50 protein-coding genes and 1 tRNA gene (2 of these 51 only partly in view) are annotated in these 57,671 nt (G+C 50.5%); 16 read left to right on the top strand and 35 right to left on the bottom strand.

Going from position 1 to position 57,671, the window contains the following annotated elements:
* From ABEB26_RS03310 to rnhA, 3 genes are all read left to right on the top strand, one after another.
* A protein-coding gene (locus ABEB26_RS03310; protein WP_345720520.1) for a hypothetical protein crosses the window boundary here: on the top strand, window positions 1-131 show its end. It extends 499 nt beyond the left edge of the window; only the last 131 of its 630 coding nucleotides appear in the window; its start codon lies off the left edge, out of view; its stop codon occupies window positions 129-131.
* A gap of 144 nt (window positions 132-275) precedes the next feature.
* Window positions 276-740: a thioredoxin-dependent thiol peroxidase gene (gene bcp / locus ABEB26_RS03305; protein WP_345720519.1), complete on the top strand. Its 465-nt coding sequence runs from the start codon at window positions 276-278 to the stop codon at window positions 738-740.
* Window positions 741-802: 62 nt separating this feature from the next.
* Window positions 803-1,513, top strand: a complete 711-nt coding sequence (gene rnhA, locus ABEB26_RS03300; protein ID WP_345720518.1) for a ribonuclease HI — start codon at window positions 803-805, stop codon at window positions 1,511-1,513.
* A 1-nt stretch (window position 1,514) separates the two neighbouring features.
* Here rnhA and ABEB26_RS03295 read toward each other — a convergent pair whose 3' ends face one another.
* The 4 genes from ABEB26_RS03295 to ABEB26_RS03280 form a co-directional block, all read right to left on the bottom strand.
* Window positions 1,515-3,086, bottom strand: coding sequence for an ATP-binding cassette domain-containing protein (locus ABEB26_RS03295; protein WP_345720517.1), 1,572 nt, complete (start codon window positions 3,084-3,086; stop codon window positions 1,515-1,517).
* A gap of 72 nt (window positions 3,087-3,158) precedes the next feature.
* Entirely contained in the window at window positions 3,159-4,358 is a 1,200-nt protein-coding gene (gene mqnC / locus ABEB26_RS03290; RefSeq protein ID WP_345720516.1) for a cyclic dehypoxanthinyl futalosine synthase, read from the bottom strand.
* 206 nt (window positions 4,359-4,564) lie between these two features.
* Window positions 4,565-5,170, bottom strand: coding sequence for a hypothetical protein (locus ABEB26_RS03285; RefSeq protein WP_345720515.1), 606 nt, complete (start codon window positions 5,168-5,170; stop codon window positions 4,565-4,567).
* An 81-nt stretch (window positions 5,171-5,251) separates the two neighbouring features.
* Window positions 5,252-5,434 (bottom strand): hypothetical protein, encoded by a 183-nt coding sequence (locus ABEB26_RS03280; protein ID WP_345720514.1) that lies wholly within the window; start codon window positions 5,432-5,434, stop codon window positions 5,252-5,254.
* A 212-nt stretch (window positions 5,435-5,646) separates the two neighbouring features.
* On the opposite strand from ABEB26_RS03280, the gene ABEB26_RS03275 reads away from it, so the two are divergent.
* The gene (locus tag ABEB26_RS03275) at window positions 5,647-8,484 is read left to right on the top strand and encodes a helix-turn-helix domain-containing protein (RefSeq protein ID WP_345720513.1); all 2,838 of its coding nucleotides are present in this window, start codon (window positions 5,647-5,649) and stop codon (window positions 8,482-8,484) included.
* Between the two features lie 146 nt (window positions 8,485-8,630).
* Here ABEB26_RS03275 and ABEB26_RS03270 read toward each other — a convergent pair whose 3' ends face one another.
* Window positions 8,631-9,431 carry an MBL fold metallo-hydrolase gene (locus ABEB26_RS03270; RefSeq protein WP_345720512.1) on the bottom strand — a complete coding sequence of 267 codons (801 nt, stop codon included), beginning with the start codon at window positions 9,429-9,431 and terminating at the stop codon, window positions 8,631-8,633.
* Window positions 9,432-9,482: 51 nt separating this feature from the next.
* Window positions 9,483-10,076 carry a TetR/AcrR family transcriptional regulator gene (locus ABEB26_RS03265; protein WP_345720510.1) on the bottom strand — a complete coding sequence of 198 codons (594 nt, stop codon included), beginning with the start codon at window positions 10,074-10,076 and terminating at the stop codon, window positions 9,483-9,485.
* Window positions 10,077-10,411: 335 nt separating this feature from the next.
* Between ABEB26_RS03265 and ABEB26_RS03260 the strand changes: the two genes are divergently transcribed.
* Window positions 10,412-10,843: a PspC domain-containing protein gene (locus ABEB26_RS03260; protein WP_345720509.1), complete on the top strand. Its 432-nt coding sequence runs from the start codon at window positions 10,412-10,414 to the stop codon at window positions 10,841-10,843.
* Between the two features lies 1 nt (window position 10,844).
* On the opposite strand, the gene ABEB26_RS03255 is transcribed toward ABEB26_RS03260, so the two are convergent.
* A complete protein-coding gene (locus ABEB26_RS03255) occupies window positions 10,845-11,204 on the bottom strand; it encodes an ArsR/SmtB family transcription factor (RefSeq protein ID WP_345720507.1) in 360 nt (119 codons plus the stop codon).
* Window positions 11,205-11,309: 105 nt separating this feature from the next.
* Window positions 11,310-12,437, bottom strand: coding sequence for an RNA polymerase sigma factor RpoD (rpoD, locus tag ABEB26_RS03250; protein ID WP_012192194.1), 1,128 nt, complete (start codon window positions 12,435-12,437; stop codon window positions 11,310-11,312).
* A 229-nt stretch (window positions 12,438-12,666) separates the two neighbouring features.
* On the opposite strand from rpoD, the gene ABEB26_RS03245 reads away from it, so the two are divergent.
* Both ABEB26_RS03245 and ABEB26_RS03240 read left to right on the top strand, forming a co-directional pair.
* Entirely contained in the window at window positions 12,667-14,739 is a 2,073-nt protein-coding gene (locus ABEB26_RS03245) for a molybdopterin-containing oxidoreductase family protein (protein ID WP_345720505.1), read from the top strand.
* A 104-nt stretch (window positions 14,740-14,843) separates the two neighbouring features.
* Entirely contained in the window at window positions 14,844-17,018 is a 2,175-nt protein-coding gene (locus ABEB26_RS03240; protein WP_345720504.1) for a spermidine synthase, read from the top strand.
* 294 nt (window positions 17,019-17,312) lie between these two features.
* Here ABEB26_RS03240 and ABEB26_RS03235 read toward each other — a convergent pair whose 3' ends face one another.
* From ABEB26_RS03235 to ABEB26_RS03200, 8 genes are all read right to left on the bottom strand, one after another.
* Complete coding sequence (locus ABEB26_RS03235) at window positions 17,313-18,170, bottom strand: SDR family oxidoreductase (RefSeq protein WP_345720503.1); 858 nt, start codon at window positions 18,168-18,170, stop codon at window positions 17,313-17,315.
* A 143-nt stretch (window positions 18,171-18,313) separates the two neighbouring features.
* Window positions 18,314-19,612, bottom strand: a complete 1,299-nt coding sequence (clpX, locus tag ABEB26_RS03230) for an ATP-dependent Clp protease ATP-binding subunit ClpX (protein WP_345720502.1) — start codon at window positions 19,610-19,612, stop codon at window positions 18,314-18,316.
* 64 nt (window positions 19,613-19,676) lie between these two features.
* Complete coding sequence (locus tag ABEB26_RS03225) at window positions 19,677-20,333, bottom strand: ATP-dependent Clp protease proteolytic subunit (RefSeq protein ID WP_012191358.1); 657 nt, start codon at window positions 20,331-20,333, stop codon at window positions 19,677-19,679.
* A gap of 408 nt (window positions 20,334-20,741) precedes the next feature.
* The gene (locus ABEB26_RS03220) at window positions 20,742-21,521 is read right to left on the bottom strand and encodes a carbon-nitrogen family hydrolase (RefSeq protein ID WP_345720501.1); all 780 of its coding nucleotides are present in this window, start codon (window positions 21,519-21,521) and stop codon (window positions 20,742-20,744) included.
* A gap of 12 nt (window positions 21,522-21,533) precedes the next feature.
* Window positions 21,534-23,786, bottom strand: coding sequence for a penicillin-binding transpeptidase domain-containing protein (locus tag ABEB26_RS03215; RefSeq protein ID WP_345720500.1), 2,253 nt, complete (start codon window positions 23,784-23,786; stop codon window positions 21,534-21,536).
* Between the two features lie 23 nt (window positions 23,787-23,809).
* Window positions 23,810-24,319 carry a rod shape-determining protein MreD gene (gene mreD, locus ABEB26_RS03210; RefSeq protein ID WP_345720499.1) on the bottom strand — a complete coding sequence of 170 codons (510 nt, stop codon included), beginning with the start codon at window positions 24,317-24,319 and terminating at the stop codon, window positions 23,810-23,812.
* Complete coding sequence (gene mreC, locus ABEB26_RS03205; RefSeq protein ID WP_345720498.1) at window positions 24,295-25,185, bottom strand: rod shape-determining protein MreC; 891 nt, start codon at window positions 25,183-25,185, stop codon at window positions 24,295-24,297. The genes mreD and mreC overlap by 25 nt, the downstream gene beginning before the upstream one ends.
* Before the next feature lie 2 nt (window positions 25,186-25,187).
* Complete coding sequence (locus ABEB26_RS03200) at window positions 25,188-26,249, bottom strand: rod shape-determining protein (protein WP_012192298.1); 1,062 nt, start codon at window positions 26,247-26,249, stop codon at window positions 25,188-25,190.
* Between the two features lie 228 nt (window positions 26,250-26,477).
* Here ABEB26_RS03200 and ABEB26_RS03195 point away from each other — a divergent pair, with 228 nt between their 5' ends.
* Window positions 26,478-27,104, top strand: coding sequence for a response regulator transcription factor (locus tag ABEB26_RS03195; protein WP_345720497.1), 627 nt, complete (start codon window positions 26,478-26,480; stop codon window positions 27,102-27,104).
* Window positions 27,105-27,279: 175 nt separating this feature from the next.
* Here ABEB26_RS03195 and ABEB26_RS03190 read toward each other — a convergent pair whose 3' ends face one another.
* Both ABEB26_RS03190 and ABEB26_RS03185 read right to left on the bottom strand, forming a co-directional pair.
* The gene (locus ABEB26_RS03190) at window positions 27,280-27,747 is read right to left on the bottom strand and encodes a peroxiredoxin (RefSeq protein ID WP_345720496.1); all 468 of its coding nucleotides are present in this window, start codon (window positions 27,745-27,747) and stop codon (window positions 27,280-27,282) included.
* Between the two features lie 22 nt (window positions 27,748-27,769).
* Complete coding sequence (locus ABEB26_RS03185) at window positions 27,770-28,237, bottom strand: peroxiredoxin (RefSeq protein WP_345720495.1); 468 nt, start codon at window positions 28,235-28,237, stop codon at window positions 27,770-27,772.
* Window positions 28,238-28,379: 142 nt separating this feature from the next.
* Here ABEB26_RS03185 and ABEB26_RS03180 point away from each other — a divergent pair, with 142 nt between their 5' ends.
* Entirely contained in the window at window positions 28,380-30,521 is a 2,142-nt protein-coding gene (locus tag ABEB26_RS03180) for an ATP-binding protein (protein WP_345720494.1), read from the top strand.
* Between the two features lie 4 nt (window positions 30,522-30,525).
* Here ABEB26_RS03180 and ABEB26_RS03175 read toward each other — a convergent pair whose 3' ends face one another.
* A complete protein-coding gene (locus tag ABEB26_RS03175; protein ID WP_345720493.1) occupies window positions 30,526-31,425 on the bottom strand; it encodes an alpha/beta hydrolase in 900 nt (299 codons plus the stop codon).
* 123 nt (window positions 31,426-31,548) lie between these two features.
* Between ABEB26_RS03175 and ABEB26_RS03170 the strand changes: the two genes are divergently transcribed.
* Window positions 31,549-31,624 (top strand) — tRNA-Arg (locus tag ABEB26_RS03170).
* A gap of 49 nt (window positions 31,625-31,673) precedes the next feature.
* Here ABEB26_RS03170 and ABEB26_RS03165 read toward each other — a convergent pair.
* The 7 genes from ABEB26_RS03165 to ABEB26_RS03135 form a co-directional block, all read right to left on the bottom strand.
* Window positions 31,674-32,324: a CDP-alcohol phosphatidyltransferase family protein gene (locus ABEB26_RS03165; protein ID WP_345720492.1), complete on the bottom strand. Its 651-nt coding sequence runs from the start codon at window positions 32,322-32,324 to the stop codon at window positions 31,674-31,676.
* 18 nt (window positions 32,325-32,342) lie between these two features.
* Window positions 32,343-33,461 (bottom strand): glycosyltransferase family 4 protein, encoded by a 1,119-nt coding sequence (locus ABEB26_RS03160; RefSeq protein WP_345720491.1) that lies wholly within the window; start codon window positions 33,459-33,461, stop codon window positions 32,343-32,345.
* Between the two features lie 7 nt (window positions 33,462-33,468).
* Entirely contained in the window at window positions 33,469-34,437 is a 969-nt protein-coding gene (locus ABEB26_RS03155; RefSeq protein WP_345720490.1) for a ParB/RepB/Spo0J family partition protein, read from the bottom strand.
* Complete coding sequence (locus tag ABEB26_RS03150) at window positions 34,434-35,207, bottom strand: ParA family protein (protein ID WP_345720489.1); 774 nt, start codon at window positions 35,205-35,207, stop codon at window positions 34,434-34,436. The genes ABEB26_RS03155 and ABEB26_RS03150 overlap by 4 nt, the downstream gene beginning before the upstream one ends.
* A gap of 159 nt (window positions 35,208-35,366) precedes the next feature.
* Window positions 35,367-36,317, bottom strand: coding sequence for a PfkB family carbohydrate kinase (locus tag ABEB26_RS03145; protein WP_345720488.1), 951 nt, complete (start codon window positions 36,315-36,317; stop codon window positions 35,367-35,369).
* An 11-nt stretch (window positions 36,318-36,328) separates the two neighbouring features.
* Complete coding sequence (locus ABEB26_RS03140; RefSeq protein ID WP_345720487.1) at window positions 36,329-37,342, bottom strand: LacI family DNA-binding transcriptional regulator; 1,014 nt, start codon at window positions 37,340-37,342, stop codon at window positions 36,329-36,331.
* A 118-nt stretch (window positions 37,343-37,460) separates the two neighbouring features.
* Entirely contained in the window at window positions 37,461-39,116 is a 1,656-nt protein-coding gene (locus tag ABEB26_RS03135; RefSeq protein ID WP_345720486.1) for a protein kinase domain-containing protein, read from the bottom strand.
* A 188-nt stretch (window positions 39,117-39,304) separates the two neighbouring features.
* Between ABEB26_RS03135 and ABEB26_RS03130 the strand changes: the two genes are divergently transcribed.
* A complete protein-coding gene (locus ABEB26_RS03130; protein ID WP_041304961.1) occupies window positions 39,305-39,601 on the top strand; it encodes a hypothetical protein in 297 nt (98 codons plus the stop codon).
* 93 nt (window positions 39,602-39,694) lie between these two features.
* On the opposite strand, the gene ABEB26_RS03125 is transcribed toward ABEB26_RS03130, so the two are convergent.
* The 7 genes from ABEB26_RS03125 to ABEB26_RS03095 all read right to left on the bottom strand — a co-directional run bounded on the left by ABEB26_RS03125 (window position 39,695) and on the right by ABEB26_RS03095 (window position 46,718).
* A complete protein-coding gene (locus tag ABEB26_RS03125) occupies window positions 39,695-40,045 on the bottom strand; it encodes a stage V sporulation protein S (RefSeq protein WP_012192314.1) in 351 nt (116 codons plus the stop codon).
* 166 nt (window positions 40,046-40,211) lie between these two features.
* Window positions 40,212-41,762: a ribonuclease Y gene (rny, locus tag ABEB26_RS03120; protein ID WP_345720660.1), complete on the bottom strand. Its 1,551-nt coding sequence runs from the start codon at window positions 41,760-41,762 to the stop codon at window positions 40,212-40,214.
* Between the two features lie 833 nt (window positions 41,763-42,595).
* Window positions 42,596-43,714 carry a hypothetical protein gene (locus ABEB26_RS03115; protein ID WP_345720485.1) on the bottom strand — a complete coding sequence of 373 codons (1,119 nt, stop codon included), beginning with the start codon at window positions 43,712-43,714 and terminating at the stop codon, window positions 42,596-42,598.
* A gap of 1 nt (window position 43,715) precedes the next feature.
* Entirely contained in the window at window positions 43,716-43,988 is a 273-nt protein-coding gene (locus ABEB26_RS03110; RefSeq protein WP_345720484.1) for a hypothetical protein, read from the bottom strand.
* 49 nt (window positions 43,989-44,037) lie between these two features.
* On the bottom strand, window positions 44,038-44,781 hold the full coding sequence (locus tag ABEB26_RS03105; RefSeq protein ID WP_345720483.1) for a hypothetical protein: 744 nt from the start codon (window positions 44,779-44,781) through the stop codon (window positions 44,038-44,040).
* Between the two features lie 338 nt (window positions 44,782-45,119).
* Window positions 45,120-45,770 (bottom strand): metallophosphoesterase family protein, encoded by a 651-nt coding sequence (locus ABEB26_RS03100; protein ID WP_345720482.1) that lies wholly within the window; start codon window positions 45,768-45,770, stop codon window positions 45,120-45,122.
* Entirely contained in the window at window positions 45,771-46,718 is a 948-nt protein-coding gene (locus ABEB26_RS03095) for an alpha/beta hydrolase (protein ID WP_345720481.1), read from the bottom strand.
* Window positions 46,719-46,892: 174 nt separating this feature from the next.
* Here ABEB26_RS03095 and ABEB26_RS03090 point away from each other — a divergent pair, with 174 nt between their 5' ends.
* Window positions 46,893-47,477, top strand: a complete 585-nt coding sequence (locus ABEB26_RS03090; RefSeq protein WP_345720480.1) for a hypothetical protein — start codon at window positions 46,893-46,895, stop codon at window positions 47,475-47,477.
* A 15-nt stretch (window positions 47,478-47,492) separates the two neighbouring features.
* Window positions 47,493-48,065 carry a hypothetical protein gene (locus ABEB26_RS03085; RefSeq protein WP_345720479.1) on the top strand — a complete coding sequence of 191 codons (573 nt, stop codon included), beginning with the start codon at window positions 47,493-47,495 and terminating at the stop codon, window positions 48,063-48,065.
* Between the two features lie 222 nt (window positions 48,066-48,287).
* Here ABEB26_RS03085 and ABEB26_RS03080 read toward each other — a convergent pair whose 3' ends face one another.
* Window positions 48,288-50,906: a clostripain-related cysteine peptidase gene (locus ABEB26_RS03080; RefSeq protein ID WP_345720478.1), complete on the bottom strand. Its 2,619-nt coding sequence runs from the start codon at window positions 50,904-50,906 to the stop codon at window positions 48,288-48,290.
* Between the two features lie 95 nt (window positions 50,907-51,001).
* Window positions 51,002-54,388, bottom strand: coding sequence for a carboxypeptidase-like regulatory domain-containing protein (locus tag ABEB26_RS03075; protein ID WP_345720477.1), 3,387 nt, complete (start codon window positions 54,386-54,388; stop codon window positions 51,002-51,004).
* A gap of 217 nt (window positions 54,389-54,605) precedes the next feature.
* Between ABEB26_RS03075 and ABEB26_RS03070 the strand changes: the two genes are divergently transcribed.
* The 3 genes from ABEB26_RS03070 to ABEB26_RS03060 form a co-directional block, all read left to right on the top strand.
* On the top strand, window positions 54,606-56,582 hold the full coding sequence (locus tag ABEB26_RS03070; RefSeq protein ID WP_345720476.1) for a tetratricopeptide repeat protein: 1,977 nt from the start codon (window positions 54,606-54,608) through the stop codon (window positions 56,580-56,582).
* A gap of 107 nt (window positions 56,583-56,689) precedes the next feature.
* Entirely contained in the window at window positions 56,690-56,929 is a 240-nt protein-coding gene (locus ABEB26_RS03065; protein WP_345720475.1) for a hypothetical protein, read from the top strand.
* A gap of 158 nt (window positions 56,930-57,087) precedes the next feature.
* Window positions 57,088-57,671: the start of a phosphate ABC transporter substrate-binding protein PstS family protein gene (locus ABEB26_RS03060; protein ID WP_345720474.1), read on the top strand. It continues 1,378 nt past the right edge of the window; only the first 584 of its 1,962 coding nucleotides appear in the window; the start codon lies at window positions 57,088-57,090; its stop codon lies beyond the right edge, outside the window.

Below are 57,671 nucleotides of genomic sequence, written 5' to 3'. Positions count from 1 at the left end.
ACTCAGATATTTCGTTATTTTTCGTATTTATATTATGGGTTATGATGTTAGAAGTGATTATTAAACAACAATCTTTACCTAAGCTCGAGCTTAGAGCCAATCAGAGAACCCAAATCAATCAGTCCATATGAATTTTGAGGTTAGCTTCATCCCGCATGTTTGCCCCAGACCGCTGCGTTAAGAATCTGCATTCATCCCTCATAATTCATCCTTCATCCTTGCTTAAAACAGGCTACAATACATCCAATCAACTCTTTTGTGTGAGGCTTTTGCTGATGACAAACTTAAACGTTGGCGATCTTGCGCCAGAATTTGAATTGCCCGCCGATAATGGTGCAACGATTCGCCTGAGCGATTTTCGCGGCAAGCGCGTGGTGCTTTATTTTTATCCCAAAGATGATACACCTGGCTGCACCACCCAAGCCTGTGGTTTTCGCGATGCCTATCCGCAAATCGAGGAGCAAAACGCTGTCGTGATCGGGGTCAGCCCAGATTCGGTGGCTTCGCACCAAAAATTCAAAACCAAGTTTGATTTGCCATTTTTGCTGGTAGCCGACGAACAACATAGCCTCGCTGAGGCCTACGGGGTTTGGGGCGAGAAGTCAATGTATGGCAAAAAATATATGGGCGTAACTCGTTCGCACTTTATCATCGACGAAAACGGCTATTTAATCGATGTTCAAGGCAAAATCAGCCCCGCCGATAGTGTCAGTGGTGCGTTGAAGTTGCTGATTAAATAAGCTTTTATACCCCAACTCAGGCTTGTTTGAGTTGGGGTGTTTTAGGTTAAATAGAAAGTTGTATGGCAAAACGAAAATTTTATGCAGTAGTCAAGGGTCGCCAACCTGGCATTTACAACGAGTGGTTTGGCAACGATGGTGCTGAAGCCCAAGTTAAGGGCATCGATCAGGCGGTTTTCAAGGGGTTTGCTAGCTTTGCAGATGCCGAAGCATGGTATCGCGAGCGGGCTGGCCGTGCGCCCCAACGCATTCCTCAAAACGTTGATCTCACTCCAGTCAGTTTAGCAATTGATCCGCAAAAAGCCTTGGATGAAGGCAAAGTGGTCTTGTTCAGCGATGGCGGCAGCGATGGCAACCCTGGGCCTGGCGGGTATGGCGTGGTATTGCGTTCTGGCTCAGATATGCGCGAATTAACGGGCGGCTTTGCCCGCACCACCAACAACCGCATGGAATTGATGGGCGTGATTACCGGCCTGCAAGCCTTGAGCCAGCCAAGCAATGTCGTGGTTTATAGCGATTCTGCTTATGTGATCAATGGCATGCACAAAGGCTGGGCCGAGCGTTGGAGCAAGAATGGCTGGCGCACAACGACTGGCTTGGTCAAAAATCCCGATCTTTGGCAGCAATTGTTGGAGCTAGCCCAAGGTCACACGATTGAATGGGTGCAAGTGCCTGGTCATGCTGGGGTCAAGGATAACGAGCGTTGCGATCGTTTGGCGGTACAGGCAGCTCATCAGCCCAATTTACCAATCGACCAAGGCTACAGCGAATAGGTTAAAGCGGTTGGTAGGGGATTTCAATTTCGAGGATGAGGCCGCCGCCAGCGCGATTGTGCACGCGGAAACGCCCGCCAACCAGCGCCACCCGTTCGCTCATACCCAACAAACCATAGTGGCCTGCATTCGCCAGTGCTGCTAAATTGATTTCGGATTGCAAGCCGCGCCCATTGTCGGCAATCGTCAAGAGCAGGGTGCGGCGGGCGGTGGTGCGCAGGCTGATGCCAACTTTTGTGGCTTGGGCATGTTTGCGCACATTGCTCAAGCCCTCTTGAATCATGCGAAAGGCCGAAATTTCGAGCATTTCGGGCAACCGCTCTAAATCGTCGTCGAGATCAAGCTGCACTTCGATGCCGCTACGACTGCTCCAATCGCGCACAAACGATTGAATCGCGGCATTCACCCCAAGGCTATCGATGGTTGGTGGGCGCAAATTACCACAAATTGCGCGTACCGTGCTTACCAGTTGGCGAATGTTGTCACGTAAATCGTCAAGCCCAAGGCTGGCTTGCTCAGGATCGTCAATTTGGCTGCGCAAATTATCAATATCATAATTAAGGCTCACCAAATCTTGAATTACTTGGTCGTGCAGCTCACGCGCTAGCACTTTGCGCTCGCCTTCACGCTCGGAAAGCAAACGGCGTTGAGCTTCTTGTAAGGCTGCATTGGCGCGATCAAGATTACTAACTTGTTGATCAAGTTGGCCAATCAATTGGCGATTAAGCTGATTCTGGCTGGCTAAATCGTGCTCTAGGCTGGATTGGCTTTGGCGTAAGGCCTCAGCTTGTTGGCTGGCGCGATGGTAATTTTCCAAGGCCCAAATAATCGGCGTGAGATGTTGCTGATCTCGCGCCCCAATTTGCGCCCGCACCACTTCCTCGCGAGTGGTTTTTTCGGTGGCCGCCTCGAACACAAAGCGTCCGCGCCGCAACACCAAAATCCGATTGCTAACCGCAAATAGATGATCAAGATTTTGACTGCTAAACAGCACCGCCACACCTTGCGCTTGCCATTCGCGAATCAATTCGAGCAACGTTTGTTGATATTCGTAGCGCAGCAGCGGCGTTGGCTCATCAATAATCACCACCTGCGGCTTGCGAATCAGCACCTGAGCAATTGCCAGCATCTGGCGTTGCTCGCTGGATAAATTGCGCACCAAGGTACGCAGCGAAGGCAACTCTAAGCCAAGTTGGGCTAAAATTTGCCGTGCCATGGTATCGTGATGGCGCTGATTGGGCAACGATAACCAACCGAGCCAGCCTCGCCCAACCTCGTGGCCCAAAAAAATCGCACTCGCCACATCCAAATGTTCAACCAGCACCGGCTGTTGATGAATAACCGCCAACCCAGCCCGAAAAGCGCTTTGGGTCGAGTTGATTAGTTGACCACGGGTCGAAATCACCCCAGTATCGGGTTTTTCCAAGCCCGCCAACAAGCGCACCAGCACCGATTTACCAGCGCCACTTTGGCCAGTCAAGCCCACCACCTCGCCAGGCGCAAGATCAAAACTGACCTCATCGATCACGGGCAGCGTCCCAAATTGCTTGGAAATATGGCGGCAGGTAAACATCAAATTCAGCCATTCGTTGCTTAAATACAAACGCTATGGACGATCAAGCATCCATAGCGTTCGCAGAAAAACCTATTTAACCATTAATGGAATTTCGACCTGCTTGGCTTGACGAGGCTGTTTGATGCCCATCGATGGCACGCTTTCGCTATCTTTGGGGTCTTCAAAAGCTTGAATCAAGTTGTAATGGGTATCGCGTTTAGCCGGAATAAAGCCAGCATCGCGAATAAAGCCGTGGATTTCACGTTCGCCCATACATTGGTAGGTGTCGTGGGCAGCGTTGGAAACCACATTTTCTTCAAGCATGGTCGAGCCAAAATCATCAATGCCAAACTTCAGCGAGACTTGACCAATCTTTGGCCCTTGGGTCACCCATGAAGCCTGAATATGATCAAAGTTATCGAGCATAATTCGCGCAATCGCGGTGTGGCGCAAATATTCGGCAGCGGTTGCCCCGTAGTCATCGGAGAACTTCGAGCGACCCAACGAGGTCAGCTCCGATTTCTGGACAGTCCACGAAATAAAGGCAATAAAGCCATTGTTATACTCGCGCAACGAAACATCCTGCAAATCACGCAGTTTGATCAAGTGATTCATGCGTTGTTCCAGTGTCTCGCCGAAGCCAATCACCATGGTTGCGGTGGTGGCCATGCCCAGCGATTGCGCTGTGCCTTGAACTTCGAGCCAACCAGCAGCATCTTGCTTGAGTGGGCTGACCCGTTGGCGCACTTCATCATCGAGAATTTCGGCACCGCCGCCAGGCACGCCAGCCAAGCCAGCTTCCTTCAGCGCAACCAGCACCTCACGAATGCTCATGTTCTCGACCTTGGCCAGATTATCGATTTCTGAAGGCGAGAAACAATCAAGCTCGATACTTGGATAATGTTCGCGCAAATAGCGCAGCAGGCCGGTATACCACGACAGCCGCAATTCAGGATGATGGCCACCCTGCATCAGCACGCGGGTTCCGCCATATTCGACAAGCTCGGCTAAACGAGCACCAATTTCTTCGTAGGTTTGCACATACGCTTCTGGGTGGCCCAATGGGCGATAAAAACCACAGAATTGGCAATTGGTAGTGCAAACATTACTATAATTGACGTTGCGATCAACAAGATACGTCACTAAGTTTCCGGGCACAAGCCGTTGGCGAATCGCATCAGCAGCCATGCCTAAATCCAGCAGGTCAGCTTCACGATACAAAAACAGCCCTTCCTCAGCCGAAAGACGCTCACCATTGACTGCTTTTTCAAGAAGCGATTGTACATTCATAATTAAAAAAGCCCCCCGTTGGTTTTGGTGGCGGGCTGACTCAATGCAGTCCGTCGCTTCAATTGTATCATATTTCACACGGCGATTTCAGGGCGCTTTGGCAAGCCAGATTAAAGCCGATTCCCAACCATCCTGCCATTATTAAGCACGTTGGTTGGGAAGCAAATTCAGCTCAAATTAGGATGATTAATGGTCAAAGAGCTAGGCTATTCGCCACTTTGCTGCATTAACCAGCCGCCAGCGGTCGCCGCCCCCAAAGCAAGAATTGAGAGATAGAACCCAAAGCCAAAGCTAATATCAATTTCAGCAAAGCCCATATCACTTGGTTTGCTAATCAAGCCCCCAATTAACCCTAAACCTAACGCAGCGGCAGTGGCATAAAAAACGGCTTTACCCAATGGTAAATTAATCGTTCGTTGGATCAATGGATAAACATGTTTGCCAAAAAGTGGGGCGATTAAATTAACAAGAACTGTGGTAAGCGCTAAAAAGCCCAGCCATGGCCAGAAATATGATAACCCTACCGATGAGCTTTCACGAAACCCCAAGATGGCTGAAGAGAAACTATACCACGGCAAGAAATAGCCCAGCCATGCGACAAGGCCGCCACCAATAGCCAAACGGCGGCCCAGCGACAAACCTTTGAAGCCCCGCACTAATTGATCGCCGCTTGGGACGACAAATTGGCCTTGGTCTTGCGGTTGCAAGGGTTGGCTGTAGGGTTGATACAATTGGGGTTGGTTGGACGGCGGTTGATTGGTCTGATAATTAGGATCAACAGGCGGTTGATTGGAATATTGATCGTTGCTCATGATATATCCTCCAGCACTAAACCATTGGTTTTAGCAGATCCAACAGCATATGTTCAATCTAAGCACTCGCTTATGCTGAGTTCAATTGACAATTTGCCCAAAGGAGTCACTTTGTTTACTATCAGGCTCAGCAGTTGACTCAGCATCATGCGGCGGTTCACCAACCTCAGCTAAATCACGTGGCTCATCAGCAGTTTCTTGCCACGTGATCGTGGTGGTGATCGTCGTAACGGTGGTTACCGTGCGTCGAACGATTCGTCGCATAGCTCAACTCCTTCGGTATAACTGCTGCTGAACCTCGTCTGCGAACTAGCATAGCAAAGCCAAGCCTGAAAAATATGACAAATCTTGTCAAAATCGCGCTCTTTATCCACGATGTAACCTGTTTTAGTCGCAATACGTACCCCCAACGATGCTACCCGCTTGCATAACGATACAAGGCGACCAACAATTTCTACTCAGTTAGGAGGCTTGCGATGCCAGCAGTTACCCTCGAATCTTTCAGCACGTTTGGAGCGCTGCTGCATTTTCTGCGGCGCAGAGCACGCCTAACCCAACGCGATTTAGCGATTGCCACGGGCTATAGCGAGGCCCATATCTCGCGCTTGGAAAATGATCAGCGTTTGCCCGACCTCACAACCTTGGTAGCATTAATGGTTCCGGCACTCGATCTCAGTGACGATCCCGAAAGCGTTGCGCGGTTGTTGGAGCTAGCGGCGGCGGCTCGCGGCGAATCGTTGGTTGGCACCAGCGTCACGGTCACCAAAAAAATTGAGCAGCAGCAACAGACTGAACTTGGCCTGCTGGATTTACCTCCACCCTTGCCTCCATTTTTAATCGAACGCCACGCCACCAAACAGGTACAACAACGCTTAGCCAATGAACGCTGTTTGTGCGTCAATGGGCTAGCGGGAGTTGGCAAAACCGTGATCGCCAGCCAAATTGCTCAAAGTTGGGGTGAACGCTGCTTTTGGCTAAGTTTTACGCCTACAATTAGCCTTTCGAGCGAAATTCTAATTCGTCAATTAGCACTATTTTTGCTGAGCCATGGCGATGAGCAGGTTGAGCCGTTATTGCACTTGCCGCGTGATGGCGAAGCTAGCCTAAGTTTTGAACGCCAACTGGGATTACTAATCAACGGGTTACAGCAGATTCCGGCTTTGCTCTGTTTTGATAATGCTCAATTGCTGATCGAGCAACCGCAACTACGTTTGATTATTGAACAGCTGGCCCAAAAAACCACCAGCCAAGTATTAGTGTTGAGCCGCGAACAATTCAATTTACAAGGCTTTAGTTATTGGTCGTTGCATGGATTAGAATTAGTTGAAGCTCAACGTTTGCTCACACATTATGGAACGCAACTTAGCCCAAACCACAGCCAACAATTGATCGAACGCACTCAAGCCAATCCGGCGTTGTTGCGCCTATCAATTGGCTTATTGAGTGATCGCGGGGCAGATGAAGCCTTGATGCAGCATTTGATCGACGAGCCACATATTGCCAGTTTTGTGCTTGACCAAATGCTTGGTCAATTGCCAAGCAGCAGCGAACGCCTGTTAGCGCTGTTGACGGTTGCTGCTCAGCCCCTTAATTTACATGCTGAATGGCCGATGGAATGTAGTTTTGCTGTCGATGGGCCATATCAATGGCAACAGGCAATGAGCGATCTAACTCGCCGTCAGTTGATTGATGCCCCCAGCCATGCCAATGTCTTGCCGCTGGTGCAAGAATATATTTATGCCCAATTACGCAGCCAGCCAAGCCGCCGCAAAGCACTGCACCAGCAACTTGCGAGAGTTTTCGAAGATCAACGAATCGACCCAATTCGCGCGGCCCAGCATTATCTTGCGGCGGGCGATGTGCCTGCTGCGCTCAACAGCCTGCAACAACAACTTGATCCCTTGATGAACCAGGGGTTATCTAGCGCGGCGGCGGCGATTTTACAAAGCATTCGCCCAACGATCGAGCAACAGCATCCTGAGTTGTTGTTTCCATGGTTGCAAAGTTATGGTGAATTTTTGATGGCTACCAGTCAAGCGAGCGAAGCCGAAGCCATGTATCGCGAAGCCTTAGCCTTGGCTTGGCAACCAAATCAACGGGCGCATTTGGTTTGGCGCTTAACTGGGGCCATGTTGCATCGCAATCAAGCTGCTGCTGCCCAAACCTTGCTCGAACAAACCATCGCTACGCTGGATTCGCGCGAGGTACGCTTGCATGGCTTATTACAAATGGCGCTGAGCAAAGCGATTTTGATGCAATCACAATTTGCGTTGGCTCGCCAAGCCGCCGAACAAGCGATTGCCCTAACCAATCAACTTGAACCTGAGGCTATTATGACGATTGCTGAAATTCGGGCGCGGGCTGGCGGAACCTTGGCGATTGTGCAGCAATATACTGGCGAAGTCGATGCCAGCATTCAAACATGGCTCGATGTGATTGCTCAAACCCGCATTGCCCGCTTGGAGCGGGTGCGCCCACGAGCCTTTGTCAATTTAGCTAATCTTTATTACACCAAAGGCGATTTAAACCGTGCCGAAGCCACGATTGACGAAGCGGTTACGGGCTTGCGGCGGATTGGCGATGTCTATGCTCAAGCCCGCATGCAGCACACCCAAGCGATTATTCAAATGATGCGCGGCCAGCCCCAAGCCGCGTTACAAACCCTCGAACAAGCCTGCGCGATCAAACAACAGATCGATGATCAACAAGGTTGGTACAATTCACGCAACCAAATTGCCATGACCTTATTAGCATTGGGGCAAACTGAACAAGCCGAAGCCATTGCCCAAAATTTATTGCATATGCTTGGCGAGGGTGGTGAGCCATTTTTCCGAGGCGTAATTTTAGATACCCTGGCGCTAGGGCAGTTATTGCGCGGCGATTTGCGCTCAGTTCGCCAAAGCCTTGATCGAATTGCGGCCATGCCAATTGCCCAAAGCAACAATTTACTGCGCATGGCTTGGGAGCGACGTTCAGTTTTGTTGATGTTGCTCACTGAGGGAGCCGAGCATGCTCGAACGGTGTTTAGCCATAGTTTACCGCTAGCCGGCAACGGCGAAATTGCCCTTGATCATGCCTGCCTTGATGCCTTAATCACGCAGGCCTCAGGCGATGTACCAGCCGCTCAACGCCAATGGCAACAACTGGCCCAACGGGCGGCCAGCAATGGCTACGAATATTATCGGATTGTGGCCGAAGCGCAGTTGCAAGCACCCAGCCATGCCAGCTTGCACCAGCGCGTGCTACAAATGCACCAACCATTTGCTCCAGATTGTTGGCATCAGCCAGCCTTAGCTCAAGCGGTGAATAAGTAGAAATCGGCGGTTTCTACTTAATTCACTACCCTTCCGTCCCGCCTCAAGGCGGGACGGAAGGGCGGAGATCACGAATTAGGCTAATAAGTTGCCTATAAACCTCCCGATTAGTAACAAGTGGTCCATAACCTTGGGTTGAGGAAATATTAAACTGTGAGTGTTGTTATCATACCTGGCTCTAGCCAACGTGGCTGAATCGCGCTCCCAACGAAGGCTTGTTCAATTTCTGCTTGGCCTTGGCTAAAGTGCTGCCAACCATCAAAATGAATCGGAATCAAGCTTTGAGGCTTGAGCAGCTGCGCTGCTTGGAGGGCTTGAGTTGCATCAAAGGTAAATAGGGTCGGGCCTGTTGGCGCAAATTGGGCTGCCCCAACATGTAAAAAGACCGTGCCAATGGCGTAGCGTTCAGCAATTGCCGCAATTCCATCAAACAACACTGTATCGCCAGAAATATAGATTGGGCCATGCTCAAACGTCGGATATTCCAACACAAAGCCAATTACCTCGCCAATAATTGGCAGTAACTCGACCGGGCCATGTTGAGCTGGCACGGCAGTGATCGTCAGCGGTAAGCCTTGGGGCGTGTTAATGATGATCGATTGCCATTCGGCTAGGCCTTGTACGTTGGTCGCGCCCTGTTGTTGCAAGCGCTGGCGGCCCGATTCAGTGGTCAAGACATGGCCTGCGTTTGGCAGCAAAGCGCGGCCTGCATCATCCAAATTATCATAATGATCGTCGTGCGAGAGCAAAACTAGATCAATTGCGCCAATATCATCTGCTTGCAAGGCTGCTGGTGCTTGCTTGTAAAGTGCAAATTCAACCTGTGGCCGTACTTGGTAAACCCGCGAACTGCCTGCTGGATCAAACACTGGATCAGTCAAAATCCGCAAACCGTCAATTTCCAACAAAACCGTGGCTGTGCCGATGTAGGTTACATTGATTTGCATAATAACTCCTTATAAATACGGACGTTCGTGTTTTATTGAAGCTAAAAAATTTTAGCTGCGATAGGTGGCAATTAAATTGTCGATGGCGGCGCGGGCGGTTGCAAATTGGGTTTCGTGACTACGGACTGCTCGCCACACCAGCGCGGCGATTTCGATGCCATGGAATTGCAGCGCAACCTCGGCAATTGGCGTGTCAGGGCGAAACTGCCCGAGTTGCACGGTTTCGGCGATGGATTGCTCAATAAAATTTAGATAATTGTGATAATAGCGCAGCACAGCTGCCCGCACTTCCGAGTTATCCAAATCATCAAGCTCAAGCACAGCGTTGGTAAAAAAACAGCCACCCAGAAAAATGCCCTGCTGCAAATAGCTAAACCACGAATCGCAAAGCTTGCTAAGGCGGGCAATTCCGGCGGGTTCGGCTAGCACTTGGCCAATCACCGCTGCTTGAAATAGCTCAGAGGCTCGATCAACCGCCGCAACTTGCAGTTCAGTCTTGGATTTGAAGTGCGCACTGATACCGCCCTTGGACATGGCGACAGCCTCAGCCAAGCTGCCAATCGTTAAGCCATTCAGGCCAGCGACCGAAGCCATCTGCACTGCTTTATTCAAAATAAGTTCTTTGGCACTATCTTTGCGACTCATATTGATAAAATACCATACGTTCGTATTTTACGCAAGCATGAATCTTGCCTAATCCATAGTTATGCGCTTTCTAGAACGATAATCTTTGAGCTTTCACGTGGTGAGTACATACCATCAAATGTGCTTTAGGGGGTGCAGGGGGATGAAAACACCCTGCGTTTCCCTTTGGCGGAGGGACGGAAGGGTGGCGAAATATGGCTAATCATACGTGGAGAGAAAACAGATAAACCTTTTGCTTGACAATCTAAGCATGATTGCTGCAACAATTTTTTGCTGGCCTGCGTCCTAGTTAGCAGATAAGCAACCACAAGTTGCACCCAAATAAGGAGTTTACAATGCAAAATTCAAATCGCTTAGTGCGTGTTCAACAAGATCAAATGATTGCTGGTGTTTGTACGGGCTTGGCTCAATATTTCGCTTTTGATGTAACCTTGGTGCGCTTGGCCTTTGTTCTGGTGACCTTGGCTGGTGGTTCGGGCGTGTTGCTCTACATCATTTTATGGGCCGTATTGCCAGTTGTAACTGCACCTGGTTTGCCTAGCCCAGGCATCAACAGCGGTATTGATGAAATGCGTAACCAAGCCCAAAATGTATTCAACAAGGTCAAAACTGCGGTCAACAATGCTCAAACCAGCAATGCTAATCCAGCTGTGCCTCAAAGCGATTGGAAGTTCGACCCACAAACGGGTCAACCAATCAATCCAGCGCCAGCCCAACCAGAAAAACCACGCTTTGACCCATACACTGGTCAGCCATTAAACGACTAATCTAACGATTGAGTTGATACCACAACGGTCGTTGAGCACTGCGCTCAGCGACCGTTTTTTGTTGGGCAGAATCACAAAGTTGCTCAACTTCTTGTTCTAGTAGTTTGAGCGTCTGCGGAGCCAGCCAATAGACCGTGGCTTGGCCTTCCTGTTCGTTTTCCACTATGCCAGCTTGAGCCAACACCCGCAAATGTTCAGAGATTGTCGATTGAGCACGATTGGTTCGCTGCACAATATCGTTACAGATACAGCGGGGATGCTGGGCGATGTAGCGCACAATGCCTAAACGCAATGGATGGCCTAAGGCGTGGCACAGATTGGCAAGTTGGGTCAATGCAGCATCAGCTTGAATCGTTTCCATCTGACAACCTCCGATTGTGGTGTTGATTAAAAACTAACACACGCGCATCACGGCATTTTGTCCGCGCTACGCGTGTGTTGCTTTGCCGTTCAATCTGCAACTTAGTTATTCAAGATAGGCTCGCAATTTGCGCCCACCAAACGCGGGGTGGCGCAGTTTTCGCAATACTTTGGCCTCGATTTGGCGAATGCGCTCGCGGGTAATTCCAAATTCGCGGCCAACTTCTTCGAGTGTGCGATATTTACCATCGACCAAGCCATAGCGTAGCTCAATAATGCGGCGTTCGCGTTCATCGAGTTTGCACAACACTTCATCAAGTTGCTCGCGCAATAAATGCTCGGTAGCATGATCAAGCGGCTCGGATGAGCGATCATCTTCAATAAAATCGCCCAGCACGCTATCGCCCTCGTTGCCAACAGGCGTTTCGAGTGAAACTGGCTGACGAGCAACTTCGAGTACTCGCCGCACTTTATCGGCGGGCAACCCAAGGGCTTCGCCAATCTCCTCGGCGCTTGGCTCGCGCTCTAGGGCTTGTTGCAACTTGTGGGCTGTGCGCTTGACGCGATTAATCGTCTCGCCCACATGGACTGGTAGGCGAATTGTGCGACTATGATCAGAGATCGAGCGCGTAATTGCTTGGCGAATCCACCAAGTGGCATAGGTTGAGAACTTAAAGCCCTTGTGATAATCGAACTTCTCGGTTGCCCGCATCAGGCCAATATTGCCCTCTTGAATTAAATCTAAAAACGACATGCCGCGGCCAACATATTTTTTGGCAATCGACACCACGAGGCGTAAATTGGCTTGGATGAGATGTTGACGGGCGGCTTCGCTTTCGAGGACTTGCTGTTGCAGACGGGCTTTTTCTTCGAGGAGATATTCGTGGCGGGCGAGCCGAATCATCGCGCGTTCGCCGCGTTCCAATTGTTTGGCCAACATGGTTTCTTCGTGGGCGGTCAAGAGATGCACTTGGCCAATTTCGCGCAAATACATGCGCACCGGATCATCGAGGCTTACCCCTTCCCGAATCAGAGACCGTTCGAGATCGTCGTCATCGACATCGCGTGAACGGAGATGCACTGCAGCGGTTGGCGGTTCTTCCAAAATTGGAATATCTTCTGCTTGGCAGCGGACACACAATTCGTCGAACAGCGCTGTGTTTTTGTCGGAGGGAGGAAGGTGGAGCAGCACTTGGTCGTGCGTTAGATAACGATGCTGACGGGCTGCCCCCATCAGAACTTCAAGTACGTTTTTCAAGTAAGCACCGACTTTCTACTGCTATAGAAAAGCCTAATGATAGACCACTATATCACGGATAGATCTGCGATTCAATACCCTATTCAAGCACATTGGGGGTGAAGTTTCCATAACATGCAGCTGATAATTCGTTGAAAAAAACGAAAAGTTGTATAGTATCTGGCAACAACTGCAAAGGAGGCGGGTTTTCAGCCCGATTGATGCCATGACAACGATTGCGCTTGATCAGCAGATTATTCATGCGGTTTGCCCTCACGATTGCCCCGATACCTGCTCGATGCTCGTAACTGTGCAAGACGGCAAGGCGATTAAAATTCAAGGCAACCCTGAGCACCCCATAACCAATGGTTTTTTGTGCACCAAAGTCTCGCGCTATGTTGAGCGCACCTACCACCAAGGCCGTTTGTTGTATCCAGCCAAGCGGGTTGGCCCCAAAGGCGCTGGCCAATTCGAACGGATCTCGTGGGAAGAAGCCCTAACCACCATCGCCGAACGATTACAAGCAATTACCATTAGCCATGGCCCGCAAGCAATTTTGCCCTACTCCTATGCTGGCACGATGGGCTTGCTGCATTATGGCTCGATGGATCGACGCTTTTTCCATCGTTTGGGTGCTTCATTGCTTGACCGCACAATTTGTGCCAGCGCTGGGGCAACGGGCTATCGCTATACGGTTGGCGCGAGTGTTGGCACTGACCCTGAAGCCTATGTTGAGGCCAAATTAATTATTTTGTGGGGAACCAACACGCTCACATCGAATGTCCACCTGTGGACGTTCGTCAAGGCGGCACGCAAGGCTGGCGCACGGGTGATTGCGATCGATCCTTGGCGTTCGCGCACTGCCGCTCAATGCGATTGGCATATCGCGCCATTGCCAGGCACTGATGCCGCCTTGGCGCTGGGCATGATGCATATTATTTTTCGCGATGGCTTGCACGATCAAGCTTATCTTGATGATTATTGTCTTGGCGGCGAGCAATTGCGTCAGCGCGTGCAGGAATATCCGCCAGAGCGCGTGGCCGAATTAACTGGTTTGGATGTGGCAACGATTGAGCAATTAGCCCATGAATATGCCACAACTGTACCCGCTGCAATTCGGATCAACTATGGCTTGCAACGTCACGCTGGTGGTGGCATGGCTGTGCGCACCTTGGCCTGTTTGCCTGCGGTAATCGGTTCGTGGCGTGAGCGAGCAGGCGGCATTTTGCTTTCCACCAGCGGCACATTTCCAATTAATAATGCTGCTTTGGAGTGCCCCGATCTGATTCCGGCTGGAACCCGCATGATCAATATGAATCAGCTTGGCCATGCCTTGACCGAGTTAAACGATCCGCCAGTGCAAGCCTTGTTTGTTTATAATTCTAATCCGGCGAGTGTGGCTCCCGATTTGGAAGCAGTTAAGCGTGGTTTGGAGCGCGAAGATTTATTCACGGTGGTGCACGAGCAGTTTTATACCGACACGACGCGTTACGCTGATATTATTTTGCCTGCGACCACCCAACTAGAGCATGTTGATTTACATAAAGCCTATGGTCACTGGTATCTAGCTTGGAGCAACCAAGCGATTGAGCCGCTGGGCGAGGCGATTCCGAATACTGAGTTGTTTCGGCGCTTGGCGGCCAAAATGGGCTTTAGTGAGCCATGTTTTGGCGATGATGATCAAACAATCGCTCGTCAGGCGCTCGATTCAGACCACCCAGCCTTGGCCGGCATTACGCTCGAACGCTTGCAACAAGAGGATTGGCTGCGTTTGAATGTGCCAAACGATTGGGCACCGTTTGCTGAGGGCAATTTTCTCACACCATCAGGCAAGTGCGAACTCTATTCTGAACGCATGCTGGCTGATGGTTTTGATCCATTGCCGACTTACACCGCACCGTATGAAAGCCCAACCACTAACCCGCGATTGGCCGAACGCTATCCATTAACCTTAATTTCGCCGCCAGCCCATCACTTTTTGAATAGCACCTTTGGCAATATTTTGCAGCGCTATGAGAGTGGCCCAACCCTAGAAATTAATCCACTTGATGCGATTGAACGCAACATTGACGATGGCGATCAAGTGTTGATTCGCAACGATCGCGGTGGGTTTCAGGCGCAGGCAGTCGTGACTGATCGGGTGCGCCAAGCTGTGGTGGTTGCGCCATCAATTTGGTGGTCGGAGCTAACCGTCGATGGCCGCAATGTCAACCATACCACGCCCCAAGCGCTCTCGGATATGGGTGGCGGTGCAACTTTCTACGATAATTTGGTTGAAGTTGAACGAATCGTCAGCTAAATCGCCAACCTGCCGATTGTGTCAAGAAACTGGCTCAATCGGCAGGTTGGAGTTTGGATTACGGCAATGTTTGATTCGCCATGCTCAGCAATAGGAATTAATCTATGCCATTATTATTTGCATTAACCATTTTTACCAGTGCCAGCTTATTATTTGTTATTCAGCCGATGTTTGCTCGAATGGCCTTGCCGTTGCTTGGTGGTGCACCATCAGTTTGGAATACAGCACTCGTATTTTATCAAACCATGTTATTGCTAGGATATGGCTATTCGCACTTGCTGACCAAATATTTTAAGCCACGCCAACAAGTATTAATTCATTGTGGGCTCTTATTAACCCCTTTGTTAGTATTGCCAATTGCAATTCCGGCTGGTTGGCAAGCACCGACCACTGATTTTCCAATTGCTTGGCTGTTGAGTTTATTTGCAGTTGCCTTAGGCTTGCCATTTTTTGTTGTTTCAGCTAGTAGCCCGTTACTACAAGCATGGTTTGGCACAAGTGAGCAAAATCGTAATCCTTACGTGTTATATGCGATGAGCAATGTTGGCAGTATGTTGGCACTCTTGGCGTATCCGCTGATTATTGAGCCAAATACCAGCCTTGCGATTCAAAGCTCTAGTTGGCGCTGGGGTTATTTGTTGTTGGTATTGTTGTTTATTGGTTGTGGCATACGGGTTTGGCAACGCGCACCACAAGCAGTTATCAGCCAAAATATGCAGCCAACTCAATCAATAAACTGGCAACGTCGGATCAAATGGATTGCATGGTCAGCAGTACCCTCAAGTTTATTAGTGAGTGTTACAACTTTTATTACCACTGATATTGTGGCGATGCCTTTGCTCTGGGTTATTCCCTTAGCTTTATATTTGTTGACATTTATTTTTGTTTTTGCCAATAAAGTTATTATTCCAAAACAAGCATTAATTTGGCTAATGCCAATTTTGGTGATGTTAATTATCCTAACGATGATTTCCGAAGCCAACAGCCCAATTCTCTTGCTCTTGATTTTGCACTTGCTGAGTCTATTTGTAGTAACCATGGTTCTACATCAACAACTAGCTGATGATCGGCCTGAACCACAAAAATTAACCGAATTCTATCTTCTTATGTCGTTAGGCGGCGTGATTGGCGGCATATTCAATGGATTAATCGCTCCGTTAATCTTCGATGCGGTTTGGGAATATCCGTTGATGTTGTGTTTGGCGCTGATGCTTGCGCCATGGCGAAAACCTAAACCTACCAATCGCCAAGAATGGCTCAAGTTATTACGTATACCTGGGTTAATGATATTGATAACGATCGGTTTAGTTTTGGGAATTAAGGCCTTTGATTATCATGGCCAATCGGTTGGCTATGCAATCTTATTTTCGGTGGCAATGCTAGTTGCCTATACTCAATCGCGTAATCCTTTGGCGTTTGGCTTGAGCCTTGGCGGATTTTTCAGCGTTGTTTCAATCATTGGTTTTAGTCAATCGACGGTTATTTATCAAGAACGTAGCTTTTTCGGAGTCAATCGGGTCGTTAATTCAGCTAATCGTTTGCATTTATTGATGCACGGAACTACCCTACATGGCATGCAATTTCTTGATCCAGCATTAAGCAAACGCCCGTTAACCTATTATAGTTTAAATGGGCCACTGAACGAGATTTTTCAAATTGTAAATCAACAACCATCTACAAAAACGATTGGAGTTGTTGGTTTGGGCAGCGGGGCAACTGCCTGTTATGCCCAACCACAAGATACTTGGCGCTATTTTGAAATTGATCCCGTGGTGATTGATATTGCTCAAAATCAACAATTTTTTAGCTTTCTGAGCCAATGTACGCCGCAAGCACCAGTGATTGTAGGTGATGCCCGAATTTCGTTAGCCTATGAAACCCAACCATTTGATTTATTGATGATGGATGCCTATAGCTCCGATGCAATTCCAACTCACTTAATCACGTTTGAGGCGATTGAATTATATCTGAGCAAGATCAAAGCTGATGGGATTATCGCTTTTCATATTTCAAATCGCTATCTCAATTTAGAGCCAGTTTTATACGATTTAGCGGCGGAGCTTGGTTTATTAGCATTAGTACATGAATATAATACCGATCAATCGGTACTCGAAGAGGGCAATATTAGCACCAAGTGGGTGATTTTTACCAAGAATCAAGCCTTATATCAACAATTTATCGATCAATATCAATGGCAAGCTTTACAAAATCGACCTAACGATCGTTTGTGGACTGACGATTATTCGAGCATTATTACCACGTTGTATGCTTGGCAATAAACGAAAGGTCAGGAATTGAGTGATTAGGGGCTAGAAGCCCACAAGGAAATTTTAACGCAGAATGGAACATGGCTATAGGCTATCTGTAATGGTATACAGCATTAACAACCAGTGCTTCCATGCCCTCACCCCCAGCCCCTCTCCCACTGCGGCGGGCGAGGGGAGCACTGCTGGAGCGGTTCCCCCTCGCTTCGCAGGGCGGGAGAGGGGGCTAGGGGGTGAGGGCATGAACCCAATGAACCATTATATATAGCCTATAGCCACTGATCTTCATCCTTCATCCTTCATCCCTTTTTACGCTGCTTGTTGCTCGCTAATTTGCTTGATTTTGGCTTCGCTCCACTCCCAGAGCTTTTCAGCAGCAGTTTGATCATGCGAGGCTGGGCTGGATTCACGCGGCTTCTTTTTATCAAAATATAAGCCCGTGAGATGCTCAACTTCGTGCGATGTTGCCAGATACAAGGTGGTTTCTGCACCTTTTTCGGCGCTGATCGAGCCAAGATCCATTAATTTACGCATGGCAATGCCAAAGAAGCCATTGTTGGCCGCAAAGCCCGTTGAGACCACGCCTGGATGCAAGCAGTTGACTGTGACATCGGTGTCAGCCAAACGTCGGGCTAGCTCTTTGGTAAACAGAATATTGGCTAATTTGGAACGACCATACATACGCCAGCCACCCCATTTGCGCTTGCCTTCAAGATCATTGAAATCCATTGCGCCCATGCGATGGGCCTCGGATGAAACATTGATAATCCGGGCAGGAGCGCTGACTTTGATCGTATCCAACAATAAGTCGGTTAACAGAAAATAGGCCAAATGATTCAGCGCCATAGTTAATTCAATGCCATCACTGCTTTCTTGGCGTGAGTTATAGAAGGCTCCGGCATTATTTACTAAAATATGCAATTGATCGTGCTTGCTCAGAAATTCAGCCGCTGCCCGTCGCACATCAGCTTGTTTGGATAAATCGGCCAGAATATAGCTAACATTGGGGTTACCAGTTTCGCGTTTGATCATCTCGGTAACGCCTTCGGTGCGCAATGGATGCCGCCCAATAATTACGACCGTTGCGCCTTGGCGAGCGAGTTCTAAGGCCGTCACCTTGCCGATACCACCAGTTGCCCCAGTGACCAAACAAACTTTACCTTTCATAGTGCCTCCATAAAAGCCACAAATTACATGTGCTACTAGCAGGATGCCGCGATTTACGCAGTGTGTCAAGCCATGGCAACAAACGCTAAAACAAAATGCCCCGCTCTCAACGAGAACGAGGCATCATGACATCAAAATAGCGTTTAACTAGCTTTCGTGGTTGGTTGCTTGCCGGCACGGCTGCGGCTGCTGGTTCGCCGAATCAGGGTTGGCATTGCGCCATCACGCACAGTTTCAGCAGTGATCACACAGCGCACAACATCGGTTTCCGAGGGCAAATCGAACATCACATCAAGCAAAATTTCTTCGACGGCAGTGCGTAAACCACGAGCGCCTGTTTTGCCAGCCAAAGCTCGCTCAACAATCGCTTCCATGGCATCGCCGCTGACTTCGAGTTGCACGTGATCAAGTGCTAACATTTTTTGATATTGCTTAATGATTGCGTTGCGTGGCTCAGTCAAAATCCGCATCATGGCATCTTTATCGAGCGGCGTGAGCGCGGCAACGACTGGCATGCGACCGATAAACTCGGGAATAAAGCCAAAATGTAACAGATCGTCGGGGTTAACCAGTGATAGCAATTTTTTGGAACGCTCGATCCGTTCTTCTTTGACAATCGCTTTGCCAAAGCCCAACGTGCCGCCACTGCCCAAACGTTGGGCGATATGGTGTTCTAGCCCTTCGAACGCCCCACCACAAATAAACAATACATTGGTGGTATCAAAGGGAATAAATTCTTGCTGAGGATGCTTGCGACCTGGCATTGGCGGTACATTGACCACCCCGCCTTCGAGGATTTTTAGCAAGGCTTGTTGTACGCCCTCACCTGAAACATCGCGGGTGATCGATGGATTATCGGCTTTGCGGGCGATTTTATCGATTTCGTCGATATACAAAATGCCCATTTGAGCGCGATCAACATCGCCATCGGCGGCCTGAATCAAACGCAGCAGAATCGTCTCGACATCTTCGCCAACATAACCAGCCTCGGTTAATGCGGTAGCATCGGCGATCGCAAATGGCACATCAAGCATACGGGCTAGCGTTTGGGCCAGCAGCGTTTTGCCTGAGCCAGTTGGCCCAACTAACAAAATATTGCTTTTTTGAATTTCGACATCGGTATCGCCTTGGGCTTGGGCACGCAATCGCTTGTAGTGGTTGTACACCGCCACTGCCATCACCTTTTTTGCCCGATCTTGGCCAATCACATATTCATCGAGATGATCGCGAATAGCGTGAGGAATCGGCAGCGTTGGTGGTAGGGTTGGGGCATTCGGAGCATCTTTACGCTCCTCGTTAGCAATAATTGCGCTTAACAGCTCAATGCATTCGTTGCAAATAAACAATGCCCCCGGACCTGAGACCAAGCGATCGACTTCATCTTGGTTCCGCCCGCAAAACGAGCAGTAATAGGTCGGTGGCATAAAGGCGGATTGCGCCATTGGAATTGCTCCCATTGGTGACGACGCGAGCTTCGTTGCTCGCGTCATCATCCTTGTTGCTCAATTAATCTTGTTGCCCAGCTTCAATGTGGGTCGTAATTTCGTCAATGATACCATATTCTTTGGCTTGTTCTGGTGTCATAAACAAATCGCGGTCGAAGTCGCGGGCAATGCGTTCGATCGGCTGGCCAGTATCTTTTGCCAGCAAGCCACGCACAATATTTTGCAAGCGCAACAACTCTTTAATTTGAATTTCGACATCAGGCGCATAGCCGCGAGCACCACCACCAGCTGGGTGCATGTGGATGGTTGAATTGGGCAAGGAATAGCGTTTGCCTTTGGTCCCACCAGCGAGAACTGGCGTAGCCATACTACCAGCAAAACCAACACACCAAGTCGCAATATCGGGTGAAACCATCTGCATCGTATCGTAGATCGCAAGGCCAGCGTTGACTTCGCCGCCTGGGCTGTTGATATAGATTGAAATATCGCGATCGGGGTCATCGTGTTGCAAGAACAATAATTGAGCCACCAACACATTCGCAATTTGCGAATCAATCGGAGTACCGAGAATGATGATCCGCTCTTTGAGCAAACGTGAGTAGATGTCATAAACTCGTTCGCCACGGCTGCTTGTTTCTACAACGTAGGGAACAACCATCGAGGGCGATTTCGCTGCCACAATGTCGTGAGCAGGTGAGAGCCATTGAAACCAGGACATAGCAAGCCTCCTTGCAACGGTGCGCATCGGCGCACTTCGGTCGATGCTTCTAGTCTACCCGAAAAACCTCGCGCATGGCAGAGGGCCATTCCATTGCATCACAATGTTAACACGATTCCAACACTTGTCGATGCCACCATTCTGCTGGTTGATTATCCACCATTCAGGGGAACTGTGCAACCACCCGTTGGAAGGATGAAGGATGAAAAAGAGCATAGAACATAGAACATAGAGCATAGAACATAAGATCCAAACTTCAGGCATTGGACTTTAACGCAGAGGGTTGAGGGTTGAGGGATCAGCGGGCAGTTTAAAATTGTATAGCATCTGATCCCTAGCCCCTGATCCCTGACCCCTCGCTGCTTCGTGTCCTTCGTGGATCAAAAGCCAAGCTCCTGATCCCTCGTCTTAATACAAATCAACCCGTCGATCGCGGAAAACTGGCAGGAAGTCGCGGGCTTTGGCAACGCTGTCGAGATCAACGCTTGCAGTCAACAGGCCAGATTGATCATCGCCCTCAACCAAAACATTGCCCCAAGGATCGATCACAACTGAATGACCACCAAATTGATTGGCACGATCGCTGCCAACCCGATTACATGCAATCACCACAGCTTGGTTTTCGATTGCCCGTGCTCGAAGTAAGGTTCGCCAATGCTCAATGCGGACGGTTGGCCATTCAGCCGGAATAATTATGACTCCTGCGCCAGCCAAGGCATAACGCCGAAACAACTCAGGAAAGCGCAAATCGTAGCAAATGGCACACGCACTTTTGCCCCAAGCAGTGTCAAAAATTTCAGCTTGCTGACCAGCCCCCAAGTATTGATCTTCTTGCATCAAGCCAATCAGGTGGGTTTTGCGATAGCTATGCAGGCGTTTGCCCTGCGCATCATACAGCGTGGCAGTGTTATAAACTTGCTTGCCATCCCGCTCAAGCAGTGAGCCAATAATCGCCAAATGATGGCGGGCCGCTAAAATCGCAACTTCTTCAAACAAGCCCTTGCCCAGCGGATCGCTCAACGTGTGGGCTTGCTCCAGCATATAGCCAGTGCCCCACAACTCTGGTAGCACCAGTAGATCTGCGCCAACCATCTCGGCACGGGCGGCGATTTGGCGTACCGTCGCTAAATTGGCTTCACGATCACCCAACACTAAAGCGATTTGGCCAAGCGCCACAGTTAACTGCATGGATTTTTCCCTCTATTGACCAGTGCTGCCAGCCGCAGGCGTAGGCAAATTACCATTGATATCGGGGAAGGCTTCGCCATTATAGGCTCGCAGCACATCAACTACTGCTGGCAAGGCCAATGTCCCCGAACCGTCACCTAAATCGCCAGTGCCTTCGAGCATGGCCAAAATCGCCACCTTAGGATTATCGAACGGTGCAAAGCCAACAAACCATGAGTGCGAACGCAAATATGGTCCTTCGGCATACTCGGCGGTTCCGGTTTTGCCTGCCAAATCCAGCCGATCGATATCGGCCAAAATTGCGCCTGCTGGTTTGTTATTGTTGTTGGCGATGCGATTGTAGGCATCGGAATCACGCACTGAGCGGCGCATGCCTTCGCGAATAATTGCCCAATGCTCAGGTGCCAGATTAATCGTATGTTCAATCACTGGGGTAAGCGTGATCGTATCGGTGCGGTTCAAATCGGTAATCGCTTTGACGACTTGTGGTTGATAGACTGAACCACGATTGGCGGTAGCGACGGTAGCACGCAGCAATTGCAAGGGCGTAACTTGCACATCGCCCTGACCAATTGCCGCGATATAGGTATCGCCAACGCCCCAACGTTCACGGCGCTGTTTCTTCCACTCTTTATTGGGAATAATCCCCGAATCTTCGCCTGGCAAATCGATTCCGGTCAATTTATCGAAGCCAAACTCGCCCGAAACCGTCTCATACAAGCGATCAATCCCCAAGCCACCTTTGATTTGGGGATCGGTTGGTTTGAGATTGGTGACATAATCGGTGCCGCCAGCAACTGTGTTGAAAAAGACGTTCGATGAGACTTTCAACGCATCAGAAACGTTGATCAATCCATTGGCGCGACGATTGGAGTTGGGATATTGGTTGGTCAAGGCTTCGTTATATTCGTTGCGCACAATCAAAAAGCCTGGGTCTTGAATTTGCGTGCCAGGGTTGATGATATCGCTATCTAAGGCAGCGGCAGCAGTAAATTGCTTGAAGGTCGAGCCAGGCGGATATTTACCAGCAATTGCCCGATGCAGCAAGGGTGTGTTTTCTTCATCGGTAAATAAATCGGTAATTTCCTCGACCTCACCGCGATTAAAGGCGTTGTTATCGTAGGCTGGCAAGCTGACCGAGGCCAAAACAGCCCCCGTGTTGACATCCATCACCATAATCACGCCTTTGTTAATGGGGTCGTATGAGGCATATTTAGCTTGATCTTTGCCCGGTGTGTTGGCTAAGCGCACGCGGCGTTGATCGGCAACATCGAGCCATTTTTGTAAAATTTCCTCGCTGGCTTGCTGCAAATTCATATCAATATTCAAAATCAGATTTTTGCCATCTTCCATTGGCTGCAACACCGTTGGCTCGCCGACAATTCGATCCCAGACATCAACCGAAATTTGATTTGTGCCGAGTTTGCCGCGCAAGGTCGATTCATAATAATTTTCGATCCCATCAACCCCAATTAAATCGCTTTCGAGATATTGGCGCGGGCCGTCAGCATCATTGGTGGGGTTATAACGGGCCAGTTGCTTATCGTTAATCCGAATCATATAGCCCAATAAATGCGAGAGCGATTGAACTTCGGCACCCAGTGGGTAATCGCGCTGGAAGCCATCGACCACCCGCACGCCGGGCAAGGCCAGCGCATTTTCGCGAATCGCCAAGGCCACATCATCAGGAATATTTTTGGCAACGGGCACAACCAAATACCCTGGCAAGTTGGCTTTGGCAAGCATCTTTTCAACCCCAGGTTGCAGGGTGATCACATCAGTATAGGCTTGGCTCAATTGCAGCGCAGTCAAAGCCTTGCCCATCGGCACGGTCACCGTGATCGATTGCGCTGGTGCGAAGTTGGTATCGGCAGGCAAAATTGGCGAGATAGCATAAATTGCTGCGGCCAACGCTGGATCTTCTTGTAATTTGGTGGTTGGTGAGAGCGTGAAAGTATCGCTGAAGGGCAACAACATACTCAGCCGCAGATACACCGCATTGCGATCAGCGCGTTTGCGTGGCAGTGATTCAGCTTGAATCCCCAAGATCGAGGTTGGAACCGAGGCTGCTAGCAGCGTTGTGCCATCGCTGGCAAAAATTTCGCCACGTTGGGGGGCAACATAATCGCGGCGGGTAATATTTTGCTCAATTGAAGCACGTGAGGATGCAGCGCTGCTGCCAAATTGCAATTGCTGCAAGCGTGCGAGCAAGACCACAAAAATAATTAAGCTCACGACCCGTAAGCCGATCAAGCGACCGCGCATAGGGTTCTCCTTGATGATAAGGTTTAGTGGCGGATTTTGCGCTCGTTCCACCATTGCAAAACGAGGAAGGTTGGCAAAACCGCAATCGCATTGATAATCATAGCTGGCACAAGCACCACAATTGCCCAACTCAGCCAATCGTCGGTGCCACCGCGAAACACTTGGGTAATTAAGTGATACAGCGGGGTTAACCCAATGGTTAGCAAGAGCGAAGTTGGCCATGTATCGGGTGGAAAACGCTCGGCAGCAAGGCTACAAACCCAGGTAACCAGTAACAAGGCCAAGGCATGACTGCCAAACGGCGAGTAACCAACCACATCAATCAGCAAGCCGCCATACATAGCAATAGCAGCACCCTTGGTTGCATCCGCCAGGAGTGTCCAACACACCACCGCCAACAACACCAAATTCAAGTGCGCATTAAAGATCGTTGGCAATAGGGTTGTCTGAATAATCACGGTTAATCCAACGATCAGGGCCAACCAAAGCTGCCCGCGCAGCCGTTCGCTTAATCTTCGCCGACGATAATCCATACAGTCCGCACCACATCAGGATCAAAATATGGTTCAATATCGGCTTGTTGACCGTGGCCGTCAGGGCGAATTGCGCTGACACGGCCAATCGGCACATCGGGCGGAATCCGCGCCGCAGGTGCATCGAAGGCCAACGCTTTGCTAATGCCAGCGGTCAACACATCGTCGCCAACGCTGAATTTAGCATCACGATCGATATGGCGCATAATCAGGCGTGAGCCAAGCTGCCATTGACCAAGTACATCGCCCATGGGTTGGCTAATGCTGCCACTTTCTTGTTCGCTGTTGACTTGCGATAATACCTGACCGCTCACCACCGAACGTGCATCGGTAATTAACAAAACTGTGGCGTTATGCTGGCTGACCGTATCGACCAAGCCAATTAACGCATCGGGGCTGCCATTGACATGCGAAACCACCGGCATGCCCACCGCCAAGCCATCAACAATACCACGATCAATGCTAATCACCCGATTGCCAGCATCGGCGGAGCGACTGACCACATTGCCAATTACCGTGCGCCAGCCATAGCGTTCGCGCATACCAGCGGTGCGGCGCAAGGTCGTATTTTCAGCGGCAGCGCTGCGCAATTGGACATTTTCGTTTTCCAGCTCGGTTACCCGCTCTTGCAAGGCAGCCAAATCTTGGGCGGCTTGCGACGAGCCAAAAATACCGCCAAAGGTATCGCTAATCGCTAAACGAATATTCGTCAGCGTGCGCGTAACTGGAGTCAAAACACGAGCCGTGCTATCGGTAACTGGCGTGAGAATCCCCTGTTGATCGAGCAATAACAGCACAACCACAAGACATGCCAGCCAAACAATCAGCTTGGTTGCCCGTTGAGCATTGCCGGAACGACTTAACATGACTAACCACGTTTGATGCGACGCGATTCCTGCGAACGCCGAATCGTGTCACGGTATTTATCAAATTCCTCGATCATTTTGCCTGTGCCGCGTGCCACACACGACAACGGATCTTCGGCGATATGGACTGGCATTTTGGTTTCAGCAGCAATCCGCCGATCAAGGCCACGCAGCATCGAGCCACCACCAGCCAAGGTAATACCATGCTCCATAATATCGGCGACCAATTCTGGCGGGGTTTCTTCCAAGGCCGTGCGTACCTCGGAAACAATATTGGCCACAGGGCCAGCGATACCTTCGCGCAATTCAATGCTGCTAATTTCAATCGCTTTGGGCAAGCCTGTCAGCAAATCGCGACCACGCAGGGTAACTTTGATTTCTTCTTCGAGCGGGTAGGCTGAGCCAGCGGCGATTTTGGCTTTCTCGGCCATGCGTTCGCCAATCAACAAGTTATATTCACGGCGGGCGAAGGCAATCACGGCCTCGTCGATTTCGTCGCCAGCGGTGCGCAACGAGTGGTTAATTACAATCCCGCCCAGCGAAATGACGGCAACTTCCGTCGTACCGCCGCCAATATCGACAACCATTGAGCCAGTTGGTTCGGTCACAGGCAAGCCTGCACCAACAGCAGCCGCCATTGGTTCTTCGATCACATAGGCTTCGCGAGCGCCAGCATTCATTGCGGCATCACGAGCGGCGCGTTTTTCCACGTCGGTCACGCCTGAGGGTACGCCAACGATCACGCGTGGGCGGCCAGCAATGCTCGCGCCAACATGTTTATGGGCTTGGTCGAAAAAATATTTCATCATCTTTTCGACTACATCGAAATCGGCAATCACACCATCGCGGAGCGGGCGGACTGCTACAATATTGGCTGGGGTTTTCCCAACCATCGCCTTGGCCGCAGCGCCAAACGCTTGGGGAATTCCGGTACGTTTATCAATAGCCACCACCGATGGCTCAGAAATAACAATGCCTTTACCGCGTAAATAGACTAAAGTATTGGCAGTACCTAAGTCCATGCCAATATCGCGGCTAAATGAGCGAAAAAATGATCTAAACATATATAGTGCGATGATCTTTCTGCTGCAGCGCTCGCGTGGATGATTGGCAAGAAGTCAAGGTACAGGCCGGAGCCACAGCCCCGCAAGCGGGTTTTTTATCCAAAAAAGAAGGGCTTTTGGCCCTCGTATAAGCGCCATTATAGCATAATCAGATCGGGCTAGACCCGTGTTAAGCTGATAGCTAGCTGATAGCAAGGCGCTAAAACCGCCATCACCGAGGATGTTGCCATGATTCGAGTTGCAATTGTTGAAGATCAACGGATTGTTCGTGAGGGTTTGATTGCTGTTTTAGAGGATGAAGTAACGATCGAGATTGTAGGCGAGGCTGCCAACGGTCAAGCAGCACTTGATCTGTATGCTCAAGAACTACCTGATGTCGTTTTGATGGATTTACAAATGCCGGTGATGGATGGCCCCACCGCGATTGGCCAACTTTGTCAGCGTTGGCCCCAAGCTAAAGTGCTGGTGCTCACCACCTATGCCACCGATGAATTTATTTGGGCCGCCTTGCGAGCTGGGGCCAAGGGGTATCTATTAAAGGATGCTTCGGCTGATGAGTTGGTTTCGGCGATTCAAGCCGTTGCCAAGGGTAGCACCCACCTTGCGCCGGATATTGCTGCCAAACTGGTGGCAGGCGTGAGCAATCCCCAACCTGAATCATTAACCCCGCGCGAGTTGGAAGTGCTGCACCTGCTAGGGCGTGGTCGCTCCAATGGCGAAATTGCGCTTGAGCTGGATATTGCTTTACGCACGGTCAAAGTGCATGTGCAAAATATCTTGGGCAAGCTTGGCGCAACCAATCGCACCGAGGCTGTTAGTCTTGCCGTGCGCCAAAAATTGATCAGCCTCACATGAGGAAGGATGAAGGATGAGGGATGAAGGATGAAGTAAGGGGAAAGCGATGGAACCGCGAAGAACGCGAAGCACGCCAAGGCCGGGTTGGCTGAAGTGCCAGCCAATCGATTAGCACCACAGAATCAACCTTTGTGCTCTTCGTGTCCTTCGTGATTAAAAATGTCGTCGTTAAACTCTAAGCCTCTTTGATGATGCGTAGGGCTTCGCTGATGTGTTTGTTGGCATTTAGCAACGATGAAAAAATATGCTGAATTGTGCCGTGCTGATCGATGATATAGGTGACACGGCCTGCCAAAATGCCTAAAGTGGTTGCGCCATAGAGTTTACGCACTGCCCCTTCGCGATCGCTTAATAAGGTAAACGGCAAGCGATGATTGGCGGCAAACTGTTCGTGCGACTCAACCGAATCACTGCTAATGCCAATTACTTCAGCACCCGCTTGCTTAAACACTTCATATTGGTCGCGAAAGGCACAGACTTCGGCCACGCAGCCAGCCGAATGATCCTTAGGATAGAAAAATAAGACGATTTTCTTGTGGCCAAGCAGGCTTTGTAAATCGACCAATTGGCCTGCTTGATTGGGCAGGCTGAAGGTCGGGGCTTGATCACCAACAGCTAATTTGCCAGCAGTTGCAGTAGTCACTGATTAACCCTCCAATTCAAGATTAATGTTGTTGCAAAATTCGTAGCGATTCGTCAATATGTTTTTGGGCATTCAAGCGCGATGAGAAAATATTCTGAATCGTGCCTTGTGGATCGATAATATAGGTGACGCGGCCCGTAAAAATTCCCAAAGTCATTGCGCCATAAGCCTTGCGCACGGCACTATCTCCATCACTCAACAAGGTAAATGGTAAGCGATGTTTGGCAGCAAATTGCTGGTGCGACTCAACTGAATCGCTGCTCACGCCAATTACTTCGGCTCCAACTTGTTTGAACACCTCGTATTGGTCGCGAAAAGCACAAACTTCGGCGACACAAATCAGCGAATCATCTTTGGGATAGAAAAACAGCACAATATGCTTTTTACCTAACAGATCTTGTAAATCGACCATTGCCCCAGTTTGGTTGGGTAAGCGAAAGCTTGGGGCTTGGTCGCCAACTTGGAGTTTGCCAGTGGTTGCGGTTGTCATGGGTCTTGCTCCAGCACTAAATCGGGTTTGCTGGCTTGATTATCGCTGGTGGCTTTCCTGTTTGGTTTCCCAAGTCGCTTCCGCCATTGGGTGATTTTGGTTTAAAATGGTTGCCTAGTTGATTTTGGGTTGGGAATTGACGATGGATCTACGCTGCTATTTTTTGGGGCAGCCCCAAATTTTTTACAATCAAACAGCGATCCACCTAACCAATGCTAAAGCGCTGGCGCTGTTGGCCTATTTGGCATGTCACAACCAACCGCAACCGCGTGAGCGAATTTTGGGTTTGCTCTGGGCCGAAAGTAGCAGTAGCGCCGCACGCAAGAATCTGAGCAATTGTCTTTGGCAGTTGCGCCAACAGCTCGGCGAGGGCTGCATTCGTAGCCACGATGATCGGCTGAGTTTGGGGAGTGCAGTTTGGAATGATTTGCAGGCGCTGTGGCAATTGCACCAGCCTGATCTTCAAACCTTGCTCAATTGTTATCGCGGCCCGTTGCTCGATGGCCTGAACTTACGCGATGCCCCAGAGTTTGAATTGTGGCTGTTGTACGAGCGCAATCGTTTGCATCAATATTATCTACAACTGCTTGAACAAGCTTTGCAAACGACCAACGATCAGCAGCAAAAACTGCAACTTGCCAGCCATAGTTTGAGTGTTGATCCGTTGCACGAACCATTCGTTCAAGCGGCAATTCAAGCATGTTTGGCGCTTGATCAACGGGCCAATGCCTTGCAATACTACACCAATTTTCAACATCAACTAGCGCAGCAACTAGGCTTAGAGCCAGCAGCAGCCACTCAAGCTTTGCGGATGCAGATTCTTGGCTCGCCCACAGCTCCACGCATTCAATCGCCGCGCTTGCCAACTCCGCGCAATACCAGCAAATTGGTTGGTCGCGAGCCGGATTATGCGCTGTTGCATGCTGCTTGGCAACGTAGTTTGCATGGCCACGTGCAGGTTGTGTTACTGACTGGCGAGTTGGGCATTGGCAAAACCAGTTTATGGCAAACATGGCTGGGCCAAATTCGCGAGGCCCATCAGGTGGTGGTTGCGCGTGGGCTAGAAATTACCCAATTGCTGCCATTTGCGCCTTTTTTAGCTTGGACTGACCAAACCGCGCTGTTCGATTGGCTGTTTGGAACACAATCGCCGCTATCGCCTTACTGGCAAAGCGAATTGGCCCGTTTGATTCCCGATTTCAAACAGCGCGAGATTATTCCGCCGCTGAGCAATGCCACGCCTGCCGAAGAACGCCGTCGAATCTTCGAGGCTATGTTGCAAGTGCTCTTGCTCTTTGCTGATCAGCCGTTGGTATTGGTGCTTGATGATGCGCATTGGGCCGACCAACTTTCGCTGGGCTGGCTGGGCTATGCTGCTGAGCGCCTGCAATCCAAGTCAGTGCTGATCATTTTGACCTATCGGGCTAACCAAGTACAGGGGGAATTGGCAAACTTGCTTTGGCATTGGCAGCGTAACCATATTGCCCAACGCCATGAATTACAGCCCCTCAGCCCCCTCGAAAGCGAGCAATTGGTGCTGCAACAAGGCGGCGATCAGCAGCGCAGTGTTCAACTCTATCGGCGCAGTCGTGGCAACCCCTATTTTTTGCATGAGCTATTGCATGCGCCAAGCGATCAAATTCCTAGTTCGCTGGCCGATGTACTAGGCTTGCGCTTAATCAACTTACCAAGTGCCGCCCAAGCCTTGCTCTCAGCTGCCATGATTTTGGGCATCAACAGCACCCTCGAATTGCTCCAACAGGTCAGCCATTGCGCCGAAGATCAAGCGCTTGATATGCTTGATCTGTTATTGCAGCAAGGTATTTTGGTCGAGCAAGCTGGCCAGTATCAAATTGCCCATCCCTTGATTGGTGAAGTTTGGCAGCAGCAGCTGAGTCCTGCTCGTCGCCAAGTGTTTCATCGGCGGGCTGCCGAAGCCTTGGCTGAGAATTATGCGGGTATATTGCCGATGGTTGCTGTGCAATTAGCTAGTCATTACGAAGCAGCTGGCAAAGCCCACGAAGCCGCTCGTTATGCCGAAATGGCGGGCTACCATGCCTTGATTATGGCGGCTGGCTCAGAAGCAGTTGTGCTGTATCAACGAGCCTTAACCTTAGAGCCAACGCCATTGCGCCAACTTGGTTTGGGGCGGGCATGGGTGCTGCAGGGCGATTTAGTCGCTGCTCGGACTAGTTTTAATGCAGCGCGTCAAGCCTTTGAGCTGCTTGGCGATTTTGAGGGCGCAGCCCAAGCTAGCCTCCAATTAGCCGCAAGTTATCAATAGCAGCCTAGCGTTTTGTAGCGAGATATGTTTGCAAAAATGTCACCATCTTGGCGAGTGCATCAGTTGTATCGGCTGAGGCTTTGTAAGTAAAGCCATGAGCTGCATCGGGGTAATCGTAGCATTCTGTGGGTACTCCAGCATTTTTGAGCATTTGCTCGTAGCGCAAGGCCTCATCGTGCAACGAATCACGCCCCGCCAGAATAAACAAGGCTGGCGGTAAACCCACTAAATCGGCTGGCTCAGCATACACAGGCGAGACGTATGGATGCTTGGCTTGATTGGCTTCGCGATAGCAAGCATCGAACATTGCCGCTATCTGCGGCGGAATCGCGCCCTTGGGATTGGGCTTATCAAACGGACTGGTCGCAAGATCCAACGGTGGATAATCGAGGACTTGGCAGACAAATTGAAATTGGCCTTCGTGCTTAGCTTTGAGGCAGGTTACAGCGCTTAAATTCCCGCCAGCGCTATGCCCACCAATCGCCATCAGCTTGCGATCGATTGCGTAGCGCTCAGCGTTTTCATAAAAATGTTTGACCACCGCATATACTTGATTAACTGCTGTGGGATAGGGGAATTTGGGCGCTTTGGCATAATCGATGCTGATAATTTTGCAGCCAACTTGCTGTTTAAATTGCAAATTGATGGCTTCGTCCATATCGGCACTGCCCAAAATAAAGCCACCACCATGCAAATCAAACAAAATTGGGGTTGGATTGGGATTTTCTAAGCCATAGCCAAGCACCCGAACTTTGCCAAATTCGGTTGGAATGGATAGCTCTTGGCGGCCAACCGAGCGTTTAAAACGATACAAAAATCGTTGAATTGTGCTGACCAAACGCTGAGCATTGGCAAAACGCTGGGCTTTTTTGATATGTTGAGCACGAGTTGGAGCAGTTGTCATCGAAGCTTACCTGCTGAATAGATCGGTTAATTAATAAGCATTTTAGCACTAGAATATGATCCAAATTACTAGCATAACTTGACAAGTCGCCAGCTTAGCCGTATCCTACACAGCGGTAGATTCGACTCCGTAGCTCAGTGGATAGAGCGTTTGCCTCCGGAGCAAAAGGTCGCGCGTTCGAGTCGCGCCGGAGTCGCCAAAAAAACCGTGACGAGCATTGCTCATCACGGTTTTTGTTTTTTAGAAATTTAGGGCTGCTTACGGCTGATATTCCAACGGTTGGATTTAACCGGTTTAGGTTGCGGGTTGGCAATTTGTTCGGTACGCCAAACGTGATAGATCCGTTGGATGGCAGTGATATTGGTAAAAATCGCCAAAATCCATAGCCCAGCCATCAACCAATTCAGAATCAAGCAGGTGCACAAAATTGTGATCCGTTCTGGCCGACCGAGCCAGCCAGTTTCACAGGGAATACTGAGGCCTTCAGCCCGAGCACGTGCATAGCTAACCATAATCGAACCAATGATCGAACAGTAGACTAAAGTCAGGGCTAAAGTGGTTGATCCCACCATTTTGGTATGAATAAAGATCAACAGGCCAAAGAAGACGACCGCCTCACTATAGCGATCCATAATTGAATCGAAGAACGCACCAAAGCGGCTACTCTGATTGGTGGCGCGAGCGAGTGCCCCATCAAACAGATCAAAAATACTGGACAGAATCAACAAAACGCCGCCGACCTGTAAACTGCCATTTGCCAGCACAGCCGCAACTCCAGCAGTCAACAAAACGCCGATCAGCGTAACCATATTGGGCGTAATTCCGAGCCGACTAAGCACTGGAGCGACAAAGTTTTCCATTAATTGACGTGCCCAGCGTTTGATGCCGGTGCTGTACATAGAGCCTCCTTGAACATCCTAACCAGAGAGAATGCCACGGTAGAAGGCAAACACACGTTGAGCAACTCGATCCCAGGCATAGAGTTGCGCCTTAATTGTACCCGCTTCTGCCATTGCAGCCCGTAATGATTGATCTTCGATCAGTTGCAAGATCGCAACCGCCAAAGCTTGGGCATTGCGGGCTGGCACCAGCAACCCTTGCACCCGATGATCCAACACATCGCGATAGCCAGGGTTATCAGCAGCTACCACTGCTGCCCCAGCGGCCATGGCCTCAAGCAAGACGATGCCAAAGCTCTCGCCACCAGTTGAGGGTGCGCAAAAGAGGGTCGTTTGTTGGTAAAGGGCAGCTAACTGGGCCTTGCTCACATAGCCCAACCATTCCACATGGCGAATTTGCCATTGACGAATGGCGGCAAGAAATGGAGTTGGGTCGCCACTACCTGCAACAATTAAACGTGTATCAGGCCGGGTTCGTTGCACATAGCTCATCGCTTCGAGCAAATAGCGAAAGCCTTTGCGTTCTTCGTTGAAACGGCCCACAAACAAGACACTTGGGCTGGCGTTGTTCAGGCCAAAGCTTGGTTGCTGGGTGCTGTAGGTCGCTATATCAACCCCATTCGGGATAATTGTATACTCTGCGGGAAAATAGCGATGGGCAAATTCTTGAGCTGCTGCCGAAACCGCAATTCGTCCATGCAATTTTGGTTCCAAGCGTCGCAATAAGGCCAAAATTGAGGTATAGCCAATCGAGCGTGTGCCCGCCGCGTGGAAGGTTCCAACATTTGGCACGCTGGAGCGGCTCAGAAAAGTCGTTGGCAGGGTTGGCGAAAATGGCTCGTGAATATGCGCAATGTCAAAATGATGCTTTTGAAAAATTTGACGAATTTTAGGCCCAAGAGTTAACGAAAGGCTAACTCGCGCAACCGAGCCATTGACCGCAACAGGTGTAACATGACCTAGCGGAATAAAATCGGGATCAGGTGGAGTGCCCTTGGAATAGGGCGCAATTAAGGTCACCCGATGGCCCCAGGCCCGGAAATAGTGGGTTAGTTGATTGACATGCTCGGTTACCCCGCCAGCGTAGGCCGCATCGTATGGCCATACGAGGGCAATATGCAATGAATCGCTGGCCATAGGCTCCTCACAAGGTTTCTCCATTGAGCAATGATTCAATCAAGGCAATCAGTTGCTCGTCGGAGTAGAAATCGATGCGGACATAGCCGCCATTGCCTTGGCGTTTAACTTCAACTTTGGTGCCAAGTTGACGGGTCAGTTGATCGACCGCCGCCGTATCGTCAACGTTGGGTACTACTGGCTCAACTGGAATGATGTTGCGAGTTGGGGCTGCTGGCGTTGGTGCACCATTGCGCCGCGATGCCCGTGGAGCCGCGCCGCGTTGCTGAATTGCGATTCTGGCTTGAGCTGGGGTTTGGCTTTCGTGCTTAATCAACTGGGCCATTTTTTCGGCCTCGCGCACCGAAAGCCGAAACTCAAGAATTTGCTCCATCGCCAAAATTTGGATGCGCTCATCGTCAATCGTGATCAACTGCTTGAGATGCCCCGCCGTGAGTTGCTGCTCCATCACTGCTTGTTGTAAGGCTGAGGGCATTGTGAGCAAACGCAATGCGTTAGCAACCGCAGGTCGGCTTTTGCCAACTCGTTCGGCAATTGCTTGCTGGGTGAGGCCAAACTCATCGCGCAACAATTGATAGGCTTGAGCTTCTTCCAATGGATTCAAATCGGCTCGCTGGATATTTTCAACCAAGGCCAATTCAAGCCGCTCTTGGGGCGTAACCTCTTTGATGATCACTGGAACTTCGCTTAATCCAGCTTGTTGAGCTGCTCGCCAGCGGCGTTCGCCAGCGATCAACTCATAGCCAGTCGCGGTACGAGTCACCACCAAGGGTTGCAAAATTCCATGGGTCGCAATCGAAGCGCTCAATTCTTCGAGCGCTTCGGCAGTGAAAATTTGGCGCGGCTGATGTGGATTCGCCTCGATTGATTCGATTGGCACGCTATGCAATGCGCCAACCATTGGTGTTGACGTTGTGGGATCAGGGCGAATCAGCGCTCCTAAGCCTTGGCCCAAACCACGTTTTTTGGGGTTCATGCCGCCTCCAGCCTGCGACTTAGTTCATCGACCAGCATGGCATAGGCCATCGCGCCCTTGCTAGTTGGATCATACTCGCGAATCGTTTGGCCATGGCTGGGGGCTTCACTCAGGCGAATCGAGCGGGGAACTAAGGTATTGAAAATTCGTTGCGGAAAATATTGGCGCACCTCGGAGACGACCTGCTGCGCCAAATTGGTGCGGCCATCGTACATCGTCATCACCACCCCTAAAATAGTCAACGCGGGGTTGAGCGATGTGCGCACCAGATCGATCGTATTTTTGAGTTGAGCCAAGCCTTCCAAGGCCAAATATTCACATTGCAATGGGATAATGACCCCATGAGCGGCACATAAGGCGTTTATGGTTAGCAAGCCCAACGATGGTGGGCAATCGATCATAATCGTATCGAAGGATGTAGCAACTGGAGCCAAAGCATCACGCAGACGGTGCTCCCGCCGATGCTCATCAACTAACTCAACTTCGGCCCCAGCTAGCTCAACAGTTGCTGGCAGCAGTTGCAATTGCTCACGGCCAGTTGCGGTTAACACAATTTCAGTCGGTGCATTGCCTAAAAGCACATCATACACCGTGGCTTTGAGTGCTTTTTTGTTAATGCCCAAACTGGTGGTGGCATTACCCTGCGGATCAAGATCAATCACCAACACCCGTTGGCCACGGGCAACAAGCTCCGCAGCGATATTTACGGTCGAGGTGGTTTTGCCAACGCCGCCTTTTTGATTTGCTACTGCAATAATTCGTGGTGCCATACACTTATTTCACAACATACTATCTCGCGCCGAATTGTACCATACCATCGCTGTTTGGTCTTGTCTATCACTAGAGTATTTTGGGGGAAATTGGGGTTAATTCCAAACCAGCAATCAATTGGGAGTTGCTGGCGCTACGATTTGGCTTAGCAAAGCCTATTATTGCTGAAATTGCTCAATTTGCTGAGCGGTGGGCAAGCCTGGAATTGCTCCACGTACAAGAGTTGCCAAGGCTCCGGCAATACAGGCACGATGTAAGGCTCGCTCAAATTCAGTTTGAGCATCGGATAGGCTAGGTTGCTGAATTAATTGAGCTAATAAACAGGCTACAAAGCTATCGCCAGCGCCGGTTGCATCAATTGCCTGCACTTTGGGCGCGGCTACATGGCCCGAGCCAGCAGCAGTTTGATACCAACAGCCTGCGCTGCCATCGGTCACGACAATCACTTGGCTGCGTTTATGCCATAAGCTTTGAGCGGCGGCCAGTGGATCAGCCAGCGCCGTCAGGAATTCGGCTTCCTCACGACTGAGTTTGACGATTTGGGCCAATGGCAAGAGCTTAAGCATCACTCGTCGCGCTGCTTCCAGCGAGGGCCAAAGCGCTGCCCGCAAATTGGGGTCAAACGAGAGCACCGCGCCATTGGCATGGGCTAGTTCAATTGCGCGTAAGGTGGTTTGATAGCCCAAATCGTTGCTGGCGCTGATCGAGCCAAAATGCAAAAGCTCAAGCTTGGCAAATTGGCGTGGGTCAAGATCGCTTGGCGCGAACAACATATCAGCACTAGGATGGCGATAAAACATAAAATCACGTTCACCATCGGCTTGCAACGCCACAAATGCCAAGGCGGTGCGAGCTTGCTCAGTGCGGCGTAGGCCTTGGATGTTGACATTGTGCTGAGCCAAGGTATCGGCCAAAAAATCGCCAAAAGGATCGGCCCCGACCATGCCCAAAAAGCCACTGGCAATGCCCAAACGTGCTAAGCCAACCGCAACGTTGGCAGGCGCACCACCAGCAGCGCGTTGCCAGAGCGGCGTATTGGCAACCCCTAAACCAGCTTCGGTTGGCACAAAATCCACCAATAATTCACCGAGACATAAAGCCTGTGTCATGGCAACTCCCGTTATGCTTGGCTGAGTTTGCTGCTGCTGCTGGTGCGTTCGATCAGATCGACGGGCAAAGTGTAGAGGGTTGGGCGGCGCGTGCCTTCATTCAGCGCGGCCAGCAAAACCTCGGCTCCTTTACGGCCCATTTGCTCCATTGGCTGATGAATTGTGGTTAAGCCCACCAACTGGGCCATTTCGAGATCATCATAGCCAACCACGGCAATATCTTCGCCCACCTTCAAGCCGCGTTCGCGCAAAGCATCGATCACGCCAAAGGCTAAATCGTCGTTGGCAGCAAAAATGGCGCTTGGCGGCTCGGGCAAGGCCAGCAATTCAAGCGCCGCCTGATGGCCCCAATCACGCCGATCAAAGCCCGCCCGCAGATATTCAGGCTGCAAGGGCAGATGATGCGCGGTAAGGGCCGCTTCATAGCCACGCCGCCGATCGCGGTTGACGGTAAAACCCAAATCTGGCTCCAACTGCCCCGAAACAAAACCAATCCGCTGATGGCCTTGACTGATCAGATGTTCGACGGCTTTGAAAGCTCCACCCACATTATCGACCACCACCGAGGGCAAGTTAGCAGCTTGAGTGTCGATCATCACGGCTGGTAAGTTGGCAGCTTGTAGGCGTTTGATTTCAGGTGGAGCCAAAGGTAGCGAAACAATCAACAGCCCATCGGTACGCCCCAAAAATGGCAGAGTATTAAAGTAGCGTGTGCGTTGTTCCGGCGAATCAACATTAAAAATAATCAACTGATATTCAGAATTGGCCACAACTGCCTCGATGCCCCGCAGCACTTCAATAAAAAATGGCCGCGTAAGGAAGGGCAGAATAATCGCAATCGCATTGGTTTTGGCGGTTACCAGTTGACGAGCAGCATGATTTGGCCGATAGCCAAGCTCGTCAATGACTGCCAAAACTCTGGCACGGGTTTCTGGTAGCACGTTGGGCGATTCGTTGAGCACCCGCGAAACGGTTGCAATGCCAACTCCCGCCCGTTTCGCCACATCTTTAATTGTATATGCCATGGGTTTGTACTCTCCAATGAGCCATGGAAACGCTTCCAGAGCATCTTATCCTGAGTGTAGCCAGCTTGTCAAGCGTGTGCGAAAAATCATACCATAGGCCATGCAAAAGGGCGATAGCTTAGGGTTGGCTGTAGACAACTGTCCAATAGTGGCCGTAGGTGGCTTGAGCATTTTGGGCATGACCAATGCCAAACTCAGTAATATTGGGGTTAAGCAACTCGGCTTGCAAAGCTGGATCATTGATCAATGCGTTGAAAGCAGCTTGGGGATTGCTATGGCCCGCACTGATATGCACATTCCAGAAGCTGGCAATATAGTTGGCTTGGCGCAGCAAATCGCCAATTGTTTGGCCTGCTTGGTTGGAATTGCTGAAATAGTTGTTGTTAGCCATGTCGCTGCTGTGGGCTTGAGCCACGGCCAGCACTTGCGGTTGCAAGGTCAGTGCTGCAACTCCATTTTGGCTGCGAAACTGGTTGATCAAATCGGCCAACTGGCTAATTTCTGGAGCAAGCGGGGTTGGCTCAGGCATTGGCTCAATCGTTGGTGGCACCTGAGTTGGCTCAGGGCTGGGCTGAATCACGGCGGTTGGTAATTCGAGGGTTGGCTCAGCGGTTGGCTCACTTGTAGCAGGAATGCTGGTAGCGGTGGGCGTGCTTGATGGTAAATTAATAATTCCAATCATTGGTGATGTCGGCGTTGCTTCGACTGCCCCAGCTGATTGCATCGTCATAAGCACTTGCCAACCAATCAGGCCTGCAATAATTAGCAAGCTAACAATCCCCATGGCATACCAGCGTGGCTTGATTTTGACTTGGGCTACTTCCGGCAGTTTGGCCCCATTGAGCGCAATTGTGGCTTGGCCGGCACTCGAAACCACGCGCGGCCCGCGTACAGTATTGTTTTCGTTGGTGCTAGCCGTGGCTTTGCTTGGTTGTTTGAGCAATTGCAAAGCAGCTTTAGCCGAATCGGGGCGTTTATTTGGATCTGGCTCCAACAATTGTAAGATGAGCGTATCCAACCCTGCTGGCACATTATCGGCCAATTCGCTGGGACGGCGCAGCCGTACATGGCCCGAAATCCGCGATTCAGCTGGAACTGGCGCATGGCCAGTCAGCATGTGGTAGGCGGTTGCCCCAAGGCTATACAAATCGGAGCGGGCATCGGTTGCTCGACCACGGGTTTGCTCAGGCGAGGCATAAAACAGCGAAAAAGCTTTGGCGGCAGTTTCAGTGCTTTGGCTGCGCTTGGCGATGCCAAAATCGAGCAGCACCAAACGTTCATCAGCGGTACGCTTGATATTCTCTGGCTTAATATCACGATGAATAATATTGAGCGCATGCAATTGGGCTAGCTGGCCCAGCATAATTGTTAGAAAATGTTCGACAATATTGGGCGCAATGCGCTCGTGGGTTTCGATTAATGCCCCAACCGTTGTGCCGCTAATAAACTCCATCACCAACGCGATCACATTGCCATCGCTCCAAATATCGTAAATTTCGGGAATAAATGGCAGTTGGCGGGCATGCTGAGCCAGAATTTGAGCTTCGACGTTGACCTGTTCGCGCATAGCTGGCGAGTTGGCAGTGATCAATTTAATCGCATAATGACGAGCTAAATCAACATCGAAAGCCTCATAGACCACCCCAAACCCACCTTGACCGAGCAAACCTTTGACGCGGTAGCGATTGCGCAGCAGCAGAGGCTGATGACATTGCGAACAACGAACATCCGTTGCTGTCACAACGGTTTGACATGCATAACAGTTGATCGTCATAGTGCCACCCTATCGCTAAGCCAAGAGAACCAATAGCCCTAGCCTACACCAACCATACGGGTCAATGCAATGGATAATCAGGGCTATTTCGCAACCCACGACCCCGCGCCACATGGCTGCTTGCAGCTAGGCCAAATGCTGTCGCTGGGTGTGAATTCTGCTACAATAGAACTATGATAAAACTACTGATGAGTTGGAATATAGCAGAAGGCCGCGAGCAAGCTCATCTTGAGTATGTCACGAGTGAGTTTGTTCCTGCTCTGATGAAGCATGGCGCGATCAGCGATGCCTGGCTTTCGTTGGGTGGTACGCCTGAGGCTCCCGAAATGATCCTTGGGATAACCTCGGATGAAGAAATTGAACTCCGCTCGTTTATGCAGAGCAACGAATGGCAAGAATTGAGTGCCAAGCTTAGCCGTCATGTTGCTGATTTTCGCTACTGGTTCACCAACAAAATTCAAAACCCTGGTGGGTTTCAGATGTGAGCTAAAACAAACAAGGCGATCTAGCTGATGCTAAATCGCCTTGCTTGCTAGTGCCAACAGCAATTGCCTAGGCTGCAACCGCCTCAACCTGCTTTAGCCTTTTTTAATTAATAAGCGAATCGCAGTGCGTTCCTCTTCATCGATGGCAACATCAATAAACGAAGGCACACATACAATATCGATTCCTTCTTCTTGCAGATATGAGCGAGCGATTGCTACGGCTTTAATCGCCTGATTGGTTGCGCCAGCGCCGATCGATTGAACTTCGGCATGGCCCGCCTCGCGAATAACTCCGGCAATGGCCCCGGCAACAGCCGATGGGCGTGAACGGGTAGAGACCTTTAATACTTCGGCATCGTTGTGCACTGCGCCAGCATTGCTGGGCGCATCGGCTGAAGTGGTCCGTTGGTCGTCGTTGCTAAAGCGATCTAGTTGATACGCCATTGCTGCCTCCTTGAAAAGGAACGGTAGAGATTGCTGTCATGCACGCATCGCGCCTTCTCGGTTTGAGGGGGGAGGGCGATGAACACGGACTTGCCAAGCCGCATGCCCACGATGGTACAAAAACCATCTTTGCCCTCTCCCTCACACACAGAGCCTCGCCCTATGCTTACCGTGCATAATCAACCGCACGGGTTTCGCGGATGACGGTAACTTTGATTTGACCTGGATATTGCAGGGTACTCTCGATCTTTTTGGCCACTTCGCGAGCCAAATGAATACTTTCCAGATCGTCAAGCGCATCGGGTTGCACCATAACCCGGACTTCCCGACCGGCTTGAATTGCGAATGCCCGTTGAACACCAGGAAACGATGTGGCGACATGTTCAAGAGCTTCGAGCCGCTTAATATACAAGTCGATGGTCTCGCGGCGAGCGCCTGGGCGACCACCAGAGATAGCATCGGCGGCTTGAACAAGAAAAGCCTCAACAGTTTGAGGTTCCTCATCGTTATGATGGGCAGCAATTGCATGAACTACCGCCGCGTTGCGGCCAAGCCGTCGGGCAATATCAGCCCCGATTAACGCGTGCGGCCCTTGTACATCGTGGTCAATGGCTTTCCCAATATCATGGAGCAGCGCTGCGGTCTTGGCAACCTGCACATTGGCACCCAATTCTGCTGCCATCGCTCCTGCCAAAAAGGCACATTCTAACGAATGCTGCAAGACATTTTGGCCGTAGCTAGTACGATATTTCAACCGCCCCAGAATCTTCAAGAGATCTGGATGAAGGCCTTGGACGTTGGCTTCGTAGGCCACGCGTTCGCCTTCTTCGCGGATTATTTGCTCAAGGTCTTGGCGGGTTTTATCAGCGACTTCCTCAATGCGGGCGGGGTGAATCCGACCATCTTTCAACAATCGGTTCAGGGTTAAGCGGGCTACTTCACGACGTACTGGGTCGTGGCAAGAGAGTGTGACCGCTTCGGGCGTATCATCGACAATAATATCGACACCAGTAATTTGCTCGAATGCGCGAATATTGCGCCCTTCGCGCCCGATAATCCGACCCTTGAGTTCCTCGCTGGGCAGTTGTACCGTGCTTACAGTAATTTCGGCGACATAATCTGATGCACAGCGTTGGATCGCCAACCCAACGATTTTGCGTGCAATCCGATCGCCATCGAGCTTTGCTGCCGCTTCGATTTCGTGGATGCGGCGAGCAGCCTCGGCACGGGTTTCTTGTTCAACACGAGAGAGAATAATTTCACGTGCTTGTTCGTTAGTGAGACCTGCGACCCGCTCTAGCTCAGCTTGTTGGGCTGCGCGTAGGCGTTCGGCTTCGCTGTGTAAGTTTTCGACCGCTCGCTCGCGCTGGCCTAACTGGCGATCGCGCTTTTCGGTTTGGTCGAGCTTACGTTCGAGAGTTTCTTCTTTGCGATTGACCCGCTCTTCTTGTTTTTGCAAGCGATTGCGAGCTTCGCGGAGTTCGTTTTCACCAACTTCCCGCAGCTGTTGTTGTTCTTCGCGGGCTTTTAATTGCAATTGTTTGTACTCAGTCTTGGCTTGTTCTAATTGTAGTTGTGCTGCTGCTTCAGCTTGGGCCAGTGCTACACCAGATTTTTTCGTTAACCAAACATAGGCACCGCCTGCGCCTGCAGCTAGGCCAATGAGTAAAGCCAGAGCTGGAAGGATAAAGTCCACAGGGTTTCCTCCTGGCTCAATTGTTAAGGTTCACCGACGAAATGGCACGATGATAAGCTGTGTTAAGGGATTGCTAAGAATTCCGTTTCCTGCCGTATCATAGACGTTTTGCTAGGTAGTGTCAAGCTGATACGTGATACAGATTCCTCCCTTGGTGTTATCCCTCTGATCCTACACCATGAGCAGTTTTATATCCCCTTTATGTGGGATGATTTACGGGGGATATTTTCTCCAAGTTTCTCTAGATTCTCTCCATTTAGGCGCATTTTTCTCTAAACTTGCTGCAATTGCGGGGAGTCTTATGATCATTATGCTTAATTGAACATAGCTTTTTTGTGAAAATATTTCCTAACAATTATCAACATTTATCAGGTAAAATCCTCGCTAAAACGCCAATTCAGGCCATGAATGATTCATTCAAAGCCTAGATTGCTCACTAGTAAACGGCACATTTGTTGGGAGTTTTGGCAGTTTTTAGGGCGATTGTTACAAAGTTTTAATCAAGGCTAAGCTTGGGGGTAGTTTTTTAGCAAGGCAGGATGGATTAGTCGGCGTTGTTGATGCCCTCACCCCCTAACCTCCTCTCCCGCACGCGAGGGGAAGCATCGCCATCGATCGGTCATACGGGCGGAAACGTCGCTCCTCTCCCGCACGCGAGGGGAAGCATCCGATCATAAACGATGAAACGCCCCTCGCCCGCCGCAGCGGGAGAGGGGTCGGGGGTGAGGGCACAAAACACCCAGCAATTTATAGCGGGAGCAGCCAACCCTTGAGGCTGCTGCTCCCCACTTTTTCATGCGCTTCAGAGTGCTTATTTTCGAGGGAATGCTTCCCATCCCTCACCAACCCTCAAATCACATAGGCTTTTCCAACTCCAAGAGCATCGCTTTGTTAACATAGCTCTGCGCCGTCAAAAGACCGCAATACTCACCCAGTATATGAACAAAGCTCTGCCAAAGCATAGCCCGCGTCACGGGGTCGCTAACGAGCGCGTCAAACTGCTGCGTTTTGGTTCGCTTGGCGTGCGAGAACCCCCCGTAGAGACACAGATCAAACACCTGCCGCTGGGTGAGCGGCTTGTCGATCCTGCCGATCACGTTCCCATCGGTATCGACGACCGGATACCGATCAACCAGCTCCGTAACTCCATTCAATGCAATAGCGAATAAGTCTCGATTCGCAAGATAGAGGTAGGCATGCTCGGTGCCAATCGTTGCACTGGTGTAGTGGTGGGCGAGATTTTCCAGCGAACATTCTTCGCTATCGTCGATGAAGCACCGCATGGTCAGTACAAACGCAGCGGTTGCTTCGGAGCCTAGACTTGGAGCGGTCGCATTGAACAAATCATGGGCGTTGTCGGTGTGATCTTCCTGGATGGTGGTGTCGTTCCCGCGTTTCACGAGGTGCTGGACAAAGGATAAGCTCAACAGCGTATCCACCGTCTCATTAAAGCGCCGTAGAACATAGCTAAAGTATTCAACGTTCGATGGCGTGGCGCGGGGGAACACCGCACCGTGGAGCACGAACCGATCGCGAACCGTCGCGATCGGCTGAAATAGGAGATCCTCGTCGTGGGCTTCCAGCGATTGCTTGAACGCGAGAACGTCCTCTCGTACGTCGCCCTCAACCCGAATCGTCACCTTGGGGTCTAGGCTGATCCGATACTGCGCTGGGTTCGGCGGTGACCCGGTGGTGATGTGCACGAGCTTCATGTCCTTGTTGAGGAGCGCACCTTGGTCATAGTGAAGGGTTAACATTCCTGTCACCCCATGACTGAGTTTGGGCATGCTCACGTTATACGCGGTAATCGCGGTCACCACGAACGTGCCCTCATCACCCATGGATGGGATGTAGGGACGACGAATTTCGAGCATATCCCCGATACAAATATCCGTGAGTGCTCGTCCTCCGACATACCACTCGTTTGGACTACGCTGCTCAACAGGGAGTATGTGAAAGGCTCCATTGTTCATGTTATTTCCCTCGTTTCATTGCTTCTTGAACACATGTCTCTATTTGTTCAAGTTTGAGGAGATGTACTTCTTGTTGTAATGCCTGGCTTAATCCGCCTTCCGGTATAGCAGGAACACCGAGTCCCATACTATCTAGTATCCCTGCTGCCTGTTGGGCGCTAATAGTCGTGCTTGCGCGTCGCGCAAACTCAGTAGGCGGTATATCAAGTGCGACTTCTAGCTTGAGGGCAGCTAATCCATTAAGCTCCTCAACGTTGATACCCGCAAGATCCATGCTATTTCTCATCTGGTTATCGATTCATCTTATTGTGTCCCGACAACGGCTAAACGGTTTTGCACAGTAGTGCGAGGTCGGGCCAGCGCTCAATAATTCGGGCAACGGTCGCGCGATCGGCGGCATTTGATCCAAGGAAGAACGCCTCGGTGGTTGTGAGGGCAATTTTTACCTTCTCCTTCTCATCGGAATGGAGCCAGTCGCGCATGATCTGATGCAGACTTACGCGCTGCTCATCGACGAGCCAACAGAGTTGGTCGATAATTTCGGCAAAAAAGACTGGTGGAGTATGCGGCGATAGGCGGCTCAATAAATATTCTAAGGCCTCATTAAGCGTGGTCGCCATGGGTTCTTTGGCTGGCTGATAGCGCTCATAGACCCATTTTCGCCAACTTGGATCTTCATAGCATGAGGCTAGGTAGCTGCAAAAGTTCTGTTCAGTATCATCAATCTGATCGTAAACCGGATCGAGGGCGGCTACAATCGCTGGGCGGGCTTTCCAATAGCGCGTTTTGATGAGGTTGGTTGCGCCAGCGTTGATGCTCAGATTGCCCATAAATGTGCCCGATTCGTGGCGAATGGACAAGGCGGGTATGAAGGGCACAACTTTTTTATCAACAATTAAATAGAGTTGGTCAAACGCGATCACACCGATGATTGCTTGGCCGCCATCAAGCTTGCACAAGACTGTGCCCATGCCAACAATCGAGCGCTGATCGTCGGGAGCCGTAAGTAGCGCAAGTGATGGGAGTTCGATGGTGGTTTCTCGGTTAGGGTAATGCTCAAGATACATCGTGCTTCTCCTCTGGTTTCAGTATCAGTTTTGAATTTCAATTTAATCAAGTAAGATCATTTTTATGCAAAAAATTACGCCAAACCTTAATTGTATTCTGGACATCGCTATTTGACTCATCTGCCATAGAATCGAGCTATCGACCTAAGTTAACGAAATTAACTTTACCTAATGAAGTGATACTACCTTAGTTTTTTTGGTTTGTCGGGATTCGCCAAGCTGCCCACTCAAGCGTAATCTGTGGTGGGCAATGGTTGCTTGATGAACTTAACATGTGGATTGCACGCTTATCTTAATCATGCTTCGTGCTCTTCGTGGTTTCGATTTATAACTCTTATTTAGCTCAATTCAATCTCAATCACAGGGCAGATGCGGGTTTGTTGGCTGCGTAAATCGTAGAGGGTCAGGCTATCGCTGGCAGTATCGTAGATGGCACAGCTATGGCTATCGCGGATGGTTACGCCATAAACCGAGCCTGGATTGAGCACAGTCAGATGGCCGCAACGTACATGCATTGGTCGGTGAGTATGCCCAAGCACAATAATTTGATCGTTGGGATGCTCGCGCACAAGTCGTTGCCATTTGCTGCTCCGGCTTTCTGGCAACATATCCACGACATCGCTCCATGGTGCACCATGGGCTAGCACTAGACAGCGATTCTCTATTTGTAAACGGTGGCTGGTTGGCAGCGCCGCGATATAATCTAAAGTGGCTTGGGTGACAATTCGGCCCCGACTGGCGAGGCGTTCGCGCTGGTTGCTTTGGCTCCAACGGCTATGCTCGCGTAACAAGGTGAATTCGTGGTTGCCCTTGATACAAGCAATCGAACGATTGATCAATACTTGGACAATCGCGTCGGCATCTGGCCCACGATCAACTACATCGCCAGCACAAAGTATTTGCTCAATCGCTTGGCTGGCAAACCAAGCTAAGGCCTGTTGAAAGCCGACACCATCACCATGAATATCGGCTAACAACCCTAAACGCATCTAGGCAACCCCAATAAAATTAAAGGCTCGTTGCAAATATTCCAAGGTATTGCTGGGGTAGGCATGACGCAAACCAGGAATAATTTCAAGCTCACAGGGAATTCCATTATCATTTAATAGTTTGACCATGCGTTTGATTTGGTCGTGGGGAATCGTGCGATCATGTTCGCCAACCAAAATATAACCCCGCAAATTGCGGCCTTTGGCTTCGCGAATTTCCGGCAACCATTCCTCAGGGTCGTCGATTGTCGGGCCGCCTGGGCCAAGCAATACAAAGCCACGTGCTTCGATTGGCCCAATCAAGGCTAGGCGCAAGGCAGTTTCGCCGCCCATCGAAAAACCTGCCAAAATAATCCGTTCGGGATCAACTTGGTATTCGTTGCCAACATCGGTGAATTGCTGCACCAACTGACGCAAGGCCGCCGATTGATTGTTCCACACGTAGCCATCAGATGATTCAGCCTGAGCCGATTGAGGTGCAGCCAAAATCCAATCAATATCGATCAGATTGTTCCAGCCATACAAGGTGTGCATACTGTTATCGCCATTGCCGTGGAGCGCAAAAAATAGCGGATACGGGCCTAGCTCATCTGGCCCCAAAATATACATCTTGGGATCTTTGACCGCTTCCAGTTGGCGCTGAAAACAAACCGCTGCCAAGCGCTCGAATTCAGGATCACCTTGCAAGCTAATCCACGAAGGCGTTTGACGGATCGTTTCGGCTCCATACCAAAAACCACGGGCAACTGCCTCGCTTAGAATTTGAATCGCATGTTCGGGCAAGCCAATCCGCGCGGCCATACATGAGCGCAGATAGGCAATCATCGATGCGTGTTCGGGAAATTTCGCTCCCTCTGCATCAAGTAAATCGAGCGTTTCGCGATATTTTTGAGCTGTGTATTGCTCAGATACCACTTCAAAGAGGTCGTCGTATGTTTCGAAGCTCATCGCCGTGGAACTCCTTTTGCCAAAATCACTACGCGGGGGAGCGATGCTCGTATTGTAGCGTTAATCGCCCTGAACGAAAACATGGATTTTTGTCCTATGATTGGGGTATTACCTGGATGATTATGTTTGGCTAAAAGCGCGGTACAATACTCGTTACGATTGTGCTGGAGGTTGATGATGTTTTCGCAGCGAGTCAATAGCCCTCACCCGGCGCTGATCGGGGTAATTATCGGGCTGGTGTTAATTTTTTTGGTTTCAACCCGTTCTTGTAATCCTGATAGCGAGCAAACGCTTCGCAGCCGTTTTGCCGAAGCTAACGCCACTCAGGTGGCCAGCCAAGATCTTGGTACGCCGATTTTGCCCTTGCCCGCTCCCGTGCAGGAGTGGAGTTCGACTGCAATTGCGCGACTCCAAGGCGGCGAGGCGGTTGTGCCAATTACGCCTGTGGTCACCAACAATAAGCTCAAAGTCGATATTCAATCGCTCCAACAAGTGGGCGATGGCCTCCAAATTAAAGGCCTAGTTACCAATATTAGTAGCAAAGAATTGCGCGTGCCCTTGTCGGCCTTCCGTTTTACCGACCAATCAGGCACGGTCTATGCTGCTCAAGGCGATGCAGCGGCCAATTTGCCGCCCAACGCCAACACAACGCTTGATCTTACCTTGCCGATCAAGAATCCAACCGCATTAACTATGGTTGTCGAAATTCCCGCCGAGGAAATTCGGCTGGAAGTTAATCTACTTGCTCAACAACAATAAGTTTAAGGAGTTTTCATGACCCGTCAAAAGGGACGTGGTGCGCGTGAACAGAACCGAGCTGATCGGCGCAACGAATATGCAACTTTGGTTGCTCCGCATTTTAAAGGCTTGATTGTGCCCGAATCACCAGCCGATCGGATTATTTTGTTTGGTGATGAGCTGGTCGATTTGGCGGTGCATTTGGCGCGGCAAATTCCCGATGGTCAGTTGGTGCTAATCACCAGCGAATATGATCGTTGGCAAGCTGCCAGCGAAGCTTTGGCCCCATTTGCCCACGCTACAGTTTTGCAAGAACTTGACGAATTGCGCGACCCCGATGGTTTTCCAACAGAGCCATGGTCGTTGGCGGTGATGTTGGTGCCGTTTCAGCTTGGCTCCAAAACTGTGCTCGATTTGATGCGCAATTTATTTGGCTGGCTCCGCGCTGGCTCGCCGATTTACCTTGGTGGCAGCCGTATGCACGAATGGCAAATTACCAGCGAGCGATTTAGCGCTATGGCTGGCCCACTAACCATGCTCTACAACGGCGATCCCGTGCGGATTGCCAAAGGCATGGCGCGTGGTGGCAGTTTGGTTAGCGCCGAATAAGTAGTTCCCTCACCCCAACCCCTCGCCCACTGCGGTGGGCGAGGGGGCGTTCCAACGCTCATGCTGAGATGATTCCCCCTCGCCTCGCTTGGCAGGAGAGGGGCGTTTCGTTTCGTGGTTCCCCCTCGCCTCGCGTGCGGGAGAGGGGGTCAGGGGGTGAGGGCATGAATACCGCTAATTTTTGGATCTACCTTAATTTAGAATGTAGGACTAAAGCAACTTTTACCGTTGCACTATTGGGTTAAAGATCTGATCAGTCGGCAAGAATGGGTTTGGCTCCTCAAAGATTGGCCGTGGTTGTTTACTAGTGATCACTTCAAGATTGCGGCCTGCTGGCGGGTTGGGTATCGCCGTCAACAGATAGCGACTGCTATCGCTGCTACTGACTTGCACGATGTATTCGCCAGCTAGTGGGGTAGGATTATAGGTAATTTGATCTAAGCCAAGGCTGGTTGATTGCTGAGTTGGAGCCGTCCAGATATGCGGTTCCCATGCGTGCAAATTGCTATTACCAAATTGGTTTTGTAAGCGAAAGGCTTGGGCTTGGTCGCGTTTGAGGCTAAACCGATAGATATGTTTTTGGTTTTGGCTGATGGTTGCGGGCAACGGCGCATAATTTAGCCGCACGATTGCCGGAATCAAGCTATAGCCATTGCTCGAATAGCCCCAAACATACAAAATAGCCGCACCAGGATCTAAGCCTGCTAAGCTTAACCGTACCGTTGGCAAAGATGGCTGATTAATCGTGGTAGTAGCCCGCAGCACCGGCGTTTGGAAGCGAGGGTTGGCAGCATTGCCCTGATATTGATAGGCTTGGATAATCAGCCTTGAAACTGGTGTACCGCTGCCCGCTTGTTGCTGGACATTCAGCGTGAGCGTTGGGCTATTCGATAATTGCAGATTATTGAGCGTTGTCGCATTCAAAATTGGGCGGCGCGGCACGGTTGGAGCAATATTGATTGAGCGACTAAGCACATTATTGTTTTCGTTACTTTCTTGCACATGCTGGCCGCCATCGCCAACGACTCGCAAGCTATAAACCCCAGCATTGGTTGGTTGCCAAATTGTTTGAGCATAGATTCGTTGGTTGCCTGCCTCAAGTTTGGTCAGCATCAGGCTATCGCTAAATACAACTGTGCCATTGGTTAATACCTCAAAGCGCACATCGCTGCGCTGGACTGCGCGACTAACATTCAACATAACATTCAGGCGAATCGATTCATTCACGGCCAAATTGCTATCGGCAGGGTTCAATTGGCTCAGGCTGATGTCGGCGCGAGGATTGGCTTGATCGCGGGCAGCAGGTAAGCTGGGCGTACACAACGCCGTTTGGACATCAATATCACGCCAATATTCCTGAAAAACCTCATCCCAGCCGTTGCGATGGGTCACATCGGCTAAAAATGCCAACGGATGCGGATTATCCAGCTGGGTGTCATCGTCGTGATACCAATGCGCCTGCCAGCTTAATTCGGTTGCTCCCACCACCGGAATACCTTGTAAATCGGCGTATAAACTTAAGCCAGCGGCATCATCGTCAAGCCCAAGTGGATTGAGTCCATCAAAAATCCACTGAGTTGGAGTTGGGTCGAACCATGGAAAATCGTTATCCGCCAAGCGATACACCACAACCATCGAATTGCCACTGCTATTGCGAATCCGATCGCGGGTTTGGGCGGCAAGGCTTGCAATTTGCGGATTGAGATTGGCGAAACTTTGGCTCAAACCATGGGCAAAACTGCGCAAATCAACCAAGCCATCGGGCGCGTTAAGCTCCCAGTCACTTGGCTCACAATAGGTCAGATCATATTTTCGACTCTCAAGATAGGCATTGAACAATGCTGTTCGGGTTGCTTCGCGCTGACTGGAATTAAGCAAATTGAGATAGATTGCGTTCGAGGCACTATCCCACGTGGTTTTGAGATTATTCAATTGATCGGCATCGATCACGCTTAAAATCCGTGGATGGTCGCTGCTTGGTAGTTGATTATGGTAGCTATTGAGGATATGTTGAGCCATTTGCAGCGGATTAGGATTACTGTTCAAACCAAGCAAGGCATTGCCGGGCATGGTTGGGTCGAAAAAGGCATAGTTGGGCGAGGCGGTCAGATATTCGGCATACGGTGCAAGCGGATACAAGGCCTCAACCGAGCCACCAAAACACATTAACACGTCGATCACCGCAAAGCGTGGGCCAATCGGAGCCGCAATTGCCAAGGCCAAGGCCAAATCGTTGGGCGAAAGCGCATTATAGCCGCTGATGCTAGTGGTCAGCGTGTGATCGGTCACATCGGCATTTGCCCCAATGCGGGTGGGCAACGGAGGCAAATTGATACTGCTAGCTGGGCGTTCGGGCTGGCTGATCGTTGAAATCTCGATATCGGGCATAATTGGCACGCCATGGCCGATATAGCTCAAGGTGTAATTTTGGCCAGCATAACTGCTTTTGGCCCACAATAAAAAACCACCCAAGGTTTTGCCATCGGTCACATCATATTCTTTAAGGTTGCTATCAATAATTCCATCAATATCGGGCAAGCCAATCAAGGTATTGACATTGCCGTTCTGCACAACTCGCACGTGAGTATCATTCATTCCAGCCAGATCAGCCAAAACAATCGCCGTGAGATCGGGCTGACCAACAGTGGCATTGGTAATGCTGGTGAGGGTTGCATCATAATAGGGCGTTAAATTCATCGTGCTATCGAGGCGATTATCGTAGGCCAAAATATAAATGGCCACCAATGGCGCTGCTTTCGGTGTTGCCTCCACGATTGGCGGAAGCATGGCACTTAACAATAGACCGATCAGCAAGCAGCACCGCAGCAGACGTGTTCCCATGGGATAATCCTCCGCAAACGCCAACGCCTGCCCAAGCCAAAACTGGCTGAGCAAGCGTCGGTAACCTCATTGTTTGAATTGGCTAACAGTGCCGTTTATTTTTCGTAGGTTGGCTCTGGTTCGCCGTTGGGTACAAGGGTGAAATCGATTCGATTGACCCCAGGCTCATCGACTGAGATCGGCTGAGCTTGGTCGGCAGTTGGGGCATCTTTGTACCAAATTGATTGATAACCAGCCTGCTCGACAAAGATCAAATAGTCGCCATTGGCTTCGCCGCTCACTTCGTAATTGCCTTGTTCATCGGTTTGGGCGCTCGCCACCAACTCGGGAGCCGGGTTGCCCGTAGTGCCACGGCGATACAAATAGACATTGGCATCAACAATTGGCAAGCCAGCAGTATCAAAGACATGGCCGCTAACCACGTGGGTCAATAAGACCTTCAATTGATAATCCTCGGTTTCGCCGTATTCCCAACCAGTGTTTGGGCCACGACCATCGGCGGCGGTTGCCGGGGTGTTGCTGATGGTGATCCGCAGCCAAACTGGCTTGAATGGCAAGGTTGGTTGATATGAATAGAATACTGGCGTTACCAAGCTGTAAACATTCGGGCCACTCAGATTGACAACCTGATTTTGGACAGCCCATTCGCGAGCTACCCGCGTAATCCCAAGTGAATCGACACAGCCATAGTTTGTGCCCCATTGCCCATTCGCGCCCCAATCGATCCAGACATTGACATAGGCGACCATCGAGCCAGTTGGGGCTGGATTATTGGGTAAACGCACGGTATAAGGCAAGGTATTGGCGCGGCAATGACCAAAACTATTGGCCGTTGGTGGGCCGCCAGCAAAGGTATCGTCAGCTCGATCATAATTGCCACGGTTTAGCGCTGTTTGAATATTGGTTGTTGCATCGTCATCAAGCCCAATATCGGCATCAGTTTCAGCGGTCAACGATTTGCCTAACATATACGGCATGCCCAAGTTTTGGTGTAATGGGCCTTTGGGCAAGGCGGCGGGCACGCGGTTGAAAATCGTTGGGAAGAAACCTTGGGTTGCTGGCGAATAGGCTAGGATGCTGGCTGCTGCGCTGTTATTGCTATCCGGCGCATCGCCCAAATCGGGCATGAAGATATAATCCTCGGTTTCGCCAAACTCCCAACCAGCATTTGGACCACGACCATCAGCTGCGCTGGCAGGCGTTGGGCTAACCGTCATGCGGAACCAAATCCCAGCCCGTTGTGGTGGATGGTAGGGGAAGAACGTAGGCGTAGTAAAGGTATTGACTCCAGGGTTTAGCACAATCACTTGATTTTGCACCGCCCATTCATTGGAAAGCCCATTAGGACATTGGAACGTTCCGCCCCAATTGCCGCTGCGGTTCCAATCCCACCATGAGTTGAAATAGACCGTCAAAGGCGAGGCTGTATTATTGGTGACGGTGTATGTAAACCGCGTAGCACTACAGTTTTGATACGCCTGCAAGGTTCGTGGGCTCACTAAACCATCATCAGCCCGATCTTGGTCGTTCATGTTGAGGGTTGGCGAGATGTTATGGGTATAATCCATATCGAAGCCAATATCAGCTTCGCGCTCAAAGGTCACGCCACGGCCAAGGTGGTAGCGCCGCGCATCGCGGTGGAATGGGCCAATTGGCGCGGGGCCACCAAAGACGGTTGGGAAACGGGCAATTACGCCAGTAACATAGGTGGTCATGTTGACCCCGAAGTTGTTACTTGAATCAGGAGCATCGCCCAAATCGCTGATTGCTGGCAGCGGCGTTGGGGTATGGCTTGGTGTCGGCGTATTGGTTGGCGTATTGGTTGGTGTGTGAGTTGGCGTGTGGGTTGGGGTTGGGTTGGTGATATAGCGCAACAGATAATCTTCGGTTTCGCCATATTTCCAGCCACTGCTTGGGCCACGACCATCATCATTGGTTGCGGGGCTATCGCTAATCGTGATCCGAATCCAAATATCGCCCAAATTACTGGTTTGGATGCCACTTAAGAAATTAGGCGTGACATAGTTGCCGCTCACAACTGGGATCATTTGGTTTTGTACGGCCCATTCATTGGCCAAGCCACCATTACATTGGGTTGAGCCACCCCAGAAACCACTGCGATTCCAGTCGATCCAGACGTTGACATACAAACGAGTGACACCCGCTGGTACGCTGTTGACCGTTACTCGATAATCCAAGGCTTCGGTTTGGCAGGCTGGAATAAAGCTATTGACAGTGGGCACGCCCAAATAGAAGGCATCATCAGCTTTATCAAGGTTGGGCAGATTGGTACTTGGCTGAATATTGTTCACAACATCAGCGTCAGGGCCAGTGTCGGCCTCGCGTTCAAAGGTTGAGAGGTTGCCAAGCACAACTTGTTTGGCATCATAGTGCAATGGGCCTTCGGGAAGACCCGTGCTAGGGTCGAACACGGTGGGGTAGCGAGCGCCCGTCGCTGGAGCATAGGCCAGCATGCCAGTGGCAAAGTGGTTGGTCGAATCCGGCGCATCGCCAAGATCGGAGATAATATCATTGCCACTTGGGGTTGGCGTTGGGGTAAAGGTCCGCGTTGGTGGCGGGGTATTGGTTGAGGTAGCGGTTGCCGTATTGGTTGGGGTTGGGGTAAAAGTCCGCGTTGGGACTGGGGTTGGGGTAAAAGTCCGCGTTGGGACTGGGGTTGGAGTAAAGGTTTTGGTTGGTTCTGGGGTTGGCTCATCACTACCAGTTAAGAGGTAGTCCTCGGTTTCGCCATATTTCCAGCGATTAGCTGGGCCGCGGCCATCGTCATTGGTTGCAGGCGTTTCGCTCAACGAAATCCGCATCCACAATGGTTTGTTGCTATTAGTGTTGACTGGCAAGAAAGCCGAGGTGCTGAAAATATAGGTGCCTGGGCCAGTGATCACATTAACATCATTTTGAACTGACCATTCAGTCGTGGTCGCATTGGCACAGTTGAAGGTTGCTCCACCCCAATAGCCGCTGCGATCCCAATCAAACCACAGATTGGTATACAGCTTGATTGTGCCACCAGTCCAGCTTGGGTCAACCGTGACTTGGTAGCGCAGTTGGGTTGGTTGGCAGTTGGGCAAGCTATTGATATCCAATGGGCTGAGGAAGGCATTATCATAGCGATCTTGGTCGGGGGTATTGGCGCTGGGGTCGATGTTATTTGGGCCATCAGCATCAAACCCACTGTCAGCCTCATCCTCTTGGCTCACACCTGGACCAAGGTGAATCAACTTAGCTAAGATGTGCGAAGGGCCATTCGGCACGGTCGAGAACACGGTTGGATACTTAGCAGGCACGCCGCTATAGGCATCCATCATTAAACCAAAATTGTTGTTTGATGAGGGCGCATCACCAAGATCGATGCTCACATCATCGGCCAACGGAGCGGCCTTGGCCGAACTGCCAATTGCCAATGCTAAAATAAACATGACCATAAATGCGATCATGCCAAACCGACGCAAAACTAACGACATACAATCCTCCTTACACGGGGTGGAACGTGACAATGGCGGGGACGTAGTGGAAGCTGGTTTTTAGTATCGCAGTGACTCACACCCAACTCAATCAAAAAAGCTCTAGAGTTTTGGGCTATTTTGGGGTGGTCCGATTCGTCTCATGACCTGATTAGCCAAATGCTTCGAGATCTGCGGTGAGAGTGCGGAGTAGCCGCAATTTGGACAAGGATGTACCATGAATCAGCCAGACTTGTTGGCCTACAGCTTACCAACGCTCGAGAAAATGCTGGCGGAAGCCTTGCGCCATGCCCGTGAGGGTGATGTGTTGTTTCTGGCGAGTTCGCCCTTAGCAACCTGCCAGATTATCGAACGCTGGTATGTTGCTGATACGCCCCAAGGTTCGGCTGAACTTGGGCGGGCAGTTCAAGCACTCTTGTGGTGGCTGATTGAGCGGATTCGTCCGCACGGCGAGCGCCATTGGCTGGCCTTGCCTTGGCGACCATACAACGTTTTGGCGGGCTTTTATATGGAAGGCTTGCGGATTGCTGATCTCGCCGAAGCCATGGGCGTGGTCGAGCAAACGATCTATCCAATTCGCAACCAAGCAGTTCAAAGCCTGGCCAAATTGCTGCTCGAAGAAGTGCAACAGCCAAGCACCACGATTCCCAACCATGCGATTATTGGGTTGTATCCGCAATTAACTACTGCTGAACAAACCTTGGCGCGAATGTTGGCCTTCAATCAGCAACCATTGGCTCAGCGTTGGCTTGAGCATTGGCTCGAATTAAATGCTATTGCCGAATCCACGCTCCAACATTTAGCCGATCATGGCCTAATCAAAAGCGAAAGTTTGGCCTTGGTTGAAAAGCTGCGACCCTTTTTGCAAAGCCAAATTAGCGCTCCCGAACGCCGGCGCTGGCATCAACAATTAGCCGAGTTGCTGCAACCTAGTGAGCCGTTGCACTCAATTCAACATTGGTTGCAAGCCCAAGCCTACGATCAAGCAGCTAGCTTGATCATTGCTGAGCATCAAACGATTGTTGATAGTTTGCAGGGCCGAGCGCTGCGCGAATTGTTGGCCCAGATTCAAGCCCACGATATTCAACAACCGCAACTTTGGTTTCGGCTCAAGTTGGTCAGCGGCGATGTGGCCATGACCATGAACGATGTCCAAACCGCATTGGGTGAATATCAAGCGGCTTTGGCTGCCAACGCGCCGTTGCTTAAAGCTGAGGCCTATTACAAGCGTGGCAAGGCTTTTCGCTCGCAAAGCACCATGGAAGCGCAGTCCCACTTCAACTATAGCATTGCGATCTTGGAACGGGCTGCACCCAACGATCCCTTGCGCTATCGCGTTTGTTTGGAGCAAGCATGGATGTGGTTTCAGGATCAGCGTGATTTTGAGCAGGCCCAAACCAGTCTTGAGCAAGCCGCTACCTTGATCGATCCCCTTGATCGTGGGGCTTGGGCTGAGCTGGCGAACGCCCGTGGCATGTTCTATGCTCATCGCGGTGAGCATGCCGAAGCGATCAATCAACATCAAGCGGCATGGTTGGCGGCCAATGAAGTCAATCATAGCTTGTTGATGACCCATATCGCGCACAATTTGGGCTACGATTACCTTGATTTAGGCCATTACTCGCAAGCCCTCGACTATTTTGAGCAAAGCCTGAATTTAGCTGATCGCACAGGCAATCGGCGCATGCAAGGCCTGTGTCAAAAAAGCATCGGGGCATGTTGTTTTTGGATGCAAGAGTTTACCCTAGCGGTCGAGCATTATCTGGCGGCCTATCAGATTTTTGCGGCCATGCACAATCATAATTGGCAAGCCAATACTTGCTATGATTTGGCTGAAGCCTATGCCGAACTTGGCCAAACCCAGCTCATGCGCCAATATTATGCCGAAGCGATTCAATTGGCCCAAACGAGTGGTTTAGATCGTTTGTTAAATGATCTGCATGGTTTGGCCGAAAGTTATCCAGGCCTGTACCCGCCAACGATCGAATTAAACGAGCGCCAGCAACGGATTTTCGATTATCTCAAACAGCATCCTTCGATTACCAACCGCGATTACCGTGAGCTAACCCAAATTTCGCCCAAGCAAGCCGCCCGCGATCTCAATGATTTGGTGGAGCGGAATGTTTTAGTGCGTTCTGGTGATGGCCGTTCAACCAGCTACCAACTACCTCAATCGAAGGCTAAAGAAGCTTAATCGCCATAATTTGACCAACGATTAACCTCAGCATAACCCAAGCGTGGTCTGATCAAGCTTAACGGCGTTGAATTGCGCAATTGCGCATCACGGAGGCTTGATCGCTTATGGTTCACCTAGACGATGCGACCAAACGCTTGGAACTCGTGCGCTACCACATGCAACAGGGCTGGCAAATTGATGCACCAGTGCTTGGCCGTCATGCCTACCTCGATCAACGGGGCAGCATTCGGGCGGTGGAAGTGGTGCTTTCACGCTCAGAAATGCGCCAAGTTGTGGCCTTGCCTGACACAGCATCGGTGCGCGAATTTCTGCATTTTTATGGGTTAAATGTGATTGACGTTTAAACTGCCAATCCACCGTACTCAGCATTACACTAACATTTAATCGGAACTTAACACAGCGATCAAAGCAGTTTAAGTATAGCGATTTAGACTGCTCTTACGTGATGCACGTAATTCAATTTGCAACTTACAGAAATTTCTTTTTCGGAGGAATCCAGATCATGCGGAAACTGCTGAGTTTAATGCTTGCCTCAATCATGTTGCTGACAATGCTCGCAGCATGTGGCGGCGACAGCACTCCAACCACTGCACCAGCCACTACAGCACCAGCTACTGCCACCACTGGCCAAGCTGCTGCTACTACTGCCCCCACCACTGAAGCTGCTGCTACTCCTTCAGTTGAAGCAACTGCTGAAGTTCCTGCTGGTGGAGAAGTTGACCCAGCAATGGTTCAAGGCGATATCGTGAGCGCTGGTTCATCAACAGTCTATCCGTTGAGCGAAGCTGTGGCCGAAATCTTCACTGAAGATGGCTACACCGGCAACATCACGATTGATAGCATCGGCACGGGCGCTGGGTTCGAGCGCTTCTGTACCGCTGCTGAAACCGATATCGCCAACGCCAGCCGCGCGATCAAAGCGGAAGAAGCCGAAGCCTGTGCTGCCAAAGGCCGCGAAGTCGTTGAGTTCCGCGTCGGTACCGATGCTTTGGCCGTCGTGGTCAGCAGCAAAAATACCTTCGTCAGCAACTTGACCGAAGCCCAAGTCGCCGACATTTTCTCAGGTACCTACAAAACTTGGGACCA

Source organism: Herpetosiphon gulosus, assembly GCF_039545135.1.
GTDB classification, from domain to species: domain Bacteria; phylum Chloroflexota; class Chloroflexia; order Chloroflexales; family Herpetosiphonaceae; genus Herpetosiphon; species Herpetosiphon gulosus.
This window is presented reverse-complemented; position numbering and strand designations above follow the sequence as displayed.

Excerpts from the sequence above, each read along its gene's own strand:
- bcp (WP_345720519.1), top strand. The coding sequence starts at position 276 with ATGACAAACTTAAACGTTGGCGATCTTGCGCCAGAATTTGAATTGCCC.
- rnhA (WP_345720518.1), top strand. The coding sequence starts at position 803 with ATGGCAAAACGAAAATTTTATGCAGTAGTCAAGGGTCGCCAACCTGGC.
- ABEB26_RS03295 (WP_345720517.1), bottom strand. The coding sequence starts at position 3,086 with ATGTTTACCTGCCGCCATATTTCCAAGCAATTTGGGACGCTGCCCGTG.
- mqnC (WP_345720516.1), bottom strand. The coding sequence starts at position 4,358 with ATGAATGTACAATCGCTTCTTGAAAAAGCAGTCAATGGTGAGCGTCTT.
- ABEB26_RS03285 (WP_345720515.1), bottom strand. The coding sequence starts at position 5,170 with ATGAGCAACGATCAATATTCCAATCAACCGCCTGTTGATCCTAATTAT.
- ABEB26_RS03280 (WP_345720514.1), bottom strand. The coding sequence starts at position 5,434 with ATGCGACGAATCGTTCGACGCACGGTAACCACCGTTACGACGATCACC.
- ABEB26_RS03275 (WP_345720513.1), top strand. The coding sequence starts at position 5,647 with ATGCCAGCAGTTACCCTCGAATCTTTCAGCACGTTTGGAGCGCTGCTG.
- ABEB26_RS03270 (WP_345720512.1), bottom strand. The coding sequence starts at position 9,431 with ATGCAAATCAATGTAACCTACATCGGCACAGCCACGGTTTTGTTGGAA.
- ABEB26_RS03265 (WP_345720510.1), bottom strand. The coding sequence starts at position 10,076 with ATGAGTCGCAAAGATAGTGCCAAAGAACTTATTTTGAATAAAGCAGTG.
- ABEB26_RS03260 (WP_345720509.1), top strand. The coding sequence starts at position 10,412 with ATGCAAAATTCAAATCGCTTAGTGCGTGTTCAACAAGATCAAATGATT.
- ABEB26_RS03255 (WP_345720507.1), bottom strand. The coding sequence starts at position 11,204 with ATGGAAACGATTCAAGCTGATGCTGCATTGACCCAACTTGCCAATCTG.
- rpoD (WP_012192194.1), bottom strand. The coding sequence starts at position 12,437 with ATGGGGGCAGCCCGTCAGCATCGTTATCTAACGCACGACCAAGTGCTG.
- ABEB26_RS03245 (WP_345720505.1), top strand. The coding sequence starts at position 12,667 with ATGACAACGATTGCGCTTGATCAGCAGATTATTCATGCGGTTTGCCCT.
- ABEB26_RS03240 (WP_345720504.1), top strand. The coding sequence starts at position 14,844 with ATGCCATTATTATTTGCATTAACCATTTTTACCAGTGCCAGCTTATTA.
- ABEB26_RS03235 (WP_345720503.1), bottom strand. The coding sequence starts at position 18,170 with ATGAAAGGTAAAGTTTGTTTGGTCACTGGGGCAACTGGTGGTATCGGC.
- clpX (WP_345720502.1), bottom strand. The coding sequence starts at position 19,612 with ATGGCGCAATCCGCCTTTATGCCACCGACCTATTACTGCTCGTTTTGC.
- ABEB26_RS03225 (WP_012191358.1), bottom strand. The coding sequence starts at position 20,333 with ATGTCCTGGTTTCAATGGCTCTCACCTGCTCACGACATTGTGGCAGCG.
- ABEB26_RS03220 (WP_345720501.1), bottom strand. The coding sequence starts at position 21,521 with ATGCAGTTAACTGTGGCGCTTGGCCAAATCGCTTTAGTGTTGGGTGAT.
- ABEB26_RS03215 (WP_345720500.1), bottom strand. The coding sequence starts at position 23,786 with ATGCGCGGTCGCTTGATCGGCTTACGGGTCGTGAGCTTAATTATTTTT.
- mreD (WP_345720499.1), bottom strand. The coding sequence starts at position 24,319 with ATGGATTATCGTCGGCGAAGATTAAGCGAACGGCTGCGCGGGCAGCTT.
- mreC (WP_345720498.1), bottom strand. The coding sequence starts at position 25,185 with ATGTTAAGTCGTTCCGGCAATGCTCAACGGGCAACCAAGCTGATTGTT.
- ABEB26_RS03200 (WP_012192298.1), bottom strand. The coding sequence starts at position 26,249 with ATGTTTAGATCATTTTTTCGCTCATTTAGCCGCGATATTGGCATGGAC.
- ABEB26_RS03195 (WP_345720497.1), top strand. The coding sequence starts at position 26,478 with ATGATTCGAGTTGCAATTGTTGAAGATCAACGGATTGTTCGTGAGGGT.
- ABEB26_RS03185 (WP_345720495.1), bottom strand. The coding sequence starts at position 28,237 with ATGACAACCGCAACCACTGGCAAACTCCAAGTTGGCGACCAAGCCCCA.
- ABEB26_RS03180 (WP_345720494.1), top strand. The coding sequence starts at position 28,380 with ATGGATCTACGCTGCTATTTTTTGGGGCAGCCCCAAATTTTTTACAAT.
- ABEB26_RS03175 (WP_345720493.1), bottom strand. The coding sequence starts at position 31,425 with ATGACAACTGCTCCAACTCGTGCTCAACATATCAAAAAAGCCCAGCGT.
- ABEB26_RS03165 (WP_345720492.1), bottom strand. The coding sequence starts at position 32,324 with ATGTACAGCACCGGCATCAAACGCTGGGCACGTCAATTAATGGAAAAC.
- ABEB26_RS03160 (WP_345720491.1), bottom strand. The coding sequence starts at position 33,461 with ATGGCCAGCGATTCATTGCATATTGCCCTCGTATGGCCATACGATGCG.
- ABEB26_RS03155 (WP_345720490.1), bottom strand. The coding sequence starts at position 34,437 with ATGAACCCCAAAAAACGTGGTTTGGGCCAAGGCTTAGGAGCGCTGATT.
- ABEB26_RS03150 (WP_345720489.1), bottom strand. The coding sequence starts at position 35,207 with ATGGCACCACGAATTATTGCAGTAGCAAATCAAAAAGGCGGCGTTGGC.
- ABEB26_RS03145 (WP_345720488.1), bottom strand. The coding sequence starts at position 36,317 with ATGACACAGGCTTTATGTCTCGGTGAATTATTGGTGGATTTTGTGCCA.
- ABEB26_RS03140 (WP_345720487.1), bottom strand. The coding sequence starts at position 37,342 with ATGGCATATACAATTAAAGATGTGGCGAAACGGGCGGGAGTTGGCATT.
- ABEB26_RS03135 (WP_345720486.1), bottom strand. The coding sequence starts at position 39,116 with ATGACGATCAACTGTTATGCATGTCAAACCGTTGTGACAGCAACGGAT.
- ABEB26_RS03130 (WP_041304961.1), top strand. The coding sequence starts at position 39,305 with ATGAGTTGGAATATAGCAGAAGGCCGCGAGCAAGCTCATCTTGAGTAT.
- ABEB26_RS03125 (WP_012192314.1), bottom strand. The coding sequence starts at position 40,045 with ATGGCGTATCAACTAGATCGCTTTAGCAACGACGACCAACGGACCACT.
- ABEB26_RS03115 (WP_345720485.1), bottom strand. The coding sequence starts at position 43,714 with ATGAACAATGGAGCCTTTCACATACTCCCTGTTGAGCAGCGTAGTCCA.
- ABEB26_RS03110 (WP_345720484.1), bottom strand. The coding sequence starts at position 43,988 with ATGGATCTTGCGGGTATCAACGTTGAGGAGCTTAATGGATTAGCTGCC.
- ABEB26_RS03105 (WP_345720483.1), bottom strand. The coding sequence starts at position 44,781 with ATGTATCTTGAGCATTACCCTAACCGAGAAACCACCATCGAACTCCCA.
- ABEB26_RS03100 (WP_345720482.1), bottom strand. The coding sequence starts at position 45,770 with ATGCGTTTAGGGTTGTTAGCCGATATTCATGGTGATGGTGTCGGCTTT.
- ABEB26_RS03095 (WP_345720481.1), bottom strand. The coding sequence starts at position 46,718 with ATGAGCTTCGAAACATACGACGACCTCTTTGAAGTGGTATCTGAGCAA.
- ABEB26_RS03090 (WP_345720480.1), top strand. The coding sequence starts at position 46,893 with ATGATGTTTTCGCAGCGAGTCAATAGCCCTCACCCGGCGCTGATCGGG.
- ABEB26_RS03085 (WP_345720479.1), top strand. The coding sequence starts at position 47,493 with ATGACCCGTCAAAAGGGACGTGGTGCGCGTGAACAGAACCGAGCTGAT.
- ABEB26_RS03080 (WP_345720478.1), bottom strand. The coding sequence starts at position 50,906 with ATGGGAACACGTCTGCTGCGGTGCTGCTTGCTGATCGGTCTATTGTTA.
- ABEB26_RS03075 (WP_345720477.1), bottom strand. The coding sequence starts at position 54,388 with ATGTCGTTAGTTTTGCGTCGGTTTGGCATGATCGCATTTATGGTCATG.
- ABEB26_RS03070 (WP_345720476.1), top strand. The coding sequence starts at position 54,606 with ATGAATCAGCCAGACTTGTTGGCCTACAGCTTACCAACGCTCGAGAAA.
- ABEB26_RS03065 (WP_345720475.1), top strand. The coding sequence starts at position 56,690 with ATGGTTCACCTAGACGATGCGACCAAACGCTTGGAACTCGTGCGCTAC.